The organism is Nostoc sp., assembly GCF_036916575.1.
Taxonomy (GTDB): Bacteria; Cyanobacteriota; Cyanobacteriia; order Cyanobacteriales; family Nostocaceae; genus Nostoc.
Window position 1 is genome coordinate 1 of the sequence record NZ_JBALGC010000148.1, and the last position, 57,671, is coordinate 57,671.

53 protein-coding genes, 1 tRNA gene and 2 pseudogenes (1 of these 56 running past the window's edge) are annotated in these 57,671 nt (G+C 42.5%); 31 read left to right on the forward strand and 25 right to left on the reverse strand.

Annotation, left to right across the window (positions count from 1 at the left end; translation table 11 throughout):
- The 3 genes from V7L29_RS33530 to V7L29_RS33540 form a co-directional block, all read left to right on the forward strand.
- The coding region (locus tag V7L29_RS33530; RefSeq protein WP_334738198.1) for an endonuclease domain-containing protein at positions 1-604 on the forward strand (604 nt) is incomplete at its 5' end.
- A gap of 87 nt (positions 605-691) precedes the next feature.
- On the forward strand, positions 692-3,055 hold the full coding sequence (locus tag V7L29_RS33535; RefSeq protein ID WP_334738199.1) for a Swt1 family HEPN domain-containing protein: 2,364 nt from the start codon (positions 692-694) through the stop codon (positions 3,053-3,055).
- Between the two features lie 252 nt (positions 3,056-3,307).
- A complete protein-coding gene (locus tag V7L29_RS33540; RefSeq protein ID WP_334738200.1) occupies positions 3,308-4,117 on the forward strand; it encodes a hypothetical protein in 810 nt (269 codons plus the stop codon).
- Positions 4,118-4,384: 267 nt separating this feature from the next.
- Here V7L29_RS33540 and V7L29_RS33545 read toward each other — a convergent pair whose 3' ends face one another.
- The 11 genes and pseudogenes from V7L29_RS33545 to uvrB all read right to left on the reverse strand — a co-directional run bounded on the left by V7L29_RS33545 (position 4,385) and on the right by uvrB (position 17,276).
- On the reverse strand, positions 4,385-4,642 hold the full coding sequence (locus tag V7L29_RS33545; RefSeq protein WP_273766102.1) for a hypothetical protein: 258 nt from the start codon (positions 4,640-4,642) through the stop codon (positions 4,385-4,387).
- A gap of 780 nt (positions 4,643-5,422) precedes the next feature.
- Positions 5,423-5,496: transfer RNA gene (locus V7L29_RS33550), tRNA-Met, on the reverse strand.
- 168 nt (positions 5,497-5,664) lie between these two features.
- Complete coding sequence (locus V7L29_RS33555) at positions 5,665-7,962, reverse strand: LysM peptidoglycan-binding domain-containing M23 family metallopeptidase (RefSeq protein ID WP_334738201.1); 2,298 nt, start codon at positions 7,960-7,962, stop codon at positions 5,665-5,667.
- A gap of 804 nt (positions 7,963-8,766) precedes the next feature.
- On the reverse strand, positions 8,767-9,228 hold the full coding sequence (locus tag V7L29_RS33560; protein ID WP_334688336.1) for a tRNA (cytidine(34)-2'-O)-methyltransferase: 462 nt from the start codon (positions 9,226-9,228) through the stop codon (positions 8,767-8,769).
- A 534-nt stretch (positions 9,229-9,762) separates the two neighbouring features.
- Positions 9,763-10,902, reverse strand: coding sequence for a glutamate--cysteine ligase (gshA, locus tag V7L29_RS33565; RefSeq protein ID WP_334738202.1), 1,140 nt, complete (start codon positions 10,900-10,902; stop codon positions 9,763-9,765).
- A gap of 717 nt (positions 10,903-11,619) precedes the next feature.
- A complete protein-coding gene (locus V7L29_RS33570; protein WP_334738203.1) occupies positions 11,620-13,449 on the reverse strand; it encodes a hypothetical protein in 1,830 nt (609 codons plus the stop codon).
- Positions 13,427-13,648 carry an AAA domain-containing protein gene (locus V7L29_RS33575; protein WP_442944312.1) on the reverse strand — a complete coding sequence of 74 codons (222 nt, stop codon included), beginning with the start codon at positions 13,646-13,648 and terminating at the stop codon, positions 13,427-13,429. Before V7L29_RS33575 ends, V7L29_RS33570 begins: the two co-directional genes overlap by 23 nt.
- A gap of 22 nt (positions 13,649-13,670) precedes the next feature.
- Positions 13,671-14,020, reverse strand: a pseudogene (locus tag V7L29_RS33580) (AAA domain-containing protein); the annotation flags it as partial.
- Between the two features lie 103 nt (positions 14,021-14,123).
- The gene (locus V7L29_RS33585) at positions 14,124-14,720 is read right to left on the reverse strand and encodes a Uma2 family endonuclease (RefSeq protein ID WP_334738204.1); all 597 of its coding nucleotides are present in this window, start codon (positions 14,718-14,720) and stop codon (positions 14,124-14,126) included.
- Positions 14,721-14,993: 273 nt separating this feature from the next.
- Positions 14,994-15,191 (reverse strand): annotated as a pseudogene (locus tag V7L29_RS33590) (hypothetical protein); the annotation flags it as partial.
- Positions 15,192-15,278: 87 nt separating this feature from the next.
- The gene (gene uvrB, locus V7L29_RS33595) at positions 15,279-17,276 is read right to left on the reverse strand and encodes an excinuclease ABC subunit UvrB (RefSeq protein WP_334738205.1); all 1,998 of its coding nucleotides are present in this window, start codon (positions 17,274-17,276) and stop codon (positions 15,279-15,281) included.
- A 258-nt stretch (positions 17,277-17,534) separates the two neighbouring features.
- On the opposite strand from uvrB, the gene V7L29_RS33600 reads away from it, so the two are divergent.
- From V7L29_RS33600 to V7L29_RS33615, 4 genes are all read left to right on the forward strand, one after another.
- On the forward strand, positions 17,535-18,002 hold the full coding sequence (locus V7L29_RS33600) for a hypothetical protein (RefSeq protein WP_334688329.1): 468 nt from the start codon (positions 17,535-17,537) through the stop codon (positions 18,000-18,002).
- A 328-nt stretch (positions 18,003-18,330) separates the two neighbouring features.
- A complete protein-coding gene (locus tag V7L29_RS33605; RefSeq protein WP_334688328.1) occupies positions 18,331-18,513 on the forward strand; it encodes a CsbD family protein in 183 nt (60 codons plus the stop codon).
- A 325-nt stretch (positions 18,514-18,838) separates the two neighbouring features.
- On the forward strand, positions 18,839-19,279 hold the full coding sequence (locus V7L29_RS33610; protein WP_334738206.1) for a hypothetical protein: 441 nt from the start codon (positions 18,839-18,841) through the stop codon (positions 19,277-19,279).
- A gap of 344 nt (positions 19,280-19,623) precedes the next feature.
- On the forward strand, positions 19,624-20,262 hold the full coding sequence (locus V7L29_RS33615; RefSeq protein ID WP_334738207.1) for a histidine phosphatase family protein: 639 nt from the start codon (positions 19,624-19,626) through the stop codon (positions 20,260-20,262).
- Positions 20,263-20,344: 82 nt separating this feature from the next.
- On the opposite strand, the gene V7L29_RS33620 is transcribed toward V7L29_RS33615, so the two are convergent.
- The 3 genes from V7L29_RS33620 to V7L29_RS33630 are packed head-to-tail and all read right to left on the reverse strand — an operon-like array spanning position 20,345 to position 20,971.
- Positions 20,345-20,515, reverse strand: a complete 171-nt coding sequence (locus V7L29_RS33620; RefSeq protein WP_334738229.1) for a hypothetical protein — start codon at positions 20,513-20,515, stop codon at positions 20,345-20,347.
- Entirely contained in the window at positions 20,493-20,702 is a 210-nt protein-coding gene (locus tag V7L29_RS33625) for a type II toxin-antitoxin system VapC family toxin (protein WP_334738208.1), read from the reverse strand. The genes V7L29_RS33620 and V7L29_RS33625 overlap by 23 nt, the downstream gene beginning before the upstream one ends.
- Positions 20,699-20,971: a hypothetical protein gene (locus V7L29_RS33630; RefSeq protein ID WP_334738209.1), complete on the reverse strand. Its 273-nt coding sequence runs from the start codon at positions 20,969-20,971 to the stop codon at positions 20,699-20,701. The genes V7L29_RS33625 and V7L29_RS33630 overlap by 4 nt, the downstream gene beginning before the upstream one ends.
- A 656-nt stretch (positions 20,972-21,627) precedes the next feature.
- Here V7L29_RS33630 and V7L29_RS33635 point away from each other — a divergent pair.
- The 3 genes from V7L29_RS33635 to V7L29_RS33645 all read left to right on the forward strand — a co-directional run bounded on the left by V7L29_RS33635 (position 21,628) and on the right by V7L29_RS33645 (position 26,059).
- Positions 21,628-21,870: a hypothetical protein gene (locus tag V7L29_RS33635; protein ID WP_334738210.1), complete on the forward strand. Its 243-nt coding sequence runs from the start codon at positions 21,628-21,630 to the stop codon at positions 21,868-21,870.
- Positions 21,871-22,418: 548 nt separating this feature from the next.
- The gene (locus V7L29_RS33640) at positions 22,419-24,149 is read left to right on the forward strand and encodes a hypothetical protein (RefSeq protein WP_334738211.1); all 1,731 of its coding nucleotides are present in this window, start codon (positions 22,419-22,421) and stop codon (positions 24,147-24,149) included.
- A 782-nt stretch (positions 24,150-24,931) separates the two neighbouring features.
- Positions 24,932-26,059: a succinylglutamate desuccinylase/aspartoacylase family protein gene (locus V7L29_RS33645; protein ID WP_334738212.1), complete on the forward strand. Its 1,128-nt coding sequence runs from the start codon at positions 24,932-24,934 to the stop codon at positions 26,057-26,059.
- 67 nt (positions 26,060-26,126) lie between these two features.
- On the opposite strand, the gene V7L29_RS33650 is transcribed toward V7L29_RS33645, so the two are convergent.
- Positions 26,127-27,209 carry an ATP-dependent 6-phosphofructokinase gene (locus V7L29_RS33650; protein ID WP_334688413.1) on the reverse strand — a complete coding sequence of 361 codons (1,083 nt, stop codon included), beginning with the start codon at positions 27,207-27,209 and terminating at the stop codon, positions 26,127-26,129.
- 282 nt (positions 27,210-27,491) lie between these two features.
- On the opposite strand from V7L29_RS33650, the gene era reads away from it, so the two are divergent.
- The 3 genes from era to V7L29_RS33665 all read left to right on the forward strand — a co-directional run bounded on the left by era (position 27,492) and on the right by V7L29_RS33665 (position 30,529).
- Positions 27,492-28,466, forward strand: coding sequence for a GTPase Era (era, locus tag V7L29_RS33655; RefSeq protein WP_334738213.1), 975 nt, complete (start codon positions 27,492-27,494; stop codon positions 28,464-28,466).
- A 231-nt stretch (positions 28,467-28,697) separates the two neighbouring features.
- On the forward strand, positions 28,698-29,375 hold the full coding sequence (locus V7L29_RS33660; RefSeq protein ID WP_334738214.1) for a response regulator transcription factor: 678 nt from the start codon (positions 28,698-28,700) through the stop codon (positions 29,373-29,375).
- Positions 29,376-30,088: 713 nt separating this feature from the next.
- Positions 30,089-30,529 (forward strand): hypothetical protein, encoded by a 441-nt coding sequence (locus tag V7L29_RS33665; protein ID WP_334692417.1) that lies wholly within the window; start codon positions 30,089-30,091, stop codon positions 30,527-30,529.
- Between the two features lie 593 nt (positions 30,530-31,122).
- Here the strand turns inward: V7L29_RS33665 and V7L29_RS33670 are convergent.
- The gene (locus tag V7L29_RS33670) at positions 31,123-31,692 is read right to left on the reverse strand and encodes a DUF3611 family protein (protein ID WP_334692416.1); all 570 of its coding nucleotides are present in this window, start codon (positions 31,690-31,692) and stop codon (positions 31,123-31,125) included.
- A 472-nt stretch (positions 31,693-32,164) separates the two neighbouring features.
- Here V7L29_RS33670 and V7L29_RS33675 point away from each other — a divergent pair, with 472 nt between their 5' ends.
- Positions 32,165-32,638, forward strand: coding sequence for a TspO/MBR family protein (locus V7L29_RS33675; protein ID WP_334692415.1), 474 nt, complete (start codon positions 32,165-32,167; stop codon positions 32,636-32,638).
- Between the two features lie 90 nt (positions 32,639-32,728).
- Positions 32,729-33,202: a TspO/MBR family protein gene (locus tag V7L29_RS33680; RefSeq protein WP_334738215.1), complete on the forward strand. Its 474-nt coding sequence runs from the start codon at positions 32,729-32,731 to the stop codon at positions 33,200-33,202.
- On the opposite strand, the gene V7L29_RS33685 is transcribed toward V7L29_RS33680, so the two are convergent.
- Positions 33,190-33,915, reverse strand: a complete 726-nt coding sequence (locus tag V7L29_RS33685) for a M15 family metallopeptidase (protein ID WP_334738216.1) — start codon at positions 33,913-33,915, stop codon at positions 33,190-33,192. The two genes, V7L29_RS33680 and V7L29_RS33685, sit on opposite strands and share 13 nt — an antisense overlap.
- A 752-nt stretch (positions 33,916-34,667) precedes the next feature.
- Here V7L29_RS33685 and V7L29_RS33690 point away from each other — a divergent pair.
- From V7L29_RS33690 to V7L29_RS33710, 5 genes are all read left to right on the forward strand, one after another.
- Entirely contained in the window at positions 34,668-36,140 is a 1,473-nt protein-coding gene (locus tag V7L29_RS33690) for an aminotransferase class I/II-fold pyridoxal phosphate-dependent enzyme (RefSeq protein WP_334738217.1), read from the forward strand.
- A 756-nt stretch (positions 36,141-36,896) separates the two neighbouring features.
- Complete coding sequence (locus V7L29_RS33695; protein ID WP_334738218.1) at positions 36,897-37,871, forward strand: choice-of-anchor A family protein; 975 nt, start codon at positions 36,897-36,899, stop codon at positions 37,869-37,871.
- Between the two features lie 140 nt (positions 37,872-38,011).
- A complete protein-coding gene (locus V7L29_RS33700; protein ID WP_334738219.1) occupies positions 38,012-39,031 on the forward strand; it encodes an ABC transporter ATP-binding protein in 1,020 nt (339 codons plus the stop codon).
- Positions 39,032-39,121: 90 nt separating this feature from the next.
- Entirely contained in the window at positions 39,122-40,009 is an 888-nt protein-coding gene (locus tag V7L29_RS33705) for an ABC transporter permease (RefSeq protein WP_334738220.1), read from the forward strand.
- Positions 40,010-40,041: 32 nt separating this feature from the next.
- Entirely contained in the window at positions 40,042-40,440 is a 399-nt protein-coding gene (locus V7L29_RS33710; RefSeq protein WP_334692409.1) for a hypothetical protein, read from the forward strand.
- Between the two features lie 77 nt (positions 40,441-40,517).
- Here V7L29_RS33710 and V7L29_RS33715 read toward each other — a convergent pair whose 3' ends face one another.
- Positions 40,518-40,955: a peroxiredoxin gene (locus V7L29_RS33715; RefSeq protein ID WP_334692408.1), complete on the reverse strand. Its 438-nt coding sequence runs from the start codon at positions 40,953-40,955 to the stop codon at positions 40,518-40,520.
- Positions 40,956-41,149: 194 nt separating this feature from the next.
- Between V7L29_RS33715 and V7L29_RS33720 the strand changes: the two genes are divergently transcribed.
- The 7 genes from V7L29_RS33720 to V7L29_RS33750 all read left to right on the forward strand — a co-directional run bounded on the left by V7L29_RS33720 (position 41,150) and on the right by V7L29_RS33750 (position 45,041).
- Positions 41,150-41,554 (forward strand): Npun_F0494 family protein, encoded by a 405-nt coding sequence (locus V7L29_RS33720; RefSeq protein ID WP_334738221.1) that lies wholly within the window; start codon positions 41,150-41,152, stop codon positions 41,552-41,554.
- Between the two features lie 70 nt (positions 41,555-41,624).
- Positions 41,625-41,825, forward strand: coding sequence for a hypothetical protein (locus V7L29_RS33725; RefSeq protein WP_334738222.1), 201 nt, complete (start codon positions 41,625-41,627; stop codon positions 41,823-41,825).
- Between the two features lie 257 nt (positions 41,826-42,082).
- Entirely contained in the window at positions 42,083-43,561 is a 1,479-nt protein-coding gene (cobQ, locus tag V7L29_RS33730) for a cobyric acid synthase CobQ (RefSeq protein ID WP_334692406.1), read from the forward strand.
- Positions 43,562-43,691: 130 nt separating this feature from the next.
- Positions 43,692-43,928, forward strand: coding sequence for a 2Fe-2S iron-sulfur cluster-binding protein (locus tag V7L29_RS33735; protein ID WP_334692405.1), 237 nt, complete (start codon positions 43,692-43,694; stop codon positions 43,926-43,928).
- A 148-nt stretch (positions 43,929-44,076) separates the two neighbouring features.
- A complete protein-coding gene (locus V7L29_RS33740) occupies positions 44,077-44,289 on the forward strand; it encodes a type II toxin-antitoxin system HicA family toxin (protein WP_334692404.1) in 213 nt (70 codons plus the stop codon).
- Positions 44,282-44,500, forward strand: a complete 219-nt coding sequence (locus V7L29_RS33745; protein WP_334692403.1) for a type II toxin-antitoxin system HicB family antitoxin — start codon at positions 44,282-44,284, stop codon at positions 44,498-44,500. Before V7L29_RS33740 ends, V7L29_RS33745 begins: the two co-directional genes overlap by 8 nt.
- Before the next feature lie 169 nt (positions 44,501-44,669).
- Complete coding sequence (locus tag V7L29_RS33750) at positions 44,670-45,041, forward strand: hypothetical protein (protein WP_334738223.1); 372 nt, start codon at positions 44,670-44,672, stop codon at positions 45,039-45,041.
- A 92-nt stretch (positions 45,042-45,133) separates the two neighbouring features.
- Here V7L29_RS33750 and V7L29_RS33755 read toward each other — a convergent pair whose 3' ends face one another.
- From V7L29_RS33755 to V7L29_RS33770, 4 genes are all read right to left on the reverse strand, one after another.
- Positions 45,134-45,577 (reverse strand): SRPBCC family protein, encoded by a 444-nt coding sequence (locus tag V7L29_RS33755; protein WP_334692401.1) that lies wholly within the window; start codon positions 45,575-45,577, stop codon positions 45,134-45,136.
- Between the two features lie 112 nt (positions 45,578-45,689).
- Positions 45,690-47,126, reverse strand: a complete 1,437-nt coding sequence (gene zds / locus V7L29_RS33760) for a 9,9'-di-cis-zeta-carotene desaturase (RefSeq protein WP_334692400.1) — start codon at positions 47,124-47,126, stop codon at positions 45,690-45,692.
- 274 nt (positions 47,127-47,400) lie between these two features.
- Positions 47,401-47,577, reverse strand: coding sequence for a CopG family transcriptional regulator (locus tag V7L29_RS33765; RefSeq protein ID WP_334692399.1), 177 nt, complete (start codon positions 47,575-47,577; stop codon positions 47,401-47,403).
- A 1,871-nt stretch (positions 47,578-49,448) separates the two neighbouring features.
- Entirely contained in the window at positions 49,449-51,092 is a 1,644-nt protein-coding gene (locus V7L29_RS33770; protein ID WP_334738224.1) for a DUF6930 domain-containing protein, read from the reverse strand.
- A 327-nt stretch (positions 51,093-51,419) separates the two neighbouring features.
- On the opposite strand from V7L29_RS33770, the gene V7L29_RS33775 reads away from it, so the two are divergent.
- The 3 genes from V7L29_RS33775 (at position 51,420) to V7L29_RS33785 (ending at position 52,740) form a co-directional block, all read left to right on the forward strand.
- Positions 51,420-51,776: an iron-sulfur cluster assembly accessory protein gene (locus V7L29_RS33775; protein WP_334692397.1), complete on the forward strand. Its 357-nt coding sequence runs from the start codon at positions 51,420-51,422 to the stop codon at positions 51,774-51,776.
- A gap of 222 nt (positions 51,777-51,998) precedes the next feature.
- Positions 51,999-52,421 (forward strand): tetratricopeptide repeat protein, encoded by a 423-nt coding sequence (locus tag V7L29_RS33780; RefSeq protein ID WP_334692396.1) that lies wholly within the window; start codon positions 51,999-52,001, stop codon positions 52,419-52,421.
- Positions 52,422-52,494: 73 nt separating this feature from the next.
- The gene (locus V7L29_RS33785; protein WP_334692420.1) at positions 52,495-52,740 is read left to right on the forward strand and encodes a hypothetical protein; all 246 of its coding nucleotides are present in this window, start codon (positions 52,495-52,497) and stop codon (positions 52,738-52,740) included.
- Positions 52,741-52,817: 77 nt separating this feature from the next.
- Here V7L29_RS33785 and thyD read toward each other — a convergent pair whose 3' ends face one another.
- Positions 52,818-53,738 (reverse strand): thylakoid membrane protein ThyD, encoded by a 921-nt coding sequence (gene thyD / locus V7L29_RS33790; RefSeq protein WP_334738225.1) that lies wholly within the window; start codon positions 53,736-53,738, stop codon positions 52,818-52,820.
- A gap of 598 nt (positions 53,739-54,336) precedes the next feature.
- On the opposite strand from thyD, the gene V7L29_RS33795 reads away from it, so the two are divergent.
- Entirely contained in the window at positions 54,337-54,684 is a 348-nt protein-coding gene (locus tag V7L29_RS33795; RefSeq protein ID WP_334692394.1) for a hypothetical protein, read from the forward strand.
- Between the two features lie 79 nt (positions 54,685-54,763).
- On the opposite strand, the gene V7L29_RS33800 is transcribed toward V7L29_RS33795, so the two are convergent.
- Both V7L29_RS33800 and V7L29_RS33805 read right to left on the reverse strand, forming a co-directional pair.
- Complete coding sequence (locus V7L29_RS33800; RefSeq protein WP_334692419.1) at positions 54,764-55,261, reverse strand: FHA domain-containing protein; 498 nt, start codon at positions 55,259-55,261, stop codon at positions 54,764-54,766.
- A 223-nt stretch (positions 55,262-55,484) separates the two neighbouring features.
- Positions 55,485-57,671 carry the 3' portion of a heavy metal translocating P-type ATPase gene (locus V7L29_RS33805; protein ID WP_334738226.1) on the reverse strand. It continues 312 nt past the right edge of the window, so 2,187 of the gene's 2,499 nt are visible here — the last part of the coding sequence; its start codon lies off the right edge, out of view; it ends in the stop codon at positions 55,485-55,487.

Here is a 57,671-nt window from a genome sequence, read left to right on the forward strand (position 1 = left end):
TTTGCCGCATTTCTCTTACATATTTTTGCGGTTTGACTTCAGTTCTGTATTTTACCGATTAAACTGCCCCTTTCTTAAATCCCTACCCTTGAAAGCACCCCCTAACCCCCTCTCCCAAATTGAAAGAGGGGGAACAAGACCACAAGAAACTAATCCTACTCCCCTCTCCCAGCATGGGAGAGGGGCTGGGGGTGAGGGCGCTTCTGATAAATGGCAAGTCCCCCCAGCCCTCCGCCAAAAAATGAAAGAGGTAGCCCGTCAGTTTCGCAAAGAACCTACACCCAGTGAAGCCATCCTTTGGCAAGCCTTGCGAAATAGAAAGTTAGAAGGTAGGAAATTTCGTCGTCAGCAACCAATTGGCTGTTTTATTGTTGATTTTTTTTGTGCAGCTGAACGTTTAATTGTTGAAGTAGACGGAACCATTCATGAATCTCAAAAGATTCTAGATCAACACCGTCAAGAATTACTTGAATCTTTGGGATTGCGGTTTGTACGTGTTAGTAGTGAGTTAGTGGAAACAAATTTATCTGCGGCTTTACAAATTATTAGTCACGCTTTTATCCAAAATAGCCCTCATCCCCCAGCCCCTTCTCCCAAAACGTGAGCAGGGGAGCAATTCTACCCCTCTCCCATTCTGGGAGAGGGGCAGGGGTGAGGGCAAATTTAACTATAAACACTAGTATAAAAATCTATGACCGTAAGTAACCGCGAACGAGTTGGCAGGGTGCTAGACCTTTTGAGAGATGGCTTATATCCTTTTGTCGAAAGGGAAATGCGTTCGGTTTATGGCGATAAGTGGGTAGTTGCCGCTACACCTTTTGTTCCAGAAGACCACAGCCTAAGACGTAATGTCCAGCAAATTCTCAAACAGGACGAATCAGCACTACTGAAACTCATGTCTAATCAGTGGCGTGAGGTGTTCAAAAAGACTCTGGGCAATGCTGAAAGAAGCTTGGTTGGGGAATTAATTGACACGCGCAACTCTTGGGCGCACAACAAGCCACTCTCTACAGATGATGCCTATCGCGCTCTTGATAGCGTATCGCGGTTACTTTCTGCTTTTTCCGCACCAGAAGCAGATGAAGTTGATAAACAAAAACAAGAACTTTTGCGGCTACGCTTTACAGAACAAGCCCGTCGTGAAACTCGTCGTGCTACTCTCCAACCTCTAGAAGGCAATCCTGTAGGCGGTTTAAAACCCTGGCGAGAAATTGTTACACCTCACCCAGATGTTGCCTCTGGTAGCTACCAACAAGCAGAATTTGCTGCCGACCTCTGGCAAGTTTATTTAGATGAAGGTTCCGACGAATACCGCATACCTACAGAGTTTTTTAGCCGCACTTTTCTCACCGAAGGGCTAAAGCAACTGCTCACAAATGCCTTGCTACGCCTTTCTAGCAATAAAGGCGACCCCGTTATCGAACTGCAAACCAACTTTGGTGGCGGCAAAACCCACGCGATGCTGGCACTATACCACCTGTTTATGGGAGTTCCAGCATCCAAGTTACCTGGATTGGAACCAGTGTTGGAAGCAGCAAATGTTTTACCTCCGCCAAAAGTAAACACAGCAGTGCTGGTAGGAAATAAAATTTCTCCGGGTCAGCCTCAACTTAAAAAAGATGGCACAGTTGTCCGAACACTCTGGGGCGAATTAGCTTGGCAACTAGGCGGTAGGGAAGCCTACGAAATGATTCGAGAAGCAGATGAAACTTCAACTAACCCTGGCGATACCCTCCGGCTGCTGTTTAACCGCTATGCACCCTGCCTGATTTTAATTGATGAATGGGTAGCTTATGCGCGACAGCTTCACGAAGTAAACGACCTTCCGGGGGGCAGTTTTGACACTCACTTTACCTTTGCCCAGACTTTGAGTGAGTCGGCAAAAAACGCTAACCAAACTCTTTTGGTCGTGAGTATTCCGGCATCCGATAATGAGATTGGAGGCGATCGCGGTAAAGCAGCCTTAAGTAGACTTAAAAATGCTATTGGCAGAGTTGAATCTCCTTGGCGACCAGCAACTGCCGATGAAAGCTTTGAAATTGTGCGGCGGCGGCTGTTTCAACCCATCACCGAAGAAAATGGCTTTATTGCCCGTGATGCCATCATCCGTGCCTTTGCAGAAATGTACCAAAACCAATCCCAGGAGTTTCCTAGTGAGTGCCGAGAAGCTAGTTATAAACGACGGCTAGAAAATGCTTATCCTATCCATCCAGAACTGTTTGACCGACTTTATAATGACTGGTCAACTCTCGACAAATTCCAACGCACGCGGGGTGTGCTGCGACTGATGGCAAAGGTGATTCATTCACTTTGGGAAGGACAGGACAAAAGTTTGTTAATCATGCCTGCTAGCGTGCCAATGGATGACGGACAGGTACAAACAGAATTGACTCGCTACCTGGAAGATAACTGGGTGCCAGTGATTGAAAAAGATGTAGATGGATATAATTCTCTACCATTGGCGTGCGATCGCCAAAACCCGAACTTAGGACGTTACTCTGCCTGTCGCCGCGTTGCTCGGACAATTTACCTTGGTTCTGCTCCTACTCTGAGAGCAGCTAATCGCGGCGTAGAAGATCATCGGATCAAGTTGGGGTGTGTTCAACCAGGGGAAAGTGCGGCAACTTTTGGCGATGCTTTGCGCCGACTTACCGACCAGTCTACACATCTTTATGTCGATAACACTCGTTACTGGTTCTCAACTCAGCCTAGTGTCACCAGACTTGCCCAAGACAGAGCTGAGCAAATCCAACAGGATCAGGATAAAGTTTGGGATGAAATTATTCTCCGATTAAAGGCTGACAAGCAGCGCGGCGAGTTTGCTGGAGTACATATTGCTCCCGGCTCCTCCGCAGATGTTCCTGATGAAATGGCCGTAAGGCTGGTTGTCATGGGGCCACAGCACCCCCATAAAAATAAGGAAAGCGAAACCCAAGCCCGCACCAGAGCCGAAGAAATACTGAACCAAAAAGGAGCCAGTCCTCGGTACTGCAAAAATATGTTGCTGTTCCTGGCACCAGATAAGGCAAAACTGGAGCTATTAGAACAATCTTAGGACTTACGCAAAAATTCTCTGAAACTCTTATTTCTCCGTGCCCACTGCGTACTCTGTGGTTCGATTTTCCGTTATCTGTGCGTAAGTCCTGAATCTGTTTGCCAGTACCTCGCCTGGAATTCGATTATTCGGGATAAAGAAGCCTTAAACTTAGATGTTTTTCAAAGCAATCAGGCGATAACTAAACAACAGCAAACCGACAAAGATGTAAAAAGTTTAATTCAAGAAGCTTACATCTGGCTTATCGTGCCGATGCAACCCGACCCCCAAGGAGAGATTGAATGGCAAGAAATCCGATTGCAAAAGCAAGACTCTCCTATTGTGCAAGCAAGTCGCAAAGCAGTTCATGAAGAACATTTGATTGCCAACTATGCTGCTAGTCGCCTGCGCCTGGAAGCTCTCGATCCATATCTCTGGCGCGATGTAAACCACCTCGACCTTAAAAAGTTGTGGGAGTACTTAGCGTACTACCTTTACCTGCCACGCATCAAAAATCAACAAGTGCTATTACAAGCGATCGCACAAGGAGTTGCAGCGTTACTGTGGAATGAAAACTTTGCTTATGCCACAGGCTGGGATGAATCCAAAGGACGTTATCTTGGTTTGAAAGTAGCTGAACACATTACCGTAACCCTTAGCAGTCAAAATCTGATAGTTAAGCCAGAAGTAGCACAACGCCAGTTTGAGGCAGATGCTGTTGTTAAACCTGTAACTCCACCAGTAGTTAAAGAAAAAACAGAAAGCTATAAGACTGAAAAAGAAAAAACTATTGACACTGTAATAACAGAAAATGGCTCCTCTGATAGCCAAGTAACTGTCATAGTTCCACCAAAACGTTTCTATGGTTCAGTCAAATTGGACGCATTGCGGCTACGACGTGACGTAGGACAGATAGCAGACGAGGTTATTCAACACCTCAGTAGTTTGGTAGATGCTGAAGTAGAAATTACCTTGGAACTTCAGGTCACTGTCCCTGAAGGAGTACCAGATAATGTAATTCGCACAGTCAGCGAGAATTGCCGGGTTCTCAAATTTAGTAATCAGGAATTTGAACAAGAATAAAGTTGAGGTACATAAACCTTGTTAGAAAGTAATAAGATAAAGCATTACGTCACTCTCAAGAGTACGTAGGCGTAGCCCGTCGTAGACATCGCCATTGTAGTTACAGTAAATACATTGCTATTACCTGTAGTAACTAAATTATTAACTATCACAGTCAATCGTTTTAATAAAGCTAAACCCGTCAGACATCTGACGGGCTTTTTGGCATCTTGGGAGCAGAACTAATAATTTCATCTATCCATCGCCTGAGAGAATCGTTCTCTTCTCTCAGGCTGCTAATTTTCCCAAGTATTCATTTTGGAGTACAGCAACCTGTTGTTTTAATGTCTCTAAGTCCACTTGCATTTTGGCTAAATCTGGAGTTCCTTGGGATTCTTCAGCCAGGTAAGAACGAATCCAACCCATGATTAATTCTGAGGCTGTCTTGCCCTCAGTTTTAGCTTTGTCCATAAAAGCTTCCTTAGTCTCATCGTCCATTCTGACAATGATTTGATTGCCCAATTTTGTTGTTTGCCGCTTTACCATATTCCTTTCTGCTAGAACTCTCAATCTGTAATAACTCTATTTACCTTAAATGACCCTTCCCATGTTGAGCGGGTTGAAAGGTAATCCTCTCTACACAGCTAGAATAGCTCTTTGGTTACAATGACCCTTCCCATGTTGAGCGGGTTGAAAGTAAAGTTTTCCCATCCAAGTGTTCAGCAGCAATTGTTACAATGACCCTTCCCATGTTGAGCGGGTTGAAAGATCCTCAGTTTCCCTATTTAGAAATTTTAGAGAATGGTTACAATGACCCTTCCCATGTTGAGCGGGTTGAAAGCATGAGTAGTCAGAATTTCAATTTCTGATCGAGCTGTTACAATGACCCTTCCTGGAAAAATGGATTGAAGATGTAATCCTAACGATGAGCAAGAAAGGACAAGTTATATAAATTCTTCCAGTGCAGAGCTGGTGAAAATATAAAAATTACGAGATATGGGTATGGGTTGAAAGGGTTCAACTCCGTCCTGCTTAACTATAAAGAACAAAAGTTCTCTGTTTAAGCAAGGTAGAGTAAAAGTTTTTAGAGCTTGAGTTAAACTTAAGCTTATAGTGTTTTATTTGGCAAATCTGATGTTGACCAGTCACCGTACACAGTCATAAGTCTCTAAATATTGCGACATTAGTTTGTGAACGGTTATCTGGAATAAGCTACGACACCAATTAGTGAAAGAGCGACATTAATTTGTGAAGGGCGACATCTAATTTGTGAATGTACAACTGATGACTAGGAGCTGAAACCCTTATATAGATTAACTTTTAAAGTGGCTCAGGTCGGAGTTGAACCAACGACCCCAGGCTTATGAGTCCCGTGCTCTAACCAACTGAGCTACTGAGCCATGATTTATTCAAATTATTAACTAATATAGCATACAAACTTGCTCAAGACTAGCCCATTTGGCAATTTTGTTAGAACTTCTATCCCTGTTGAGGTCATAGAAAGCAAAAGAGGGAGGTAAACTCCCTCAACTAACAAGGCAATGATTTAGTTACAGACTATTCAAGAATTAGAGGCGATTTGGTAGAAAGGCTATTGGGTTAACAGCACCTTTACCTGGTGGATGGATTTCAAAGTGGCTGTGTGGGCCAGTGCTATGACCAGTGCTACCCATTAAAGCAATTGTTTCTCCTTGATGCACCAGCTGACCAGGTTGCACCAGAATCTTGCTGTTATGACCATAGCGAGTCATGCTGCCATCAGGATGACGAATATCGACAAGGTTGCCATAACCACCATTATTCCAGCCAGCTTTTTCTATCGTACCGTCAGCTGAGGCGACAACTGGCGTGCCAGTGGAGTTAGCAACGTCAATCCCTTTGTGCAATCTACCCCAGCGCCAGCCAAAGCCAGAGGTGAGGGTGCCCTTTGCTGGCCATGTGTAAGCTATAGATGAGCTAGATGGAGGGGGTATAGTTTCGTCAATTGGTCTGGGCAGATATTGATCGACTGCTGCCAAAGGTGGTATCCGCATCTGTGGAGAAACTGTAGTTCCCCGCATCTTTCCTAAGGAGTCAGAGGCATTTACTCTTCCAGCAGGCGTTGCAACCTTTTTGCCAGATGGATTGCCAGAGGGAGTCCACTGACTAGGAGAGCCTAGATTGGGCAAGAAATCTGGATTTACTGGCTCGTTAGCTGGTATAATAGCACTAAATTGGGACTTAATTGGCTGAACGCTATAGCTAGCTCTAATAGGTGTAGGAACTGGAATTGGTATCGCTACACTGTTCGGTCGAGACGCGGGGTTGGGTACAGGGAAATTATTGGGGGTAGAAATAGGTGTGAGCATCGCAGCATTATTAGTTTCGCTTGCTGCTGGCACAACTAAGTTACCAGACTGTTGAGCGCGATATTTCTGCTGTAACCTCTGGATTTCCGCTTGTAAGCCCCGCAAACGGTCGTTATTATTATTGTTTACCCTTGCGATCCTATTTGTTGGTGTTTTAGGCTGTTGGATTTCGATAAAAGCTGTTGGCACTGGACTTTCACCACCGACGCCATAAGAACTAGCCGTGGGGGGGGCTATTTGTGAGTCGGTCGCACTATTTGCCTGAATCTGAACAGTTACCGGTGTAGGGACGGCAACGCTTCTGTTGTCGGCAATAGTTGGTGATTGTGAAGTAGGTAGATATGAGTTGGCACTACCAATGTTTACATGGGAGGTGGCAACATGAGGAGTTTTACTAGACTCTACAAAAATAGGCTTAGTCGCTACAGTTGCCTCAAGTTGAACAGCAGGAATAATCAGTTTTTGACTAATTTGCAGTTGATTTGGATTATTAAGGTTATTTGCCTTAACTAATTCTGATACTGAAGTATTGTATCTGCTGGCGATCGCTGCTAGTGTATCTCCAGGCTTAACTTCGTAGGCTGTATGAGTCGAGGAGGCAATAAGTGTTGGTGTCGCTGGTACTGGTACAGATGCACTCGTCCGTGTCTTCTGTTTTAACCTTGATATCAGGTTTGCTTTGCTTGCTTGGCCAGAAGTGTCCGATTGGGCTAATACAGTCTTCTCAACTACAGTCGTCGGCTGCGCCAACCCCATATCAGCTTGTGATAAATTTTTGGTCTCCCCAGACCGCAACTCCGCCAGACTTTTTCTTAAACGGTTCGATTTTTCTTGTAAGCGATTCAGTGCGAACTCTTGTTGCGCCTTAAGTTGTGCATTTATTTCACTGTTGGCTGCGCCAGATGTTGCCACTGTTTGTAGCTGGGCAGTTAGTGATGCATTTGTAATACCAATACCATCAGCACTAGAGTCAGACAGATTATTGACTGTTGGAAAACTAGTCTCAGCTAAGGTATGGTTCAATCCCTGTGCCACTTTGGCCTTCAGGTAGGTGGAATTTTTATAAATCGTTGTTGTTGTTTGGGAAAACGTTTCTGATGCAGGAACTTGCAAAGACATTCCACTTGCCGCAACTTGCCATTTAGCTTCAAGCCCAGGCACTTGTGAGACTGCCGTTGGTTCCACGATCACAGGATTTTCCGGCACGCTCGCTGATGAGACTGCTTGGGACTCCAGCTTTGTGGAGGCGAATTTCACCTCAGTGTCAGGAACAGCAGGAATTGTTGAGGTTGCCTTTTGGCTGCCTACAGGTACCGCTGCTTGGGCTTGATCGCTTTGTCGAGTCACCAAAAGGCTGGTTGCTCCCATAGAGATTGCCAAGCCAATCATGGCGGCTTTTGTCCGCACCCGGCGGTTAACTTTTGGATTGATCACATTTAGCAGTTCTACCGGGGCTTCATCGCTGCTGGGGTTATTGTTCAACACAGCTTTTACTCTCTTTTTCAATGCTCGTTTCAAAGACGACCTCCTATGATCACTAGCGCTTAACTGACCTCGATTTTTCAGTTGGATACTAGTCAATGATTTAGATCACAACGAACGATAGATCAAGATCACATTCACCAGAGATGCTTACGCAAGATTAACCTGCTTCTCTGATTTAGACAAGTTCACACGTGTGAGCAAAACTTAAAATTTGCTGTGTTTACTTGTCCGAACCACTCCTAACACCACTTAGGACGTTTTACTCTTTACCATTGTCCGCGCTTGTCTTGCGTCAATCGCGGGGATTGGACAAACTATTAGACTCGTCCATAGTCGCTGCTGAGAATTAAATTGCTGCGATTTCTGGAAAAGTGATGTCCCCTGCTGTAGATATCTTCAAGATATTTCTACCCAATCCGTCTTCTCAACACGAGACTTTACCGAGACTTTACGTTGATTATTCCCTAAAAAACAACCGTATGAACTATCGGCTACTTTTGGGCTGCTTTCTGGCGTTCATTGAGCTAAAATAGCTCAAATGTGAGACATGACTAGGTTTTAGCACTTTTGTTCCCTAATTTAGGATGTTTCAAATTCATCAAAATCTATCATTCAAATTTGGTAATATCCGAAGTTTTATATACAAATTTCTTATAATAACCTTCCCTTGTTTGTAAGTATCTTCCACTACAATTTATGGATAAATCCAATTTTAAGTATATTGTTTTACATATTATTGCGCTAACCAAGAAATTTTTTGCAGTTACAAATAACTCGTCTAATAGATTTCTGGACAGACCATTAAGTATATTTACTTATGATTGTGAAGGTAAACAACTATTGTAAATAGCCTAACTGACGACGGGTTTCAAATAAGCTAATTGCCACACTCACTGACAGATTCAAGCTGCGAACCCCCGGTTGGCTCATGGGAATATACAGGGTAGCATCGCAATCTGACAGAATTGCTGGTGGTAAGCCTGTGGTTTCACTACCAAACAGCAGCCAATCATCAGGTTGAAACTGAAAGCTTACATAATTACAATTTCCACCAACAGTAAAACCCAAGCATCTGCCTCCACGTTCCTGATGTAAGGTTTTAAAAGCTTCTAGTGATTCGTGATAGTGTAGCTTGACATAAGGCCAGTAATCTAAGCCAGCTCTTTTGAGGTAGCGATCGCTAATTTCAAACCCCAAAGGGCCTACCAAATGCAACTCCGTACCCGTAGCTGCACAAGTACGGGCAATATTACCTGTATTAGGAGGGATTTGCGGGTTAACTAAAACTACCTGAGGCATTGTCCGTATAATTTACGTATTGTATAAAACAATCTATTGTCAACGTTAAATCTACTAAAAGGTAGAGGCTATTCATAGGTTTTATTAATAATAATCAAGCATCCTCCATTGATTAGATTTTTAAAATAAAGCTCAAACCCTCCCAGAGCATTGTCTGAGAAGATGTTTGGTTAAAATTAGAGAATATTAAGTTTTATTTAGAAAAAGTTAGGTGCTTGTGTCTTTTAGGGTTAGTGGTGTCTCCAAAAAAAATCTACCATTTGTCTGAAGACATGATATGCAGGCAGAGATTATAGACCGGAGACTGGGGAGTAGGGATTAGGGGAGATGAGGGGACAAGGGGACAAGGGGACAAGGGAGAAATAAATAAATAATAAGAACCTATCCCACTATTCTAAAAATACCTACTTCTTTTCGTAAAATGTGTTTGAAAACCTTGATTTTTCGTTTTTAATTCTCAATCAGCTTAAGCTTTGGAGCACAAATCTTATTAGTGGGATAGGTTCAAATAAGCAATGCCCAATGCCTCTTCAGTTAAGCCAGTAGGGACGAGCACAATTTGTTTTCAAGTTCGATTTCGCGCTCTTGGGTGGCGACAATAGCCTGAGTGATGACGCGTTGGCTGTCAAAACCGACTGCGTGTAATTGCAACCACTGTTGAGCTTCATTGCCTTCGCGAAGGATTTTATGCAAAGGGGAAAGGAAACAGCTAAAGCCTCGTTGTTTGGCGATCGCCCAAACATCTTGGTACATTTGAGCAATCCAATCTCTGGCTAGGATGCTTCTGCCATCTTGCCAATGCCTCAGTTGAGCATCGAGACTACCAGCAGCAGCAGCAGCTTCGTTGTCAGCAGTCAGGGTGACGAGTTCTTCACCAGAGAAGGTGCTTTGGGTTAACGGATCGATGCTAGGATTTTCGATTATTTGCAACAAACGCGCTTCTAATAAGGCAGTAATGGCTAGCAAGGCAATGGGATCTGTGACTAAATCGCAAATTCGCAATTCTAGGCGATTCAAGTCATAGGGACGGCGATCACCATTTGGTCGCACTGATACCCATAAATGCCGCACGTTTTGCATAGTTCCTGTAACAAGTTGATTTTCCACCCACTGGATATGATCGGCGTGGCTGGCAAATAATGGCACATGGCTAGGCGTTTGCGGGAAGACGCCCCAACGGGTGGAGTGATAGCCAGTAGTTTTGCCATCCAGGAAGGGAGAAGAGGCACTGAGGGCGAGAAATAGAGGTGCTTCCATACGGATCACCCGACATGCCCGCATTAATACTTCTGGGTCGCTGATGCCGACATTGATATGTACGCTGGCGGTGACTACTTTAGTCCCGTAGGTGTTCTCAATGTAGTCATGATAGGGGTTTGCTGGATCAGAACGCACAAAGCGATCGCTCCCACCCAAAGATAAAGTACTCCCCGGTATCAAGGTGTAATCGCCCAAGCGATTGAGGTAGTTTCGCAACTCCCGCCGGGGACGCAGCAAGGCACACAATAAATTCTCGTAATTATCGCATGGTTCGGTTATGTATTCGACGTTGCGGCTATCTGGCTCCCGCATAAATCCACCCAAAGCTGCAACAATTTTATCGGAGAGACCGACGATTTCACCTTGAGGCGTGCCAGTATACATCTCAATCTCAAAGCCCTTTAATAAGACCACGTTGTTCTCCTCGGCTCTCTCTGCCTATAAATTGTATCGAATTAGACGAATCTCTGGATCTATCTTTAAGTTAATCAAAGCTTAAGAATCATTTAATTGCCAACTCGCGCAAAATCAGAACGACGGATTTCTTGGTTGTCCTTCAGAAAATTATTATTACTTAAGTATGAAAAATATCCTAATTATGATTTACGCACTGTACAAATAGACATTATGTATGTTATTCAAATTCGGTCGTTTTAGACAGTTAGCGTAGACTAAAAACACTCCGTTTTATGGGTTTTTTATTTGGCATTGCGTGCTAATTAAAAATAAAAAATATATAACTTTAGATAGATATTTGGTTTGCCTGCATACCACTATAGGAATCCTACTTGAATCTTGCTCTGTATACTGACAAGGAAAGCTTTGTATGTCATTTCCAATTCGCAATTGACAATTCGCAATGGGCTTCTCTGCGAGACGCTAAAAGCGAACGCCCCGCTACGAAGGAGCAATTATTACCCCATAACTAAAGTTAGGGGCTTGGATATTGAGCCTACGTGTTTTAATTTTTACATAATTAAAATTAGGGGCTTTGACACCAAGGATGGATCAATTTTTCAATTATGTCCTTAAAAAGCGAATTGCTCTCTTCGTAGCGTTAGCGACTGTGCGTAGCGTCACTGCGAATTGCGAATTGTTCGGTCAAGTTTCTAGGCAAATTATGCAAGAGGTCTACTGTTGCAATATAAAATCATTAGGTGAATCACTCTCTTGAACAATATTGAGACGTAGAAACTGTGCCCATACTTCATCACTAAGTAAGTTTAAAGCAGTTTTAGGATTGTTAGTAGCGAGCGCGCCGATAACTTTACACCATCCCTGTTGCAATAACTCAATAAAAGTCTGTTCAAGAGAAACCTGATTCAGCAACGAAAGTGCCGTTTTAAAACTTGCTGAATCAGCTTGTATATTCTTCGACCTTAACCCTTGAAGTGCTACATTCAACCACACAGGCAGAAGTTCTAGCCAATTGTTTTGCTGTATCTGTTTGAGTGCAATATCTTCCATACCTAGCGCACCCCAAATGCACAAAGGCTCTATAGCAAGTTGAAAATTACGGTTTTTTAGAGCATTTTCCCATAATTTTTGAGCGTGATTTTGGAAGCGATTGGCGATAAATTCATAGGCTTCCTTTACTTGATGGGGAATTGTAACTTTATAAACTGACTCACCGCGTGGTAGGTAGTCACCGCGATAAGATAGCCAGTTATGAGACCCACAAAGATGAATTTTCTGATCAACTATTACTTCTTTAACATGGGAATCTCCTAACCAAAAAACCTGTACAGATGGTAAACCATCAGGTGTTTTTACCGCTCGAAGTTTTTTCTCTACTTCTGGTGAAATTGGTTTATCTTCATCTTCTTGTCGCCGCGAAATTCCATATCCAATTAAAATCCAAACTCCACCATTAGCTAATTTCTGTAACAGAGTTAGAAATTTTTCATTTACAACTGTCTGATTCACCCAAGGAGAATATATTACAACCTGACCTTTTGCCGAATTTAAAACTTCTGAAAAAGTTTGAGTAATTTGTCCATCGCGTAACTGTACAGCTTCACCTAACACTGTAGAACTATCTACTTTATTACCAGCTTTTGTAGCAGCTTCTAGCGCCTTTTGGCGAATATTTTCGAGTCGAGCTTCTATTTCAGTGTTTTTTTGCTTAAGAATGGCCTCACGTTCAAAATTGATGGTTTCAGTTGACAATTTACATAATGTTTGCAAAGATATTTTTCCTTCAGCGTGTAGTACTTCTAACCAATTTGATGCTGACTCTAATATTTGCTTTCCATTTCTTATTTGGATACTCAACTTATCTTCAAGGGCATCGAAGATAACGAAAAGCGATATCTTCCTCCAAATTTTTTGAGTCGAAGCTAGCACCCTACAGGAAGTTACGATTTTTCCCTCTTCTGGTACATGAAGTGCTAGACCTGAAACTTGAATACTTTTTTGGATTTCCTCAAGGGGTAAGGAAGCAATATCAGCAATTGTATGATCGATAGTGATAAAGTCTGCCAAGTCAGGTAAAGTCATCGTTGTCTCATTTAAGGATTCTGATTGAAAGGTTATCTTGTCGCTTAAAGGGTCTGTAATAGCATAAATTTGTATAGGATATGGCGGCTGTGGTACAGATCCTTTTTCAAAAAATAAGCGACCTTCAGGAGTAACTGTTAGTGGCGATGTTGGTGATAGAGTTTGTAAGGAACGAAGAGTTGCAGTAGTAGTTTTAATAAATACAGAATCAAGCCCAAGTACAGATGCTAATTCATCCTCTGTTGGCGGAGGTTTAAATTCAATAGCGGCGCGGATAATAAATTCTTCAAGTACGTTAAACTGGCGAGGTTTCTTAATGTTTACTTCTACCTGAGTTTGCCCCAAACTATAACGTAATTCACGCGCTGCTAAAACTGATAAACTAGGACTTTGCGTTTCTATTTCGTCTACCAGTTTTTTGAGATTGTCATCAATCGGTTTAGCAGAAGAGGCGAGAAACATCAACGAAACCTCCATGTAGACGCACAATATTTGAAACTTCGGAGTACATACTCCCGACTTGTCCACGTTGCTGAGTAAATAGCGAATGACAACCCACAATTACTAGTAGTTCTTGAGCACGGGAAAATGCAACGTTAACTCGTTCTGATTTTTTGGCAAATCCCACATCTCTTTTACTATTATTGCGAACCATACTCACAATTACAACAGGTCGTTACATACCTTCCTTGTACCCCAACTCTTCCGGCGTTTCCCTTTCGTACAGCCCGGATTACAGGGTTATGAACTAATCGACTCAGGACATTATCTACTGCTAAATTGGCTTGAGAAGTTATTATAGTACGTCCACCCGTAGAGCAACTTGATAGCAAATTTCGGCAATTACGGTAGTTTTACTAGTGCCTGGTGGCCCTTGAATTAGAACTAAATCTTCAGCCGCAAGTACCTTTTCTACTGCTGCTTTCTGGCTTGGATTAGCAGAGGATAATAACAAATCTTCTGATCGCAATTCGACGGTTTTTTGTATAGGTCTTGCTTGGGAAGCGTCGAATAAAAACTTTCCCAAATAGGGATAATGTCAACTTTAGTGATGACTGATTTTTCTAGTATGTTGTCTCAATTTTATATACCAAATTATTGAGATTATTATTAATAGGTTTAGCAGAAATCGTCGGCTATTTCTGAAGTGCCTGCTGAAAAGTTTTGATGGCATCAACATGATTTATCATATTAATGCAGTGTAACAACAAATCTAGATCGATTCCTTTGACCTCCTCACTACTGGAAACCCTTTCATAATGAAGCGCGTTGCCTTGTTTTTGCAGGTGATAAACTTCTAATACTCCATCTTCCCAGAACCACACTTCTGGAATTAAGAGCCGCTTGTATGCCTCCAGTTTATTGATACCGCCACTAGTAAAAACCACCTCGATAGCCAAATCGGGACGCACTTGACCAGGGGCAAGTTTATAAGATTCATCCGCCTCTCGCTTGACAGCACCTGATTCACTTTCTAAAGTCATTGAGCCAGTTGGAGTAAAGTCAAACCCTGCCATGAGCAGGTAAAGTTCTAATAATGCGGCAATTCTCTTCTTAACAGTTTCGTGGGGTTCTCCAGGCATTCTTCGGATCTCCAAAACACCATCTAGGAAAGACAGCCGATATCCTGGACGGTCTAATAACTGCTCAACTGCTTTGAATTCTCTCCAAGTCAGTCCCTCAAACAAAAGGGGTGATTCCTTGGTGGGTGTAGCGATCGCTGCTGGGGTCATAAAAAGAAGTCTCCAGTCTGTTTCTAAATGAGAAATAATCAGCTTTGGAGGTCAGTTTGTTAATTCTAACTTCTTTCTATAGTAATCCGTTTTAATTTTTGAACTTATTTGCGTAGGCAGGGAGTAAGGAATAGGGAATCAGCTTTTTCGAGTTGTACTGAGTTTATTCAGAAATAAAATAGGAGTTTGATAGGAGCTTAACAATTACTTTTTCTTAACCTTTTATATTTGCTATTTCTCATCTAAGCCTTTAATTCACAACAAAAGCCCTTTTTAGACCCAGATGAGTCGAGAAACATCAACAAATCCTCCATGAAGACTGACAATATTTGAAACTTCGGAATACATCCTTCCGACTTTACCTGATTGATGGGTAAATAAATTATGACAACCCACAATTATTAGGAGTTCTTGAGCGCGAAAAAATGCAACATTTACCCGTTCTGGTTTCTTCGCAAATCCCACATCTCCTTACAAGTTGAGCGCTTTCTCACCCAAACGTTGACATAATAACCTTTCTGTGGGGGTAATTACTGATTCGTGAGCATAAAATTGATGTTAACGTCCCAGCATTTTATCCCGCAGATGCTTAATGCGATCGCGCAATTTTGCTGCCTCTTCAAATTCCAGTTTCTTCGCAGCTTCTTTCATCTGCGTTTCTAATAGAGTAATCAATTGGGGAATCTGTTCTAATGGCAGTTCATCTAGATGTTCATCTACAACTTTCAAGTCAGTTGCATTCAATCGTCGAGATACATCTAAAAATGACAAAATCGCATTACTCGATTTTTTCACAATCGGTTGTGGTGTAATTCCATGTAGTCGATTATATGCTGTTTGAATCCCACGCCGCCTGTCTGTCTCATCAATGGCTTTAATCATGCTGTCTGTTAAATTATCAGCATACATAATCGCTTGTCCCTGGATGTGACGTGCGGCTCTACCAATAGTTTGAATTAAGGAACGTTCGGCTCGCAAGAAACCTTCTTTATCTGCATCCATAATTGCTACTAAGGAAACTTCGGGTAAATCTAAACCTTCCCGCAGCAAGTTCACTCCAACCAATACATCAAATGTACCTTCGCGCAAGTTCTGCAAAATCTCAATTCGCTCAATTGAATTAATCTCCGAATGTAAATACCGCACTCGAATACTGTGGTCTTGCAAATACTCTGTTAAATCTTCCGCCATGCGCTTAGTTAATGTGGTAATTAAAACTCGCTCATGGAGGTCAACTCTATCTTTAATTTCTCCTAACAAATCATCAATTTGTCCTTCTGTGGGACGTACAGAAATTTCTGGATCAATTACCCCAGTTGGTCGAATCACTTGTTCAACTACATGGTCTTCAGAAACTTCTAATTCCCAATTTCCTGGGGTTGCTGAAACAAAAATACACTGATTCACCTTTTGCCAGAATTCTTCTGCTTTTAAAGGACGGTTATCAGCAGCACTAGGAAGCCGAAATCCATGTTCAATTAAAACTTTTTTTCTAGCTTGGTCGCCGTTATACATGCCGCGAATTTGGGGTACGGTAACGTGAGATTCATCTATAACTAGTAACCAATCTTTGGGAAAATAATCGATTAAACACTCTGGTGGTTCTCCAGCTTGTCTTCCTGCTAAGTGACGGGAATAATTCTCGACACCGTTGCAATAACCTACTTCGCGCAGCATTTCTAGGTCATAACGTGTACGTTGATCTATGCGTTGCGCTTCCAATAATTTGCCAGCTTGTTCTAAGTCTGCTTTTTGCTGTCTTAACTCGGCTGCAATATCATCACAAGCTACTTCTAACCGTTCTTCTGGGGTGACAAAGTGACGTGCAGGGTAAACATTCACCGCTTCTAAACTTTTGAGAATTTCCCCTGTTACCGGATCGATGTAGCGAATCGCGTCAATTTCATCACCAAAAAATTCGACACGAATAATTCGGTCTTCATAAGCTGGGCCAATTTCTAAAACATCACCCCGGACGCGAAATTTTCCCCGACCCATTTCTATGTCATTACGGCTATATTGAACATTTGCCAAATCGCGTAAAATTTGGCGTTGATTTACTTCCATACCTATCTGAAGGGGGATGGCAGCTTTCAGATATTCTGCTGGCATTCCCAAACCGTAAATGCAACTGATGGAAGCAACGACAATGACATCACGGCGTTCAAAAAGCGATCGCGTCGCTGAATGCCGCAACATATCAATTTCATCATTAATCGCCGCCGTTTTTTCAATATAAGTATCGGTAACAGGAATATACGCTTCTGGCTGATAGTAATCGTAATAACTAACGAAATACTCAACTGCATTGTTGGGGAAGAAATCTCGCAACTCGTTACAAAGCTGTGCAGCAAGGGTTTTGTTATGCGCCAGAACTAAAGTAGGCTTGCCAATTTTCTCAATAACTGCCGCTACCGAAAATGTCTTGCCAGTTCCAGTGGCTCCTAGTAAAGTTTGGTAACGATTACCAGATTGGATACTAGCGGTCAGTTGGGCGATCGCTTGTGGTTGATCGCCTGTGGGACTAAAGGGAGCTTGAAGACAAAATTCTGTCATACAGTTTTGTTGAAAATACCCTATCTCACTCATGGTGACGATTTCACCCTGTATCCATTGTAGCGGGGTTCTCAGACTAAAATAAATAGTATTATTTTTTTACAAAAATTAATACTTTCAGTTTACTTATGTATCAGGTTGAAAAATATTTATATCTATATGAGGTTTTTTAAGGTTAAACTCTAAGATATATGGGAAAAAATTTCATCTTTCCTTAATTATTGTAAAATTCAATTAACAAACTAGAGGTGTTCGTTTATGACTATTAGCAACACTGGCAAAGCAATCAGTTCTCGGCAAAAATATGCCAAATCTCCAGGGGAAACTACAGAAGAAGTTAAAAATCAACAAGACCAGAGCTTGAATGGAGATAAACTCGAGCAAGTTATTGAACAGCCAGTGTCGGACGCTTCTGGGACACTCGCCATTTCTGGAGTTCGTCCCATAGGCCCTAGTGACTTAGAAGTTGCTGAAAATCTCTCAATTGCTGGGGTGCGTCCCGTTAGCACCAGTCACTTAGAAGTAGTTGAAACCTATAATGAAATGGGTATTCGTCCAATTGGTGCTAATACATTCCAAGTTGTTGAAAATATTAATCTTTCTGGAATTCGTCCAGTTGGCTCAAGTTCATTGGTAATTGCTGAAAGCTATTCCACATTCGGTAACCGTCCGATAGCATCAAATGAGATTGACAATTCTGAAAACCTGATGGGTTTTCTAGATTAGACAAAAAATATCCCCATAACTTTATAACCCAGTTCTATACAAAAACTGGGTTTTTTTAGTTAAAGAGTTAAAAGTAGATATTACCATATTTGCACTTGTTCTATGTCTTTTAGCATAGGTAATTCAACCGTTTTTGCTTTAATTGACATTCAAACAATAGCCAGGATGCTTACACTAATTACTTTTATCGATTTTTAATTTTTTAATATGCCTTGTGGTGGAAGACTTGAGCAAAAACTTTAAGCTAGTATATAAAGGTAATAACAAAGGATTTCAAAGTTAGTTTACAGCTTTGAAATAAACTTATCATAAAATAAGGAGTACCAAAATGAGCATAGAAGATCGCGCAAAAGCCACTGCTAAGAATGTTGAAGGGAAAGCCCAAGAAGCATTAGGAAATATTACTGGAGATCCAGAAGATCAAGCTGAAGGTAAAGCAAAGCAAGCTGAAAGCGAAGTACGTCACGGGATTGAAGACGTAAAAGATAATGTGAAGAAAAAGGTGGACTAATAACTCATACTTATTTTGCAGGAAATCTAGGGATCTAAGTGAGTAGATTCTATTTTTGCAAAAAAGCATGAAGTGTTCAATATTCAATGCTATACACCTTTATTCTACTATTAGCAAGCTGTGGAAATATAAAGGGATAGTTTAATTAGCACAACTATTGTAGAGACGTAAGAAATTGCGTCTCTACATTAAATTAGATAATAGTTTTATTAATTTAGAAGAATAACTTTTAGAAACTCCAACTTTATAAGTACAAACAATTAAATTAGTTTAAACATACAACTTTTTATATATGTTGTTAAAACTGTTTTTTAAAAGTTAAAAAATGATTATTGTTCAACAAAGTCGCAAAATATTGGCGACTTTTGTTTTAATCGTAGTGTTGATGATAACTACCGCCTGTAGTGGTAGTACTGTGTCACAAGTTGACCGTACAACTACCTCGCCAGCAATTGGCCAAGATGTAACTTATGCAGAGTTAGAGCGAGGCAATAGCCCAGGAGGACAAACCTTTGGTAACTGGGTTGTGCAAACATCTAAAGGATTAGTTCAGGACGCTTACGTCCGTGATAACAACAAATTAGGTGTTGTCATTTCCCCTAAAGTTCGTCCTAACGAAGTACGACCATTAGCAAAATCCCTAGTTCAAGGTTTTCATAAAAACTTCCCTAATCAAGACTTAAAAGTTTTGATTTATGCGTTTGATAAAAAATTGATTTTGACTACTGAATATGACACTCAGACTAATCAAGTTAAGTATACCTAATTGCGTAATTTGCAATAAAAGCTTGAAAATAGTCTGATGAATTGGCATTTAAAATTATGGTTTTAAGATGCTAGACATTAAAAAAATTTGACGTAAAAAAGTAATGCGTGCCCCTACCGCGTGGTCTATTTAACTGAAAATTGCTGTAAATGACCCAAATAAGCGATCGCTCCACCAATGTCTACTCTTTGAATGTCTACCAAGGGCGTAGCTGCGGCAACTTTGCTCAATCTGAAGATTATTTAAAATATCATGAAATTGTAGTATTATAGCACGGGCATTAACTATCTTCAGCTACATCTGATTGTTAGCGCTCTTAAATTCACAATCCATGAGAATATACCGTGAGCCTAACTATTTATTTCTTCCGTCACGGACAGACAAAATGCAGTCGCAATAATTCCTTTTGTGGTTCCATAGACTCAGAACTTACCCCAGAAGGCTTGGAGATGGCAAAGGCTTTTGCAGACGCATATAGTTTTATGGATTGGACAGCAATATTTTCTAGTCCAATGCGGCGAACTGTATTGACAGCAAAACCCTTATGTGAAGCAATAAGGATGGAACCACAACTTAGGGATGGTTTGAAGGAAATTAACTATGGCTTGTGGGAAGGAAAAACGCCAGAAGTAATTAGCCGTGAATATCACGATGATTATATTCGTTGGTCAGCCGATCCAGCTTGGTATGCGCCAAATGGTGGAGAAATGGCAGTTACAATTGCTTCTCGCGCCATACAGGTAATTGAAGAAATCAAGCAAAATTATACTAGTGGCAATGTTTTAGTTGTTTCACACAAGGCAACCATCAGAATTATTCTGTGTAGTTTACTGGGGATTGATGTGGGACGCTTCCGTTTTCGTTTGGGATGCCCTGTTGCTTCGGTTAGTATTGTAGAATTTACTTCGCATGGGCCGCTGTTAAAAGCTTTGGCAGACCGTACTCATTTGAATGAGCGGTTGCGAAATTTACCAGGAACGTGAGGGAGTTAGGAGAGACGCTACTCGTCGCGTCTGTACAGGAGTTAGGAGTTATTATTTTTCCCTTGCTCTCCCTGATTATTATTTATTGAGTATTTGTTAGTTCCTGAATCAAATGTTCAGGCGTCATAATTATAGGAGTAGCAACTAGAAAATCTCCAGGGTTGCGAGTAATAATAGCATCTAAGTGATTGAATACCGCAGTGCTGTATTGAATAGCGTCTTCAAAATCTCTAAAGTTGAGGTTTAGTGCCATGTTGATTGTGGTACTGTCTACAGTAGCGACACGGCAGAAGTTGACCAACTGCAAAAGTTGAGGCGGAAATATAACCTTCTACCTGTCCTTGCTCAACTAGCACCAACACTTGTTCGCTTGCCTCTAGGAAAGGTTCACGTTCAAAGGCATCATCTACAATGATGTTGGTGTCTAACAAGATTTTCAAAGATTATGTTTCTCCTTTAAAGCTTCCCATCGGGCTTGGTCTGGGTCAAAGTCTGGTGGTGTGGGTGGGGCATTTTCAAATAAACCTTCAAATGCTTTAACTTTAGACTTTCTCTTCGGCTTTTCTGGCTGTGACTCAGTAGAAGTTTTTAAGGATGGAACTGGCTGCAAAATAATGACTTCCACTTTACCAGGAGCAACATTTAGAGGTTCGTCAATAATTAAATGACCTGATTCATCAATTGTGGCGTTTAGCTTATAGGCTTGCATACTTCTGCTCCTTTTTGTTTCTAGGATAGAATACTGCTGCTGTAAAAGGCGCGTAGGTGTAGCTCGCACTTCGGCGTTGCAGTTCGACTGCGCTCACCGTAAACTCAGTGACCATCGTAGACATCGCAGTTATAAGTGAATATCTTGTCGTCACCAACATTACAAGATTAAGCCTTAAGGTTACGACATTAAGGCTTAAGGTTACGAGATTAAGCCTTAACGTTACAACATTAATCACCAGCATTACAAGATTAAGGCTTAAGGTTACGACATTAAGCCTTAATATTACAACTTTTTGACAAAAGCTTATGCGATCGCTCTTTAGGGTAGTGCGCTGCGTGCGATCGCTAGCAATGCTTAAATAAAACTTATGAATGATTCGATGTTGGCAAAAAATCTTGCACCTAGCGACCTGGAAATTGTATCTTCGCAAAACAGGCCAACAGAAAGAAAATCCTTTCTCCCAATTACAAATTACGAATTATTCTTTCGTGCTGTCCAAATTGCCTCCCCCACCTCTCCAGCGCACTCCTCACACTTTCAGACAAAACCCAATTCAATGTTCTGGTAGCTAAAGTTACTCAGACTTTTGCTGCATCTGCTTGCTTATGTTGTTAAACAGCTTGACAACTACACCCAGCAGGGCGCAGATAGTAGTGAGCGTACAATTACCCCAAAACAATTCTCTTTCGCTTCTGCAACTCCCGCTGCAAGATGTCCAACCATCTTCACCCAAAATGCCACTAACATCTTCTTCACCACCGCAATTTCCGCCTGCATTCAAACTACTCCAACCCGATCAACCACTACCTACACCAGATGAACTACTCGCCGAGAGATCACAAATCTTTACTGTTAAACAGTTTGAAGTCATTGGTAGTACAGTATTCAGCCGATAAAAGTTGACTGAGGTAGTAATCAACAGCCACTCTAGAGCGATAATTTACTCAAATTATCACCAAGTTATTTCATGCTGCCAGTTATTGAAAGCATTGTATTACGTCAAATGGCTTCGGGCGATCGCGTGGAAACATTGTCTGTATTTGCGGATCAATTGTACTGCTGCGGCAAAATGCTTGATATCTACAATCCACGTTCATCTTCCGCAGTGTGCATAAATTGATTTCACTTACCCCTAAATAAGAAGTAAAAGCAAGGCTTATATCCTCGCTAGTTCAAAACCCCGACTTTATTGAGGTGATTTATGCCTATTATGGTGATGACCACACAATCAAAATTTTGTAAAGTCTGCCGGGGGAAGCTTCCTGCGGCAAGCTTTACGTCAATGCGTAAGTTCTAAGAACGACATTAGTTTAACTAACTTCTCCAAGAGCCATTCAATGATTGAATAGTTCTTGGAGAAAGGATTGCGGGAAATTTGCTTGAGAAACTGGTCATTTGAATCAGCTTTTGCGATCGTACTAACTTAATTGAGAGGATTTTGCTCATGCCTAGACTAAGCGTTCCACCTAATTTCATCGGCACTGGGGGTGCGGATACTTTAATCGGAGAACAGTTAAATGCATCACCCGCAATTGGTATTGATATTTTAACTGGAGGTTACATTCGTACACTTTCAGGAATAGACACGATCACTGGCATCGCTACTGGCAATAACGGCCCTGAACAGAGCAGCGACGGTGCTTCTGGGACAGGCATCGCTAACAGTGGCGCTATTGATGCAGGTTTGGGAAACGACGCGATCGCTGGCACAGGCAACGGCGGCAGTGGCAGTGGCGGCCTCAACGACAGCGGCAATGGTGGTACTGGGACTGGCATCGCTAACAGTGGCGGTATTAATGCAGGTTCGGGAAACGACACGATCACCGGCACCGCTACTGGCGGCGGCGGTGGTGGGGGTTCCCAGGGCGGCGATGGTGGTACTGGAATCGGCATCGCTAACAGTGGCACTATTAATGCAGGAGATGGAAACGATGCGATCGCCGGCACCGCTACTGGCGGCACAGGTGGTGGGGGTTACGTGGGCGGCAATGGTGGTACTGGGACAGGCATCACCAATAATGGCAGTATTAATACAGGCTCAGGAAAAGACACGATCACTGGTACAGGGAAGGGCGGCGACGGCGGCAGAGACGGCGGCGGTAGCGGTACTGGAACTGGTATCACTAACAGTAAGCAACTAGATACCGGAGACGGAGAAGACACGATCACTGGCACAGGTACTGGCGGTAGCGGCGCCGCCGGCAACGGCGGCAGAAATGGCGCTACTGGAATTGGTATCGCTAACAGTGGCAGTATTAATACAGGCTCAGGAAAAGACACGATCACTGGCACAGGTACTGGCGGCAACGGCGGCGAGGGGTTTTTCAAAGGCGGTGATGGCGGTACTGGAACTGGTATTACTAACAGTAAGAAACTGGATACCGGAGACGGAGAAGACACGATCACTGGCACAGGTACTGGCGGCAACGGTGGCAAAAAGGACAACATAGACCAAGACGGCAATGGTGCCAACGGTGGTACTGGGACAGGCATCACCAATAGTGGCAGTTTGAATACAGGGGACGCAAACGACACGATCACCGGCACAGGGAACGGCGGCAACAGTGGCACCAGTACTGGCGGCATCGGCAATGGCGGTAATGGAATCGGCATCCAAAACACTAAAGACGCCACCATTACTACAGGGTATGGCAACGACACGATTATCGGTTATGGGAACAGTTCAGGAAAAAATGCCACCAGCTATGGCATTTTCAACGATGGAGTCATTGATACGGGCAATGGTTCTGACAAACTTACCGGACAGGCTACAGCAGCAATTGGTGGTACTGCCTATGGCATTTATGGACAAGGAATCATCAAGACTGGCGATGGGAATGACTCTGTTATCGCCACCAGTATCCTAGATGGAGTTCAACAAAAAGTCTCTATCGGTGGCGGGATCAAGATTGATCTGGGCACTGGGAATGACTACTTCAAAGGATTTGGGGCAGCGAGTGTTGATGGTGGTAAAGGTTTTGACACCCTGGATTTGGGCGCTTTCAATCGCTCCCAAGTGATTGTATCTGGTGTTATTTCTGGCAATACCCTTGAAAGTGCCAATATCAGTTTCAACAACAATGGAAATACCATTAGTTTCTCTACGACTGGCTTTGAGAAATTTATCTTTGCAGATAGCTCTTTCTACTACAGCACTTTGGCAAATGGGGCGTGAGTTTGTTAATGGGACTTAGACAAAAAATACCCAAAAAATCGCCTCAAATTTATATACAGAAAGACTTTGACATCGTTAGGCTTAGTTGATTGATATATCTGGGTTTGGGCTATTTTTGAGCATTTGGTGTATTTCCCTTACCCTGCAAGGGTTTGAGGCTTGTTTCTCTCGAAAAAATGTTTAAGTCCCGTTAATTCCTTTATAGCGGTTCTCGTTTGTATGCAATACACTTAGACCTCTCTCCTAAAAGGAGAGAGGCTTTGAGTCTTACCCCCCTTCTCTTGTAGGGAAGGGGCTGGGGGTTAGGTCTGTATTGGACTCAACCCAGAAGCGCTATATCTCGTGTTTTAACCCATGAGTGTTTAATTGAGTTTACGTTTCCCTCCAGTTAAGTTGATCCGAACTTTCTGACTTTTTGCTTCGCTTGTCGCTCTTTATGTCTCAATTTCTCTTGTTTGACTAACAAAAGAAATTGAGCATAGCTAATTCCCAATATTTGTTTAGTACGGTGGGGATATTTGTAAATATAGGGTGGGTTACACCTTCGTCGTAACCCACCATTGCTATCAAACACTGTCAGCATAGATAATTTGGTGCGTTAGCCTACCCTTCTCCTGACGAAAATGCTATGCGTAGCTTGCTTAAGAGCAGGGGTGCGGGAACGCTAAAAGCGAACGGCATAACACACCGTACAAAGATACTTGGTATGATTTGGGTTTACGTGGCTTTTAATTCGGTACAGATACAGCCATAATTTACTCAAATTACCACTGAATTCTCTTATGCTGCCAGTTATTGAAAGTATTGTATTACGTCAAATGGCTTCGGGCGATCGCCTCTACTTACAACTATACAAATTCATCGGCGCACAGCCTGGTAAAAAGGTTTACATTCAATCTAATCTGCACGGTGCAGAAATTGCTGGTAATGCCGTTATTCACCAGCTAATTGAGTTTTTATTAACAATAAATGACACAGATTTAACTGGAGAAATTTGGCTAGTTCCCGTTTGTAATCCAATGGGGACAAATGAACGCGCTCATCATTTTTCCCCTGGACGATATTGCGTTTACGAAGCCAAAGATTGGAATCGGATATTTTGGGATTACGAGAAAGAAGCTGATAATTTAGTAGCTTTTACGAAATCTCAAATTCATATTAATGTAGAGGTTGTTCGACAAAATTATCTAACTATAATTAAGCAACAATTCCTGAAAATTTTAGAGAAAATTAATTCTCCTAGTGCTGTGCCCTACACTGAGCTTTTTGCCTACAAACTACAAAATCTCAGTTTAGATGCAGACTACTTAATTGATTTACATAGTTCTAGCAATCAAGCATTAGACTATATTTATTACTTCCGAAATAGAGAAGACAGTGCAAAATACTTCGGGTTTGATTTTGGAATCTTACTTGATAAATACGATGGTGATGCTTTTGATGAAGCTTTTATCAAACCTTGGTTAGCATTGGAAGCTTGTTTTAAAGAGTTGGGTAGAGAAATCAAGTTTGATGTGGAAGCTTGGACACTGGAATTAGGAACAGGAATGCAAATGAACCCTGATTCAGTTGCTAAAGGTGTACGAGGTGTGAAAAACTATTTAGTGCAAAAAGGTGTACTGCAAATTCCTGATTTATCAGATGGCAAAAAAACCCATGAAATGAGTTTTGCATCCAATAGCAACAGGAAAAAATATTATGCGCTCGCAGGTGGCATGATTCAATCCAGAATAAAATTAGGTAGTTCAGTAAAAGTTGGAGAAAAACTGTATCAAATTCTCAGTTTTAATAAAGAAGGTAAGTTACCCAGTGTAATTGATGTCTGCGCTCAACAAGATGGATTAGTTTATGATGTTGCAACTAATCAGGCTGTGAATGAAGGGGAATTTGTATTGGGAGTTATTAGTTAAAAGAGACGCGATTAATCGCGTCTGTACAGGAGTTCTGAGTTTTTTAACTCCTTACTCTTAACTAAATTTAGTCTCCCAAATAAATACCCATACCACGGGCGGTTTTAACTAAAGTACCATTGGGATCGACAGCGCTATATTGAGCGATCGCTTCTGTAATTGGTACACTTAATACTTGGCGATTTTGCCAAGTCACCATGCGATCGTATTTACCCTCGGCAATTAGATTAACCGCCGCAACGCCAAAAACAGTTGCAACTAATCTATCTAATGGTGAAGCAGTTCCACCCCGTTGAATGTGGCCTAAAACTGTGACTCGCGTTTCTACACCAATGCACTGGATAATTTTATCTGCTAAATATTCACCAATTCCACCGTATCGAGATTGACCTAAGCGATTTGTAATCGTCACATTTTCCCCATCTTGGGTACGAACCGCTTCCGAAACAATAATCAAACAATAGTTTTTGCCTTTATCTTGGCGTTCTTTGATTTTGTGGCAAATGTGGTCAACTGTGTAAGGGATTTCGGGAATTAAAATTACATTTGCTCCCCCCGCAATTCCCGCAGCTATTGCTATGTGTCCGGCATCACGCCCCATTACTTCCAAAATCATGACTCGACTATGACTTGCAGCAGTAAAATGTAACCGATCTAGTGCTTCTGTGGCAATATTGACTGCTGTATCAAAACCAATGGCATGTTCAGTAACGCCAATATCGTTATCAATTGTTTTAGGAATACCAACTAAATTAATCCCGCCTTGTTGGGCGAGGCGACGCAGAATTGCCAAGCTACCATCGCCACCAATCCCAATCAAAGCGTCTAAACCTAGTTGATGATAACCTGCAATAATTTCTTCGGAGCGATCGCATAAACTTCCATCCGCCATTGGAAAAGCAAAAGGGTCGCCTTTATTGGTTGTGCCCAACATTGTGCCACCCGCAGTTAACAGCGAGTCAACTTGATCAATTTCCAGCTTTGTGAATTGTGGCGGACGCGCCATTAATCCTAGAGTCGCTTGACGAATTCCCAAAACCTCCCAGCTGTAGGTATTCACAGCACAATTTACTACAGCCCTAATTACAGCATTTAAGCCAGAACAATCACCTCCACTGGTAAGAATTCCTATGCGTTTGCGTTCTCCCATATCTTTTATTGACATTTTGATCCAAATATATTGAGTAGTCGATGAAACTTAAACCAAAGTTAGCAGCAGATTAAACCTAAGCAAAAGTCCTCCCTGTAAATGCCAGAGTAATTTTATGTTTGTTTTGTGTCTAAAAACAAAACAAAGTTATCTTAGCTGTAAAATATAAGTGTAGAGCCAGTAGTAGATTAAACCTCGGCAAAAACAATCCCTAAAAATGCCAGGGTGATTTTATGTTTGTTTTGTGTCTCAGAAAAAATCAAGTTATCCCAGCTGTAAAATATGAGGGTGGAGCTAAAGGTGCCTAGTATTGATAATTACAACTTCTCCTTTTCAGGAGAAGTAACAATCCCCCAGGCTCCTCCTGAATTCAAATCTGGTTTTATCGGTATTATTGGTCGTCCAAATGTCGGTAAATCTACTTTAATGAATCAATTGGTAGGACAAAAAATAGCCATTACATCACCAGTAGCGCAAACAACACGTAACCGTTTGCGCGGTATATTAACTACACCAGAGGCGCAGTTAATATTTGTAGATACGCCAGGAATTCACAAGCCCCATCATCAATTGGGCGAAGTCTTGGTGCAAAATGCTAAAATTGCGATTGAATCGGTAGATGTAGTGCTGTTTGTGGTAGATGGAGCGGTGGCATGTGGTGCAGGCGATCACTATATTGCCGATTTGCTCAGTCGCAGCAAAACACCGGTGATTATTGGTGCGAACAAAATCGACCAACAATCGGTCGATTCTCAGTTTATAGATGATAGTTACGCCCAGATAGGCAAGTCCCATGAATGGGAAATCGTGAAATTTTCTGCCAAGACTAGTGCAGGATTACCGCAACTTCAACAATTATTAATTGAACATTTAGAAATTGGGCCATTATATTATCCCCCAGACTTGGTAACTGACCAGCCAGAGCGCTTTATTATGAGTGAATTAATCCGAGAACAAATTTTATTATTGACTCGTGAAGAAGTACCCCATTCAGTAGCGATCGCCATTGACCTAGTAGAAGAAACTCCCAGTATTACTCGTGTACTTGCTACCATCAACGTCGAGCGCGATTCCCAAAAAGGCATACTCATAGGCAAAGGCGGAGCAATGCTCAAAGCAATTGGTAGTGAAGCTCGCGAACAAATCCAAAAGTTAATCGCTGGTAAAGTTTACCTAGAATTGTTTGTGAAAGTCCAGCCAAAATGGCGACAGTCGCGGGTGAGTTTAGCAGAGTTAGGCTATCGCGTGGAAGAATAATAATTGGTCATTTGTCATTGGTCATTAGTCATTGGCAACCAAAAAACAAAGAACAAAGCGCAAAGTCTGAGCGGAGGTTTCCTCCGATCAGAACTTTGTAAGAGAGGACAAAGCGCAAAGTCGAGCCAGTCCGTTGGTGGGGTTCCCCCACTTAAAGGAACTGGTGTTGAGCGGAGGTTTCCTCCGATCATAACTTTGTAAGAGAGGACAAATGACTCTTAATTAAGAAAAATGTCTTTAGATACTCGCTATCCCTTAAATTTACCAGTCAATGCTCCGCCGTTGCGCGTGTTAATTGTCGAAGATGATCCGATGATGCAATTGGGATTAGAGCAATCGTTAATGGCTCATCCTCAGTTGGAAATAGTTGGACAAGCAGAAGATGGTTATTTGGGAGTCCAAGCCGCACTGCAACTGAAACCTGATTTGGTGGTTATGGATATTGGATTGCCGCGATTGGATGGCATTGCAGCGACACAGCAAATTAAGGCGGCATTGCCAGCAATTCATGTGGTGATGCTGACATCTCATCAAACGGAGACAGAAATTATTGCTGCATTGTCTAGCGGTGCAGATGCATATTGCATCAAAGGTGCAAGTGTGGAACGATTGTTAAGTGCGATCGCAGCCGCAGTTGATGGTGCAGCTTATCTCGATCCCCAAATTGCGCGGCGAGTAATTGATAATCTCAAACCGCCCTCACCTACCAGCAATAACGCCAACTTATCTGGGCGCGAGTTAGAAGTGTTGAAACTTATGGTAGACGGGTTGAGTAACCCAGAGATTGCTGAAAAACTCTATCTCAGTCCCAACACTATTAAAACTCACGTCCGAGGGATAATGAATAAATTAGCAGTGGACGATCGCGTGCAAGCAGCAGTTGTAGCACTGCGTTCTGGGTTGGTTTAAGCCGCGATTTAGGTAATCTAGGAATCATCCCATTTACAAGTAGAGGCGTACATATATATGCACGCCTCTCTAGCCGATTCATTTGTTGCCAAGATTTTTGAAAAATAGTCTACCTCAATGCATTTTAGTTAAAAGAGTTTGAGAACTCATTAGGGTCTAGATTAGCAGGAAATAAAAAAATTTCCTTGCCTTCTAGCTTTGCCTTCTGGTGAAGCAAAATTGCCTTTTCCAAATAACAATATTTAATTGGAACCCACTCATCGCTATAAAAGTAGACAGTCACTCGGCTCATTGCATACTCTTTTAACCGCACTGGAACGTACCAGGACGAGTTCACAATTTGAACCTTACCTGTTGAGTCCATGCTTTGAACCTCAATTACTAAGTATATTTACTCTTATTGATCACTGTCACTACTTTCACTCATCCAGGTGACTTTTAGTAACTATCATAAGTAATAAGCCAATGAGCCTTTAAGTTAGATATTTAGGTAGAAGTTCAGGAGTCAACGAGTTTTTAGTTGGGATTAAGCCTTAGTAGTTGGTAAAGAATTTTTGGGCAAAGTTTGACAGGTTGTCTTTTGACACAACTATTCTTTTAAAATTATCGTTCCTAAATACTGGTGGAAAAATAGCATCAAAAATCTTGGAATTTTCCTTTAATTGCCTTTCCCCAGTCAACCTGGTCTACTTCGCTTACTCTTTAGAAACTCTATGTTCCACTTTACCTTAGAGAAGAATTTGGGATGGCTATTACTAATTTCGGTTCTGATTGCTACACCAGTTAATGCCCACACCGAAAAGGTGTCAAAAGACGTAGGCGGGATGCTGCATATTGAACCCAATGACAATCCTCAAGCTGGCAAAACCGCTCATGCTTGGATTGTCCTCACCCGTAAAGGCGGGCGACTAATCCCCCTGACACAATGTAACTGTCAGTTGGCTGTCTACCCTCAACCTCACAGCGAAACTGATACCCCATTACTGAAGCCCAGTTTACATAGTGTATCAACCAAGCAATATAGAAGTATTCCCGGAGCCGACATTGTATTTCCCAAAGTAGGAGCTTATGAATTGGAGTTAAGCGGTACTCCAAAATCTGGAGCTAGTTTCAAGCCCTTTGTGTTGTCTTACACCGTCACTGTCGGCTCATAAAAGCTGAATTGTGCAAAATGTCATGCTGTAGCAAGATCCCGTAGGGTTCAGAAATCGCACTGCGATCGCGTCCATTGCGATAGCGATCGTATAACCTCGTTTTATTAAGAAATCTCTTCTGTCCTTGGAAACCGCCTGTAAAAGTTTGAATGCTGTCGTCTGGCCTGTCTTCTTGAGATTTTAATCATTGTTCACGAGTATCAAAGACTCATTAATGGAGTTCAAAGACTCATTCACGAGTATCAAAGACTCATTAATGGAGTTCAAAGACTCATTCACGAGTATCAAAGACTCATTAATGGAGTTCAAAGACTCATTTACGAGTATCAAAGACTCATTAATGGAGTTCAAAGACTCATTCACGAGTATCAAAGACTCGTTAATGGAGTTCAAAGACTCATTCACGAGTATTAAAGACTCGTTAATGGAGTTCAAAGACTCATTCACGAGTATCTAAGACTCGTTAACGGAGTTCAAAGACTCATTCACGAGTATCAAAGACTCATTAGAATTTACTCAGGACTCAAAACTTACTACTCAGTATAAGCTTTCTTCCCTTCTGGCTTTTGGCTTCTGCCTCCTACCTTCTTGCACTAGTGTTGATGCACTCGTTCCAACAACCATAATGAAGCGACAGTACCCACAAAGTGAGTAGCAATCCCAGTGAAGTTTGCCACAGCCAGAAAAACATCCATTGCTCGAATAAGGTTATAGGGGTTGGTGATTGCCACTCCTGGAGGTTGGGATATAGATTTTGCCACTAACACTAACACGGTTGATCCAGCACCTAAGAGAGTTAATAATATTCCCACTAAACCCGCAATTATCCCCAGTCGGAGCATTTTAGTTGTATCTGCCTTACTAGGATGCAAAGCTGGATTGAGATTTTCTAGAGCTTTGCCTATGCGAGTGTAACGAAAATCCCAATAGAGACTGAATAACAACACTATAATTCCGCATACAGCCCAAAACATGCCAATCCCAAGACCAGTATTCTGTTGCTGAACAAAGCCACGACCAGTCAAGGCAAACAACAAGGCTAAGACACAAACCACTCCAATTGCCAATTGTATCCAGAAAGCAATCCAGCCTGTAAGGCGAATAGTATTACCAATTCCTCGTGTTTCTGGTGCTAGCGAACGCGCTTCTGATTCAGTTTGCATATAAACTCCCCTTGAACCTAATTGCCTTATCCCTCTTATGCCAAGAATATTTCTACGGTTCGCCCTATACGCCCACCCCTAGACATAATCATCTCAACATCATGGGGAATAAATGGGGAGTGGGGAGACAAGGGAACAAGGGGACAAGGGAGAAATAAATAATAAAAACCTATCCCACTATTCTAAAAATCTCTACTTCTTTTCGTAAAATGTGCTTGAAAACCTTGATTTTTCGTTTTTAGTTCTCAATCAGCTTAAGCTTTGTAGCACAAATCTTATTAGTGGGATAGGTTCAAATAAGCAATGCCCAATGCCCCATGCCCAATTCCCAATACCCAAAATTTAAAATCCTGCCAAACGATGTAAAGGTTTCAAACTGAGGGATGATGAGTAATTAGCAATTAAATTGACAAAATCACACTATAAAGAGTGATATTAAGCGATAGATAGCGCTTGTAAAGGACTAACGGTCATGATTAAATCTTGGATGGTGATTGGGGGTGTGGCTTTCTTGGTTGCCTTAGCAGCTAACTTGATTACACCAAGCGATCGCCAATGGTTCAAGCGCTTACAACGACCGAGATGGCTAACTTTTGAGGGTGCGATTCCAATTATCTGGACTGTAATCTTTATTTGCGGTGCTTGGTCAGCTTATATTATTTGGGAAAAAGACCCAGGAAGCACCTCAACCCGGTTAATCATGGGTTTATACTTGCTTTTAGAAATTGTGACCATTGCCTATACGCCTGTAATGTTTAGGCTTCGCAGTCTGAAAGTGGGTACAATTCTTGGCGGCACAGGTTTTCTCATTTGTGTTTTGTTGATACTTGCAGTCTTAGGTTTTTCTGGTTGGGCAGCATTGCTACTAGTTCCTTATTTACTCTGGAGTCCCATTGGGACTTATACCACTTGGCAGATGGCTAGTCTCAATCCTCAAGATGTTTAAGATTCGCACCAGCGAATGATTCAAACTACGCCCTAAATTGTCAAACTTGCAGTGTATGACTTGACAAAATACACAAAACTTGAGTGCATTATGATTCCATCTTGGATAATAATCGGGGCTGTAACTTTGTTCATCGCCCTTGGTAGTTTCTTGATCACGCCGCGCGATGTTAAATGGTTTGCACGGTTAAGTCGTCCTCGCTGGCTAGTTTTTGAGCCGCTGATTCCGCTCATCTGGACTGTGATTTTTATCAGTGGTGTAGCTTCAGCTACTATTGTCTGGGAAAAAAATCCCGGAAGCCTAATTACTTGGCTACTAATGGCTTTGTACCTCTTGGTGGAAATTATCACCGTCGCCTACATACCTATTATGCTGAGGTTTCGCAGTCTCAAAGTTGGGGAAATTCTTGGGCTAATCGGTTTGATTTCAGGCGTTGTCCTGGCAATCTGCGTTTTGCCAATTTCTGGACTAGCGACGCTGTTACTCCTTCCCTATCTAGTTTGGACTCCTATTGGTACTTACACCACCGACGAGTTAAGGGAACTGAATCCTCAAGATGCATAACGCATCTGTGCTAGACGCCCATAACGTGCGGTGACAGGATTGGCTGGATTGGATTGATTATTTAGCCAAGCCCACATTTGATCGCCAATAGAAAAATGCCACCACTCTCTGGGATTGCGTAGAAAGCCGGCTTTTAACATTACATCTCGCAATAGCTGACGGTGAGCATGATACTTTTGCGCTTGTGGGTGGTCACTATTGGCATAATAATCGGGATGCGATCGCTCTGACATTTCATCAATTGGCGAACCCATATTCACTATTTGCCCTGCATCATCTACCAGCGTCACATCTACCGCTGCACCTGTACTGTGAGGAGGGGGAGTTTTTTCATCCAAGCTTGGTACAGCCCAAATTTCATAAACTGCTTCCCAAATCTCTTGGCGCTGGTTTGGTGATAACTCCACCTCAGTCAGTCCCTTGTCCTGTAATGCTTGGACGAAGCTGTAATCTACCATAAACTGCTGGACTGCGATCGGGCGATAGGCATCAAAGATTTGGATACGCCAGTTAGGATGCAAAACATCAAGGTAATTTTGCGCTTGGAGCAAATTTTCAATAACGCTTTGACGGAGATAATAGGGGGAGTGTTTGCCATAGGGCGCACCTAACTTTTCATAAGGATGGGGAGATTCCACGGCAAACAATTCTAAAGGAATCTCCACTAGCGGTTCACCACATTCAAAGATCGGGATTTGACGATAAGGCCTCATCTAGTTAGCCACGCAGGACTTACGAATTTTAACGCAAGCATAGCATTCTTAAGATTAACGTAGAAGAGATCCCCCCAACCCCCTTAAAAAGCAATACGCTTGGGTTAAGAATTTCTTCCTTCTCTTTGCGTCCTTTGCGTCCTTTGCGTCCTTCTCTGCGAGACGCTGCGCGATGGCGGTTCGTTAAAAAAATTGACTTGAAGAAAGAGTTTTAGCCTTAACCCAAGCGTATTGCCTTAAAAAGGGGCTTTCAAGTTCCCCAATTTTTTAAGGCAGGTTAGGAGAGATAGAGGTTTCAAGCTTTGATTGCCCAAGTACAGTTTTGCGTAAAAGCGTAGCGTTTTTAATACAGAGGAACGCATTAATATTGCAGCCGACGCATTGGCATTGCAGAGGAACGCATTGGCATTGTAAGGGGACGCATTAACATTGCAGCCAACGCATTGGCATTGTAAGGGGACGCATTAACATTGCAGCCGACGCATTGGCATTGCAAGCTATTGCCTTTCTTTAATTCGCTACGAATATAATAGACCTCTTGCAAAAATCCCTACCACCCCACCCCCAACCCTTAAGAGCAAGCTCTTAGAGGAGCGTTTGCGTCAGCAAATGCGGGGTAGAATTCTTAATTTTTGATTTATGCAAAAGGTTTAATGAAATGCTCTACTAAGTCTTGATTTTGTTTATAAGATTAGACTCTACCTTAATATTGTGCTGTTTTCTTTGCGTCCTTGCGCTTTGTTTCTTCAAAAATGCTCAATCAAAACCAAACACCCTTATTAGATGCCTTAAAAGCCAATGCAGCAAGACCCCATGCCCCTTTTTATACTCCCGGACATAAACAAGGTGAGGGAATTTCTCAATCCTTGGCTGATTTATTTGGTAAAGCCGTCTTTCGGGCTGATTTAACCGAATTAGCAGATTTAGATAATCTCTTTGCACCCCAAGGCGTTATTCAAGAAGCACAACAACTGGCGGCTGAGGCATTTGGCGCTTTGCAAACATGGTTCCTTGTCAATGGTTCTACCTGTGGTATTGAAGCGGCAATTCTCGCTACCTGTGGCACGGGTGATAAAATCATTCTGCCTCGGAATGTACATTCTTCTGCGATCGCTGGTTTAATTCTCTCTGGTGCAATACCCATTTTTCTCAATCCTGAATACGACCCAGGTTTAGATATTGCTCACAGCATCACGCCCAATGCTGTACAATCTGCACTCCAACAACATCCAGACGCCAAAGCAGTGTTGACAGTTTACCCAACATATTACGGCGTTTGTGGAGATTTGAGTGCGATCGCCAATATTACACATCAATATAATATTCCTCTACTTGTAGATGAAGCACATGGGGCACACTTTGCTTTTCATCCAAAATTACCCACTCCAGCTTTAGCCGCAGGTGCAGATTTAACTGTACAATCCATCCACAAAGTACTCGGTGCAATGACACAAGCATCGATGCTGCACATCCAAGGGAATAGGATAGATGGCGATCGCATCAGTAAAGCTTTGCAACTTGTACAGTCTACCAGTCCTAGTTATTTACTTTTAGCTTCTTTAGATGCAGCCCGTCAGCAAATGGCACTCTACGGAAAAATGTTAATGTCTCGCACTTTGCAACTTGCTGATGAAGCCAGAACAAAAATCAGTCAAATTCCTGGATTATCAGTTTTAGAAATGCCTCAGTTGGGGGGATCTCCTGGCTTTATGGCTTTAGACGAAACGCGACTAACTGTCACTGTTTCTGGTTTAGGTTTAACCGGATTTGAGGTAGATGAAATTCTCGATGAAAAATTTGCTGTTACTGCTGAATTCGCCTCACTGCAACATCTCACCTTTATCATTAGTTTGGGCAACACCTCAGCCGATATTGAGCAATTAGTGCAAGGTTTCACCACTCTTGCCAAAGAATATCACCGAACAAACTTAACTGTTAAAAGCCATCTTTGGCAGCAGCTTTTCACTACACAGTGTCATGCTTTATGTTGTTCTCCCCGTGAAGCCTTTTTTGCTATTAGTGAAATACTACCTTTGACAAAGACCAATAAACGCATCTGTGCCGAAATCGTCTGTCCCTATCCCCCAGGAATTCCTGTGTTAATGCCGGGAGAAGTCATCACCAAACCCGTCCTTGACTATCTGCAACAAATCCAGGCAATGGGAGGATTGATCAGTGGTTGTGCTGATAGTAGTTTACGCACCCTAAAGGTAGTAAAAGAATGACTTATATGGTAAATTTAAGGATAATAATTTGAAACTATTACTCACAATGGTTCCTCGTTTGTCAAACTTACCTAAATAATCCTATCTTAAAAATAAATTTAAATCAATGAAGATAAATTTTTTGTTCGTAGCAGCAGTTGTTCTTTCCTTAGTAAGGTTCTGCTCAATTACCAATTTTGTCAATAAGAAGCAAAGGGGCAAAGGAGAAAAATTCTTTTTGCTCCTCTGCTCTAGCTGTACCTATTGTTGAATTGCTTGATAAAGCAACTTTACAGCAGTTTTCATATATTTGAACCACATCTGTCGTAGGGGCACAGCAATGCTGTGCCCGTAGAGCGTGGTCTATTTACCTGAAAATAGCTGTAAATCCAGATCAACTTTGCTCTCCACCTTCTACAAGAAAGGTCCCTATCCTCCAGGAATTTCCTTGTTAATGCCGGGATAAGTCATTACGAAATCCATTTTTGATTATCTACAACAAATCCAAGCGATGAGGGGATTTATCAGTGGTTGCAATGACACTAGCCTGAAAATTTTGAAAATTTTGAAATAACGTCCTAACTCCTAACTCCTAAATTATTGTTGATAAAAAGTTAATTCATGCAGTCAACAGTAAATATGCGGTTGAGCAGATAATTTAGAGAAAAATATATAGTAGTTATGCCAGGTATGAAAATTCAATGAAAATGTCCCGCAGACTAATGTCATCTTTTCTTTATATCTATAGGATAATGTTGATGATTCCTAAAATAAAAAATGAAATCAAAAACCTATTATTTTTGGGGAGTAGCAGCTCCAATTGTAGTCACTCTAGCACTGGGTTTCTCAGCAAGAGCAAATGCAGTTGAGTTAGGCGCAGCCTCTGATTACAATGTATTTGTTTTGGGAGATATCTCTCAAAAATATACAGATATTGAAGGAAAACTTGCTGCTGGCGGGAACGTGAATTTCGTCGGCGGACTCGGAAGCAAACTTTCTGGCAATAGCGGCAACGTAGTAGTAGCTGGAAAAAACTTAACTCTGAGCAACGGTCAAGTCTACCACGGTAATGCAGTCTACGGAGGCAGCGCCAATGTGTCCAAGAATGAGGGATTTCCACAGGGAACTTTCACCAAGGGCAATCCCATCGACTTCAATGAAGCAGGGAAACAATTGCGAGGGCTATCTCAATATTTGGCAACCTTAACTCCTACTGGTAAAACAACAGTTCAATCTTGGGGTGCTATTAACCTTAGTGGCAGTGGTACTGCCTTGAATGTTTTTAATGTTGCCGGATCATCTGTCTCCAAGACAAACTCTTTTGGAATCAGTGGGGATGCAAATTCGACTGTTGTAGTCAATATCAGTGGTAAGGATGTGTCGCTGCAAAACTTTGGGTTCAATATCACTGGCACAGATAAACAAAAGGTGATCTACAACTTCTATGAAGCGACAAACATAACTGCCAGTGGGATTAGCATATTAGGTAGTATTCTTGCTCCTTTGGCTAATTTCAATTTCAGTAATGGTCAAGCTAACGGCAACGTGGTGGTAGCTTCTTTGACAGGAAATGGCGAGTCTCACAACTATCTGTTTAATGGTGATCTGCCGGATGTCCCAACTAAGTACTACACTCCGCCTAAGCCTGTCACCCATACTCAGGTTCCAGAGCCTGCAAATCTTCCAGGTTTAGGATTAATTGCTGTAGTATTTGGTTTATTTCGCCACAAACGCAATCAAGGACTTGTTTAAAATAATCATAAATTTTTGGCAGCATAGCGCATGAGGCGAACTTGTTTACATATTTTCGCTCATGCGCTATTTACTTGCTCCCTACCTTCTACAATAAAGATAGACTTTATTGAGATTTGTATAGTTGGGGATAAGCTGTCATGGCTGCCGCCGTTTTAATTCAAAATCTGCAAAAACGCTACGGTACAGTGGTCGCCGTCCAAGATGTTTCCTTTCAGGTAGAATCAGGAGAAATCTTTGGTTTACTTGGCCCCAACGGTGCTGGAAAAACTACTACCTTGCGTGCCTTGTGTACACTTAGCACACCGGATGCTGGCAAAATCGAAGTATCTGGCATCTCTGTGTTAGATAATCCGAAAGTGGCAAGACAACGACTAGGCTATGTAGCTCAGGAAGTCGCTATAGATAAGGTGCTGACTGGAAAAGAACTGCTGCAATTGCAAGCAGCACTTTATCACCTCCCAGGCGCATTAGCCAAACAGCGTATTGAAACGGTATTAGATTTACTCAGTTTGCAAGAATACGCCAATAAAAAAACAGGAACCTACTCTGGCGGTTTACGCAAGCGCCTAGACTTGGCTGCTGGGTTGCTCCATGCACCAGATGTTCTGGTATTAGATGAGCCAACTGTGGGGCTTGACATAGAAACCCGTTTTGTGGTATGGGATTTCCTGCGTAAATTACGCGCCTCTGGGACGACGGTAGTAATTACCAGCCATTACCTAGAAGAGATTGACGCCCTAGCCGATCGCGTGGCAATTATAGATCGGGGCGTTGTGATTGCCAGTGGCACACCTTCACAATTAAAAGATCAAGTCGGGGGCGATCGCATCACTTTACGAATCCGCGAGTTTTCCCCTATTCAGGAAGCAGAAATTGCCAAAAACCTTCTGCAACCTTTGCCGTTTGTCCAAGAAGTGATCATCAATAGCGCTCAAGGTAATTCCCTCAACTTGGTAGTGACACCTCAAAATGATGTTCTGATTAACATACAGCAAGCGCTGAATGCTGCTAGCTTACCAATATTTGGCATCGCCCAATCTCGCCCTAGTCTTGATGACGTTTATCTCGCCGCTACAGGCCGCACCTTGTTGGATGCAGAACTCGCAGCCTTTGCCACTCGCGATCCCAAGGCTGAGAAAAAGCAGAATATGAGATAAGGGAAATGGGGCATGGGGCATAGGGCATGGAGATACTTACCAATCCCCAATCCTCAATCTAAAATTCAAAATCCAAAATCCAAAATTGCTATGAGCGTTACTCCTAAATCTGATATCAATTGGCAGCCGCTAGCATTGCCACAAGCAGACGCTAATCCTGCACCTAACTTTTTCGGTGAATTGGTACAAGAGACGTTAGCTTTAACTCGTCGCTTGTTTATTCAGTTGCAACGCCGTCCCTCCACATTGGTTGCCGGAATTATTCAGCCAGTAATGTGGTTATTACTATTTGGTGCTTTGTTCCAAAATGCTCCCAAAGGTATATTTGGCAATACAACAAATTACGGACAATTTTTGGCTGCCGGCATAATTGTGTTTACAGCCTTTGCCGGGGCGCTGAATGCTGGTTTGCCCGTAATGTTTGACCGCGAGTTCGGCTTTTTGAATCGTTTGCTGGTGGCACCCTTAGCATCACGGTTTTCGATTGTCTTTGCTTCAGCAATCTTCATCATCAGCCAAAGTTTGCTGCAAGCAGCGGTGATTGTAGCGGCGGCGGCATTCTTGGGGGCTGGACTACCAGATGTAGCAGGTTTAAGTGCGATCGCTCTAATTGTCTTTCTCTTAGCTTTGGGTGTGACAGCTATCTCCCTAGGTTTAGCTTTTGCTCTACCCGGTCACATTGAATTGATTGCAGTGATTTTCGTCACTAATCTGCCATTATTATTTGCTAGTACTGCTTTGGCTCCTCTATCCTTCATGCCTCAGTGGTTGCAGGTTGTGGCTACTCTGAATCCTCTCAGCTATGCGATCGAACCAATTCGCTATCTGTATCTCCACAGTAATTGGGGACTAGGTAGTGTAGTGATGCAAGCCCCTTGGGGTAATGTTACCTTTGGGGGAGCGTTGCTGGTGCTATTTGGCTTTGCCCTAGTCGCCTTAGTGAGTATTCAACCCCAACTGCGTCGGACTCTTGCTTAAGATAAAATAGAGAAATTTTAGGGTTAAAACCCATGAAAAAACCATTTTTACAAATTCCTAGACTCTTTGTGGCTACGGTGGCAGGAATTAGCTTTGCTTCCTTGCTGATGGCTCAACCAAGTTCGGCTCAAATCAGTAGCCCAACGGATGCTTTTCCCAGTACTACTACAACAGACCAAAATACCGATCCTTTCTCTCGTTCAAACTCAGACAATTTCAACATGTTTGACCTAATTCATCGGGCAAATTTCGGGACTCTCAACTGGAATTCTGACCAACAGAACGAACAACTAAACTCAGCAGCAGCAGCCTTTAAAGCAAGGCAACAAAAATTAATTCAAGGTCAACAACAGCAAGCAATTCCCAGTTTGCCATCGGTTACACAACCAGTGATTACACCACGATCAGTTACACCAGCATCAGGTAACTGAATTCAAACAAAGAACCCCAAGCCCTAAAGGCTTGGGGCTGAGATTATTTAAAAAATCCTTAGTTATCAAGTAAAAAACTACAGCCCAAGTGCAGCTAAAATATCGCTAGCATGGTTGGTGGTATTTACATTAGCGTCAACATGGGTAATTTTGCCGCTGGGGTCAATTACGTAGGTGACACGCTTGGCATAACCGCCGCCATCTACATCAAAAGCTTTGATGAGGGATTTGTCGGTGTCAGCCAGTAGGGGAAAATTCAAATTATATTTTTCGGTGAATGCCTGATGGGAGACTTGATCATCTGCACTGACTCCTAAGATTACAATATCTTTACCTTGATATTGAGACTGGGCATCCCGAAAACTACAGGCTTGTTTGGTACAGCCTGGCGTGTCATCTTTGGGGTAAAAATACAAAACAACTGTCTTCCCGGCAAAATCAGATGACGAGACTGTGTTGCCGTTTGTATCTTTGGCGGTAAATGCAGGTGCATCCGTACCAACTGCTAGAGGCATAATTAACCTTTCCTGTTTCAGATTGTTGATGCACTTGAAATTTTACATTAATTTATAATGATTAAATATAATTACTAAAAAATAGCATAACTATATTTTAAATAGCTAATTTTGGTTAAATCAGGTAGCTGGTACAAGAAAAAATATATTCTGAAATTAATATTTCTTAGGAGAAAAATTTCTCCCCATACACAATGCCTGCTGTTGATTCCCAAAACCCAAATATTTTTGTCTATCCTCGGAGCACAGTAGAGAGAGCCGAGCGATCGCTAGTGTGTTCACCCTTTAATCTATCTTTATTTGAAGTGATGAGACACCAGAGTGTGTCATTAACTGCGATCGCCCTGGAAAATGGACTCAAGCAGGGCTATACTAAACGCCCTTTATCAGAATTAGCCTGTGATAACGCCTTAGGCTGGCTGATCCAAGTAGGTGTATTGCGGCGAGAAGTCGATGGTCAGGGAATTACAGATAGTTTTCGCCTTACTCCTTTGGGACGCCAGTTGGTGGAACAATATCAGGGAAAGAATTGGCGGACACCTTCATGGCGCGATCGTTTATCCGATGCTGTGATTCATTGGTTACGGATACCTTTTTAGAATAAAAAACTAAAAAGTTAGGATTAGGCAATCAAAGGGAACAATATATACGGAAACATCACATCTATTCATGAAGTCTTTACAATGTGATGGGGTATTGGGCATTGGGCATGGGGGAGCCACTGCGTTGGTATTAGCGCAGCGTAAAGCCTACGGCATAGCTTCTCTTCTCTACCTTGGGCTGCGCCAACGAGACGCTACGCGTAGCTTGCTTCCCCGCAGGGGTACGCTTAGAGCCACGTACGAGCGTCGGCAGTCCGGTCTTCTTTAAAGGGAGACGCCCGCCGTAGGATGCCTGTCGTAGGGCTGTAGAGCGATAGCGCAGCCTCTTGGAGTCATCGAGCGTCTGGGGGTTTCCCCCATGAGGAACTGCCTTCATGGTTTCCCGGCTTGTTCGCTCTTAGCGTTCCCGCTCTTTAGCAAGTGGCGTCATCGGGCATTGGATAGGGTTATTCTCCTGTGTGAAAGCCTGCCCTATGCCCAATAGCCTAAAACTTCACCCTGTATATTAAAAAACTGATAGTAACTATGAAATCAATTATGGTAGTGGGGACAACATCTCATGCAGGGAAATCACTTTTAACTACAGCTATTTGTCGCATTCTGTCGCGGCGTGGCTGGCGAGTGGCTCCCTTTAAAGGTCAAAATATGGCTTTAAATGCTTATGTCACTGCCAGTGGTGGAGAAATTGGCTATGCCCAAGCAGTACAAGCTTGGGCAGCGGGAGTCGTGCCTTGGGTAGAAATGAACCCAATTTTACTTAAACCCCAAGGGGATATGACTTCCCAAGTAATTATCAAAGGCCGGTCTGTTGGAAAAGTGAGTGCCTCAGATTACTACGAGCAATATTTTGAACTGGGGTGGCGGACAATTGAAGAATCACTACAGCATTTAGGAACAGAATTTGACTTGGTGATTTGTGAAGGTGCCGGTAGTCCAGCGGAGATTAACCTCAAACACCGCGACTTAACTAATATGCGGGTGGCAAAATATTTGAATGCACCAACCATGTTAGTGGTTGATATTGACCGGGGTGGTGCTTTTGCCCATGTCGTTGGAACCTTAGAGTTATTGGAACCAGATGAACGCGCCTTAATTAAGGGTGTAGTAATTAATAAGTTCCGAGGACAGCGAGCGCTCTTAGAACCGGGAATAAAATGGTTAGAAGAACGCACGGGTATCCCCGTTGTCGGTGTTATACCCTACTTACAAGAAGTATTTCCGGCAGAAGACTCCCTTGATTTGCTGGAACGGGAATCGCATAAAGCCCAAGCTGACCTCAACATTGCCGTCATCCGCTTACCCAGAATTGCCAATTTCACCGACTTTGACCCACTGGAATCAGAAAGCACAGTTTCAGTAAAATACCTCAGTCCTAAGCAAGATTTAGGACATCCTGATGCCGTGATTATCCCAGGTACAAAGACTACAATTGCTGATTTGCTACTGCTGCAAAAAAGCGGCATGGCAGAAGCTATCCAACACTATGCTGCTTCTGGAGGTACAGTTTTAGGTATCTGCGGCGGCTATCAAATGCTCGGTCAAATTATTGCTGATCCAGAAGGGATAGAAGGACAAGCAGGCAGATTTCAAGCGTTAAATCTTTTACCAATCAGAACTGTAATTACAGGACAAAAAATCGCCCGCCAGCGCCAAGTTAGCTCAAATTATCCGCAACAGGGCTTGCCAGTCACTGGCTTTGAAATCCACCAAGGGCGATCGCGCATTGAACAGCAAGGGATAGATCCTCAATCCTACCACGCCCTATTTGATGATATTAATTTAGGGTTAGTGGATAGTTGTCAATCCGTGTGGGGAAGTTACCTCCACGGGCTTTTTGACAATGGCCCTTGGCGACGGGCTTGGTTAAATCGCCTTCGTCAACAGCGCGGTTTAAAATCTTTACCTACCGGTGTTGCTAACTACCGGGAACAGAGAGAGCAGATTTTGGATTCCTTAGCCATTGAAGTTGAAAGCCATTTAGACTTAACTCCATTTTTGTCTTAAGCTAAAGTGCATAAAAATTGCACATTTTTTCGTTAAGCTCGTTATTTGTCATTTGTCTTTACAAAAAACTAATGACCAATGACAAAGAACAACCCTTATGAGTCAATACTAAATAAAATACGTAACATTGATGATTGTTCCTGTCCGCTTTTTACCAGATGATGTCACAGTAGATGCCGAAGTGGGAGAAGCCCTGTTGGATGTAGCAGACCGGGCTGGGGTATTTATTCCCACCGGTTGTCTGATGGGGTCTTGTCACGCTTGCACCGTCGAATTAGAGGATGGAGAGATCATCCGCGCTTGTATTACCGCAGTACCGCCACGCGAGGAATTGACGATTAATTTGTTTAGCGACCCAACTTGGTAATGTTGGCCCTGTTATTGACAAGGAATAGTATAGTAAAACAAGTTAATGCATAAAAAAATCTAATAAATGATTAGATTTTTTGGATAGACAGCAAGAAACTTTAACCTATTGTTTCTTACTGTAGCGATCGCATTTTTTAATAAAATTAATGCCAAAGAAAATCCGGGAACTGAAGCAAATGCTTTCCCAAGTAGGTTTTACAGAAGTCCCAGGAAAAGGAAGTCATACTAACTGGATGCATCCTCTCTATAGTGGAAAAATTACGATTTCAGGCAAAGACGGAGCAGATGCTAAACGCTACCAAGAGAAAGAAGTGAAACAGGCAATTGAGGAAGTAGAAAGGAAAGAAAAAGATGAGTAAGCTTAAGTACCAAATGATTATTCAGTGGTCTGAAGAAGATGATTGCTTTTTGGTAGGATTCCCTGATTTTCCAGGACAACGCTGGCGGACTCATGGGGATACTTACGAGTTAGCGGTGGCAAATGGAATTGAAGCTTTAGAGTCTCTAATTATTGCTTACGAAGCTGTAGGTGATTCACTTCCAGAACCAACAGTAAGTAGGGTACGTTAACGCAACTTACTAGGTGGTAACTAATGCTGCACAATTTGTGCGATCACAGCTTACTTTGGTTAAAATATTATTTTTGTGTATTATTAGGGTTATTTTGTATTTAAAAAATTTGTATAGTTGAGTGAATAATTAGCTTGCTGTAAATACATATTTAAATGAGGTAATAAAAGTGCCATTAAGATTTTTTGAAGAAGGTTTTTGCTTAAGTCAAAAAGGAATAGATTGGTTGGAAGAATGGAATACTGAGGCAGAAATAGCTACCAATATTTCTCAAGTTGCTCAAAAAGTTGTTAAAATATTAGTCAATGTCCCAGGTATGACTCAAGCTCACAGCAGAGATTTCAGAAGAGCAACACCTATTTTTACTCTTAAAGATGGTACTGTAATTAAAATTTTTATTAATCCAGCTAACGTCAAGCATATTTTTTTAGCTGATAGCAATAAGAAAATGCTTTTTGGTGGTTATGTAGGTTGGATTCATACAAAAGGATTGAATCAAGTTATAGAAAAGATAAAGCACTCTCTAACTTCTACTTTGTAATAAAGACACGCGATTAGAAAATCCCTATTTTTCCATTAAGCAGTAAAAAACTTTTATACCTTGTTTCCTACTGCCTGTTTTTGCTATCTATATCAATTAGCTTTAACATTCAACGCGTATTCTTTAAACCTTTCCAAATCAGCTTGAATCGTCGATTCAACTATCCGCCCCAAAAACAAGTCATCCATAATTTTGCCAAGAATACCGGGGATGGCGTAGGAAATGGTCATTTTGACAATGCTACTATTCTGGCGATCATAAAAGCGAATCGCTCCCTGATTCGGCAAACCATCAATCGATTCCCATTGGATAATTTGGTTGGGAATAACTTTGAGAATTCGGGATTTCCAAGTAAATTCTAAACTGCCCGTCTTTAATTTCCAAAGAGATATGTCTGGATTATCTGGCGGAATTTTCACCGAATCAATCCACTTCATCCACCGGGGCATTTGCTCCAAATCAGACCAAAGGCTCCAGACTAAATCTATGGGAACTTCTACTTCTACCTGCACAGTATGCTCTAACCAATCTGACATTCTCTTTTCTTCCTTTGCGTCCTTTGCGACGGCAGTCCCTCATGGAGGAGACCCCCAAGACCGCGCTGCCTCCCCTTTGCGGTAGCCTGCGGCAAGCCACTGCGTGTCTACGTTATCTCTTCAAAGTCTCCAAAATCACTTTTGCCGCCCGCCGTCCAGAAATAGTTGCTCCTTCCATGCTGTCGATGTAGTCTTGCTGAGTATAACTCCCTGCAAGGAAGAAATTATCTACTGGTGTCTTTTGGTTGGGACGGTAGGCGTCCATCCCTGGCGCTTCTCGGTAGAGAGACTGAGCAAGTTTTACCACACTGTACCAAGTCATATTTAGCTCCCGCGACGAGGGAAACAGTTCATGGACTTGCTTGAGGACATGCTGCGCGATCGCTTCATTACTTTGGGCAATAAACGGATCTCCCGGTGTCAGCACTAGCTGCAACAATGACCCTTGTCCTGGGCGATAATAATCAGCAGGGCTAGTCAACGCCAAATCGGCAAAACAAGAAAAGTCAGCATCGGCTGTGTAAAGTAAATTATCTATTCCGGCCGCATGATTTAGCTGTTTACGTTGCTCTCCATCGTTCAGTTCCGTTACCCAACCATCGAAGCGTAACTGCACTGTAGCTACTGGCACTGCATCCAGTTTGTAAATATTGTCAAATTCTGACCACTTACGCCACTCGTGGGGTAGGATGCGTTGAATTCCTGGAACATCACAGGCAAAAACGTAAGCATCAGCAGTGATAGTTTCTACTGTATCACCTTGGGCAACTACTATCCCAGTGACACGGGTTTGTTCGTCTGATCTAAACTGAATTTCCCGCACTTGCCGACGCATGTAAACTTTGGTGCCTCTAACTTCCAGATATTCCAGAATGGGCTTGTGTAAATACTCATGGGGAGAACCCTCCAGCATTCGCAGAACTGAAGCTTCAGTTCTGGCAGCAAATAGCTGGAATATCGTTAACATACAACGGGCAGACATATTTTCGCAATCAATAAATCCTAGAGCGTAGGCGATGGGGTTCCACATCCGCTTGATGCTGCCATTGCTCCCACCATGATTGCGGAACCAATCGGCAAAGCTAATTTTATCTAATTTGCGGATGGTTTTCATCGCCCCGTTAAAGTCTACCAATCCGTGAACTATGGGACTAGTACCCAAAGCGATCGCATTTTGCAGTTTATCCTGCAACGAGAGTTGGGAAGTAGTGAAAAATGCCTTTAAGCCATTGAAAGGCGCACCTGTAAGGAAGCGAAAATCTAAAGCACCAGTGCGGCCCCCTTTATTTATGAAAGTGTGGGTATGTTCCTTGAGGCGTAAGTTTTCTAACACCCCCACTTTCTTCATCAAGTCAAATAGTTGGTAGTAACAGCCGAAAAATACATGCAACCCCATTTCTAGATGGTTGCCATCTCCATCAACCCAACTGCCAACTTTACCACCCACAAACGGACGAGACTCAAAAATCTCTACTTCACAACCAGCATCAGCTAGATCTACTGCGGTTGCTAGCCCAGCCAGTCCCGCACCTACGATTGCAACACGCATTCCGTCGTTCCTTTTCAGTTTCTTTACAGATTGTAACTGGGTTGGTGTCGGAATTTGCTACTTAATATCAACTCCACGACCATATCAAGGCATAGCAATGTCGATACTAAAACCTCTTTGATCACTCTTTTTAGTCCCGCCAATTGACCAGACGCGAGAAAAACGCGTCTGTATCAGCTAGACAAACTCTTGTCCATTGCAGCGGACTCAAAAAACTATCATATCTTTTTTTTGGTAGCAAAGCAGTTATCTGGTAAGTTGTAAAAGCATGTTCTTACCTATTTACATCATTGCTGCCGTCGGAGACGGGTAAACTTCTAATCAGTTCACGAATCACATCGGTTGCGGGTCTACCTGTTTGTTCGCAATATTTTTCTAGTTTTTCCGCTTCCTGTATTGCGAGATTGACTGTTATACGTTTCACGGCCCATTTTTTATTTGTCATTATCATGCTATTTGCTGTATATTTCGATCATCGAAAAGGTCTAAGTAAAGAGGAAAACGATCAGATTATCAGAGTTTGTCTCAGGAAACAAGTAATACCATTAATATTAAAAATGTTCCTTTTGTCAAAGGATTGATCATTTTCTAAAAAAATTAGAAAACTACACTTTATTTGTTACTATTTTGACAGTATAAACAGCAGATAGCTGGTTTGGAAGATAATAACCCCATTAACAGCATGAGTAAAGCCTGAGAATGAGATTTTATAAATGAATTTGAGACATCTACTGTTGACTCAATGAAGATTTATAAAGTTATTCTCCCTCAAAAGCATTTGACCTTCTCTCTTAACCAAGTTCGCCAAACCTGCTTGGAGAGAACATCTGGTATAACACCAGAAAATAAAGCTTTAGAATCATTATCTTGCTGAAATGCTGATTTACAGGCGGGTTCTAATGGTCTATAGTAGGTCGTGAATAATCACTTAAAAGTAGGCAAATAAGCGATCATTCTAGAACAAATGCCCATTTGCACCCATTACTGGAACCAAGAAGTTAATAACTACTTGAACGGTTATGAATTTTGCCTTCCCTCGATCAAGCTAATTGCTTTTCCGTGCCAATATAGTAGCCATATACTAGCCACAAAAAAGGGAACAAAACTCAGTTTGCTGGGTGTAAATAGCCAATTATGGTGGTAAATTTTAACAGCATTGTCTGTAATTTCACACAGATGAATGCTTCGAGAATAAATATGATGTTAGTTGACTGTTGCTGATAACAGTATTTTAGTTTTGTTTTATACTTTTACACTAACTCTCCGTAAAGACACGATGAAATTTTAGATGTGTTCTTTCCTCCTCTAGCGATATAGTTTGTCTTAAACTCAGCGATTTTTTTTCGATTCATAGTATTCATCTATCGAGAGGTTATACAAATCATTTTTCGCCAATTACTGTACTAAAAATCCGACAGCAAATCTTTTTTTATATCTAAAGTCAGATATAAATTACTGCCAATAAAGTTTATAGTTGTAAATATTTATTATTTCCTAAGTATTTCCATAAAAATAATTGTAGATTTCAATCTTTTTCGGTTATGTGTTCATTATAGCGATTATTTATGCACTTTAAATAATCTTCATTTAAGGACTAAATAAGCTCATTTCCATCCTTTATAAAAAAATTACAAAGAAAAAGATATTACCTAAGTTTTTGCTTAATGATATTGATATATAACAAGATGCTAAACTCAAAAAATTGTTAAAAAAACATTTTGATATCTAAGTATGTCAGCTAGGTTTGATTAAACCAAACTTTACAGAGAAATTTTTCGCAATTTATACGGATTTATACTGAGAAATATCCAAATGAAATGACGGGAAAAATATGAAAATACAAAGACTTCATGAAATTGAGGTAAAGTTAACTTCTAATCATTGGTTGCCTCTTGGTGTTAACATATACATACAGTAGAATTCAGACAGAGCTCTAAGCTAAATGAAAAACTGGAGCGGAGGTTTCCGACGCTCGTTGTGCTAAAGCGTCTCCCCAACTCTTGGAGACGCAGCGCGAAGGGGGAAGACTCGCTAACGCTGCATTAGCAAGCTTCTTGTGAGCGTCACCCGATAGTCCAGCGGTAGGGAATCAAACGCTCCTACGTGGCTAACGCTTCTTTACCAGACGCCTAAGGGACGCTATCGAGTGTCAGGGCTTACCGCAGGCATCTAGATTTTTTAATCTTTGGCTTCCTTAGATCAGAAGTTCAAAGAGTCAAAAGTCAAAGTGCTACGCCCTGAGAGGTACGCGGATGAACAAGGATGAAGAGTGCTGAGCAAACCCGAAGACGCTCCGCCTCCAGTTAGCGGGAATTCGTGCAACTATTCAAATTTAAGTTGGCGCATCAGTTGGAGAGTACCAATACCTAAATCTTTAGGTGAAAGTGATCGCGCTTCAAACAAAGCCATCATATCTCGTAATTGAGGATTGCCACGGGAAGCTCCCGTTAGTCCTTTGGCAATGATTAAGCCACAGTAGCCCTTAGTATTTTTACACCGCTGGTTCCATTTTTTGCGGGCTTCTACATGAATAGGATCTTCATCTAAAAATTCACCAAATAGGAACAATTCGCCATTTTGAGTTTGTAATAAACCTAAATCGTAGCGATCGCCATCGAAGGGGTCGGCACCTGGATTAAAGCAAATTGCTCTCAGTCCGCCTGCGGCTTCAATTCTTTCAATAACAGTCTTAGCCTTGGGCCGGGAAGTTTGAATTAAAATCACCGGCAAACCGTCACCCACTTGTTTGATTTCACCAGCCTGATGGTAGCTGACCCCCTTCCGTAGGTACTCCAACATTTCCCAAGACACCACACCTAAGCTGAGGAAGGAATCTTCTGGGATCAAGTCATCTTGCAATGATTGGAAAGTCGGTGATTCAAGGTTCCCAATCTCCTGATCATCGACATCAAAGCCTGCCATTTCCTCTAATTCTGCTGCTAACTGCGGCATGGTAGAGACTGTCACAGCCACAGATTTAGTTGATTCTTCCGACTGCGGCAGAGAAATGCGATAGCGACGGCTGAGGGTAGGGAAGATGTCCTCATGAAGCTGGCGACGGTGATCGCGAATAAATCGGCTCAAGCTTTCTATAGCAACAAAGATTACCAGTGCTTCCTCATCATACAAAACAGACCGCAGTCCTTCTAAAGGGTGGATATTACCGAAAGTAGGGTCAATTTCTGATAATGGCAGATCCGCCAAATCACTTTCTTCATCCTCATCTTCATCGGTTTCATCAGCACTTTCAAAAGTGAGAAACAGGCAATCTTGCTTGAGGAATGCTTCTTCTAGATGCTCCGTTGATTCTTCATCTCTTAAAACTGCGGCGCGAAACTGTTTTAAAGACTCTTCAGAGCGATAAAACAAAATTCCATACTCCATTCCCAGCATTCCCATGACTGAGGCGTAGAGTGTACCAACATCCCACTTATTAATCTCGATTGACAAAATTTGTTGTTCTTCCAAAAATTCCCAAGGTGCTGCTTGCCAAATAGCAAATGCTTTTTCTCGCAAGATTTGTGCATACTGTGGGGGTAAGTCGGGGGTTTGACTATCGAGGATATCCGCAAATCCGCGAAATAGTTCGTCAATTAAAGGCAGTTCTGGTGCGTAGTCGATGGCGATATCCAAATCTTGCAGCACGCCCCGCAGGTAAAATTGAATTTCGCGGTCTTTGACTACAATTCTTTGGGGTCTGGCAGGTTTTGCCGGACTGTGGGGATGCTCCATTGCTCGCATTAAAGTGCGAACTATTGCTTCTGGGCCGATATCTGAAGCTACCACGTCCATTCCTCTAACAACACCTTGGGAGTAATCTACCCAAAGAATGCATTCTCCGTTTGCCTCTGAGTCTGAGTGCTGGTTTGGTGATGATGACAACGGACGACGATCGCCCTCCCATACAGAAGGAATTTGAGTTAATTTCTTCAACCGACGACTGGTAGAGCGATTAAAACTTGTCATAGAGTAAGTTAATCAAAAGAAGCAATTTGGAAGTAAACTTTGGAGGATAGCTAGCCTCCGATTAAATTTTTATGGCTGCACCTGAAGGGTGGTTGCTTCTCAGGCTGCCGCAAGGCTTGAACTTCAAAAATACCGAATCTATAAACACACTGAGTCTCTCAATTCTAGAATAAAAATTTTTGGCTGCTTTTGACGGAGTGTTTACAATTTGGCATCTAGCGACATCTAAGCCGCTAGAATGAATACAAAAACACCAAGGGCAACCCAGAGGCATTAACAAGCTGATACAGGGTAACGCTGAGATTAATTAAGGAGTTGAAAAAGCAGATGACACAAGCAATTCAGGCTCAACAACGCGGAATTATGTTGAGCGAAGCCGCATTGCACCAGGTAAAATCCCTCCGAGACAGACAAGGCACAGACTTCTGCTTACGGGTAGGAGTACGTCAGGGTGGCTGTTCTGGGATGTCTTACATGATGGACTTTGAAGACACCAGCAAGATCACCCCTCAGGATGAAGTTTTTGATTATGATGGCTTCAAAATTGTCAGCGATCGCAAAAGTCTGTTATATCTCTACGGCTTAATGCTCGATTATAGCGATGCCATGATTGGCGGTGGCTTCCAATTTACTAACCCCAATGCCAACCAAACTTGCGGTTGCGGCAAGTCATTTGGGGTGTAATATTGTCAGTTGTCATTTGTCCCTTGTCTTTTCTTACAAAGTTCTGTTCGCCTTCGGCGGGCTACGCTTTCCGGTGGAAACCTCCGCTCAACACCAGTTCCTTTAAGTGGGGGAACCCCACCAACGGACTGGCTCGACTTTGCGCTTTGTCGTTTATCATTTGCAGTTGCCTAATGACCAATGACCAATGACCAATGATCAATGACTAATGACCAATGACCAATGACTAATACAGTTGAATCCCTGTTTGATACAGGTTTAGAACGTTATAAAGCAGGAGAAGCAGTAGATTCTTTAATCCCTGTGTTTAAAGAAGTGTGCGATCGCGCTCCTAAAACTAGTGCTGCTTGGATTTGTTTGGCATGGTTATATCTACTCGATAACAAACCCAATTTGGCTTACAAAGCTGCACAGAAGGCAGTTAAGTTAAACCCACAAGATCCACAGGCCAGAGTAAATCTCGCCTTAGCAATGCTGGAAACAGGTCAAAAAGGTTTGCGAGAACACATTGACACAGCACAGCAGTTAATTTTTGTCAACGAAGAATGGAGTGATGAAATAAAAAATAGTATTGAAGACGGTTTAAGTAGAAAACCAGATTGGCAGAGTTTGATAAAAGTCAAAAATTGGCTATTTGAAAAGTGAGGATGGGGAGTGGGGAGTGAGGACTGAATTCTTCCCAATACCCAATACCCAGTACCCGATACCCAGTCCGATCATGAAAGATAAATTGTTAAATTGGCTAAACATGATTTTAGTCGCAGATGTTTTTTTGGTTTTGTTTGGCTTTGGCTGGTTAGCGATCGCAGTGATCGGTAATGCGGCGGGAGTAAACCTGGGTTTGGATTTGTGGCATCAACTGTGGCAACCCTTGTTTAACCCAGCAATTGGCATCCTCATGGGCGGTGCCATTCTCAGCGGTATTATCAGTTGGGTTTCCAAAAAATTTCTCTCTAGTCAATAGTCAAGTGACTGGGAACTGGGGACTGAATTCTTCCCAATACCCAATCCCTAGTCCCTTTGAACTGTTGACTTTTGACTCTATGTAAGAATTTGTGTTAATGCTGATTGTAAATTAGGATATTTGTACTCAAAGCCTGTTTCTACGGTGCGTTTTGGGATGACTTGCTGACCTTCTAAAACTACTATAGCTCCGTCTCCTAAAAGGGCTTCGATCGCAAAAGCAGGAACAGGCAACCAAGAAGGACGATTCATCACTCGTCCCAAAGTTTGGCTTAAATCTGCCATCCGGACTGGGTTAGGGGCAGTGGCATTATATACGCCTTCTATTTCCAGTTTAGTTAAAGCTTGCAGAATCAGGTTAACTAAATCGTCTACATGAATCCATGAGAACCACTGCCGACCACTGCCAATAGGGCCACCAGCAAAGAGTTTGAAAGGTGGAATCATTTTAGCTAAAGCACCACCATTGCCCAGAACAATCCCAAAACGCAGAATTACCAATCGTACACCAGCATCTTTTGCCTTTCTCGCCTCTGCTTCCCAGGCTTGGCAGACTTGGGCGAGAAAATCGTTACCAGATAGACTTGTTTCATCAAAGGTTGCCGTTTCACTGGTGCCGTAGTAGCCAATAGCCGAAGCGTTAATTAACACAGTTGGTTTGGGGTTAGCGTTGACTATTGCTTCAACTATTTTTTGTGTACCTAGCTTTCGGCTATTGAGGATTTCTTGTTTGCGTTCTGGTGTCCAGCGTCCTTCACCAATAGGTTCTCCTGCCAAATTAACTACGCTATCGCAACTAGCGATCACACTTTGCCAAGAAGCAGAAGCATTTGGTGTATAGGCAACAATTTCTAGATTGGCGTAAGCCTCAGATGGAAAAACCTTTTGAGCAAAGGCGGTGTTCCGAGTTAATACTACTATTTGATCACCTTTTCCGTGGAGTCGTTGTATCAAACGACTACCCACAAATCCTGTTGCTCCAGTAATTGCGACTTTCATTTTCTACCTCAGCCAAACCTTTATTGTAAAGTTTTTGCTCAAAGTTTCAGCTTACCAAAGACAGAAGAGAGCAGGAGGAAGAAAATATATTTCACCCTCTGTTGAAAAGTGACGCTCGGTCGGACGCTCAATTACTCGCTAACGCTTCTCTACGAGATGCTCCGCATAGCTTGCTTCCCCGTAGGGGTACGCTAACGTTGTGCTAACAAATCACCAAAAACCGACGTTCTGACTTTTCGCTCTGTCAGAGGGTTTAAACACCCTAAATTTATTGAATTGGGTAAAACGATTTTGTTCAAGACGCAAAGCACCAGACAAAAGTGTCCTTGTTAAAAAAATACGAATTTATTTATGGGGTTTCCCTCATGTCTCCTGCGTCCTGCCTCATCGCACTCTTAAGTTTATCCAATATCTCATCAGGGTTTTCCTTCTGCCTCCTGCTTGCTGATGACACTTTCTTTGTGGATAGAACAGATGTGACTATATATCTTAGTAATGCCTGATCTCAAAATTCAAAAACTTTGCTTTTTTAATGACTTTCCGTTTAGATACTTCGGTATTATAGGATGGACGGAGTGTTGCAAGGCGTGGGGCTATTATGGCTCGCTATACCTGTTCATTTATTGTTTCTGTTCCTAGTGACCATCTCCAAGCGTTACTTGTGGAACTTCTACAGGACTGTCAGTTGGATATTCAATACCACACGGCCGAGTACATTATCGCTCGTGAGGTTCCCGGCAATGTTCCTTTTCCTAAATTGGTTACCGTAGAAGTACTGATTGATAAATCAAAATCTACTGAAACAGAAACCCGGATGAGTATTGTGATTAAAAATGAAGAACTACCACTCCAACTAGATAATTACTGCCGACAAATGTTTGAATTCATCAAGCAGGCTATTGAAAGTAGCCGCCATTGGCATTTGATTGAAAGTCTTGCAGGATAAGAGCTTTAGTGAGTAATTTAATTGACACTGCCACGATTTGAAGTCGTGGGATTCTCAGACTGTTATTGGTAGTTATAATTTACTCTCCCACATCCTCTAAATCCTCGGCCATACCTGGGTTTATTAGTGTAATGTCGTACTCACTTGAATCCGTTTGTCCCAAACGCTGAGTATTTCTTAAAAGGTAATAAATGGCACGTACTTGAGGGCCAAAAACGATCTCGTCTTCATTTTTTAGATCATGAGCTGGTATCTTACGTCCATTAATCATCAAACCGTTGGAACTAGGCTTCCCTTTGGCATCGCCATCTACAATCCGGTAATAGTAGCTATGACTATTATGCTCTCGTGGCAATCTCACTAATGTGGCATGGCGACGGGAGACAAACTGCGACATCAAACGGATATTACACTCACGGTCTCTACCAATAGAGTAGACGGGGTGCTCTAGAGAAAATTCTTTGCGACCTTGATCGTCTTCAATAATCAGTAGATGGTTTTCATTGGTTTCTGCTGCCATTGACAAATAGGTGGAACTGTGATTAATCAAGATTTGTTTAGTATCGTATCCTGCCATTCTCATGCACCATAAGTCTGTGGTGCTGATCTAAATAAGCTTTAAAATTGCATAATACCTTGAAAGAGTAGAACATGGTCGTTCTACTCCAGTAGCTATGATAGCTTTGGTAAGTGTCTCAAGAGGCTTTATGAACTAGTAAAACCTTAAGACCGATTCAGTTTAACTTGAGATGGAAACAACCAAGATTTGTGCTTGGAAATTTTACGTGCAAAAGAGTATTCTACGAGTGATGAGCTAATCGCCGTAATAATATTGAGTTTGTGACGACGCTAACAGAGCTAAAAGCCATTAATGCAGCAGCACCAGATGGGTTAAGGACAAAACCCAGACTAGGGAACAAAACACCAGCTGCTAAAGGAATGCCAACTGTATTATATGCAAAAGCCCAGAATAAATTTTGGCGGATTTTGTTGAAAGTGGCGCGACTAAGTTGAATAGATTCGACGACATCGTTTAAGCGATCGCGCATTAGGACAATTTCAGCAGTTTCCATTGCCACATCTGTCCCAGAGTGTAAAGCAATTCCTACATCTGCTTGGGATAAAGCTGGAGCATCGTTGATTCCATCTCCCACCATTGCGACTACGGAGTGGGGAGTGGGGAACTCGGGGCCCCTGGAGGGGATAAGGGGCAATGGGGAGTGAGGAGTTAGGAGTGAGGAGTGGGGAGTTACTTTTGTTCCTGCTTGTTGGAGAGACTGTATTGCAGCGGCTTTTTTGGCTGGGGGGACACCTGCTATTACATCAGCGCTGTTTAATCCTAGTTGTTTGGCTATGGCGCTTGCTGCTTCTGGGCGATCGCCACTGAGCAACATTACCCGTAAACCCATCTGACGCAACTTGTCTACGGTGGATTGGGCATCTGGTCTCAAAGTATCACAAACAGCAATTAGTCCGGCTAAAGTTCCCCCAACTGCTACGCAAACAACTGTTTTACCATCTGTTGCCAAATCTTGTGCGACCTGTTGTGCAGTTTCGCTAATCGCAATGCCGTGCCAACTCAACCAATCCCAGTTACCTAACAGTACAACTGTGCCCTCTACCACAGCAGACACCCCTAGTCCTGGTTCCGTGTGAAAGTCCACAGCCTCTGGAATAAATAACTGTTGCCGCTGTGCTTCTTGCTGAATCGCTTTTGCTAGGGGGTGGTGAGTACCGCTTTCTACGGCTGCTGCTAGTTGTATTAGGGAGTAGGGAACCCCACTGCCCACTCCCGACTCCCGACTCCGCATTTCTGAAATTAACAGGCAATCTGTAATGATCGGATTACCCGTGGTCAGAGTGCCAGTTTTGTCAAAAACTACGGTGTCTAGCTGGTGTACTCTTTCCAAAACGTCACCGCCTTTGATTAACAGACCCCGTTCTGCGCCCATAGCAGTCCCGACAAGAATGGCTGTTGGTGTGGCAAGTCCTAAAGCACAAGGACAGGCGACTACCATAACTGCGATCGCTAGTTTTAAGCTGATTAATAGGGGGGAGTGATGGGCTTCATGTGTAGCGTGGCTGATCATTTCCATGCCACCAGACATGCTGACATCAGTCCAGATGTGAGTGCCGAAAAAGTACCAAAAGACAAATGTCAATACAGATGCTGTCAGCACCCCGTATGTAAAGTAACCAGCTACTGTATCTGCTAATTTCTGTACCGGGGCTTTCCGAGTTTGGGCGGCTTCTACTAAAGCGACAATTTGAGCTAGAGTTGTATCACTTCCAGTCCGGGTTGCCTGAATAGCGATCGCTCCTGACTGGTTTAGTGTCCCTCCGGTCACAGTATCTCCCGGTTCCTTGATCACTGGCACGGCTTCCCCAGTCAGCATTGACTCATCGACCGTTGTTTGACCAACCACCACTTCACCATCAACAGGGATTTTATCACCTGGCAGCACTTGTAACCATTCACCAACACGCACCTGTTCAGCAGGAATCTCTACACTAGAAGACCCCACTCCGACTTTCTCTGGGTTGGCAATCAATCGCGCTAAGAGTGGCTGGAGTGCTAGCAATTTCCTAAATGCGGCAGCAGCGCGTCCTCTAGCTTGTTGCTCTAATGTCCTTCCCAAAAGAATAAAGCCCAGCATCATTACTGGTTCGTCAAAGAAGCACTCCCAACCCATTTGGGGAAAAAGCAGCGCTACTAAACTAGCAATGTAGGCTGTCAGCGTTCCCAATCCCACCAAGGTATTCATGTTAGGCGCATTTCGCCGCCAACCCAGCCAGCCATCTACCAAAATCGGGCGACCGGGAATTAATAGCGCCACTGTCGCCAGTCCACAGTGGAACCAGATGTTATTCAGCACTGGCAGCACTGAGCTACCAAGATTACCAAAATGTCCACTTCCCGACAACACCAGCAACACCGCAGCAATCACCAACTGCCTAACAGAAGAGCGCATTTCTTTTCGTTGTCG

Bases quoted from the DNA above. Each gene is read 5' to 3' on its own strand.
- V7L29_RS33535 (WP_334738199.1), top strand. From the start codon at position 692: ATGACCGTAAGTAACCGCGAACGAGTTGGCAGGGTGCTAGACCTTTTG.
- V7L29_RS33540 (WP_334738200.1), top strand. From the start codon at position 3,308: ATGCAACCCGACCCCCAAGGAGAGATTGAATGGCAAGAAATCCGATTG.
- V7L29_RS33545 (WP_273766102.1), bottom strand. From the start codon at position 4,642: ATGGTAAAGCGGCAAACAACAAAATTGGGCAATCAAATCATTGTCAGA.
- V7L29_RS33560 (WP_334688336.1), bottom strand. From the start codon at position 9,228: ATGCCTCAGGTAGTTTTAGTTAACCCGCAAATCCCTCCTAATACAGGT.
- V7L29_RS33570 (WP_334738203.1), bottom strand. From the start codon at position 13,449: ATGTTTCTCGCCTCTTCTGCTAAACCGATTGATGACAATCTCAAAAAA.
- V7L29_RS33585 (WP_334738204.1), bottom strand. From the start codon at position 14,720: ATGACCCCAGCAGCGATCGCTACACCCACCAAGGAATCACCCCTTTTG.
- uvrB (WP_334738205.1), bottom strand. From the start codon at position 17,276: ATGACAGAATTTTGTCTTCAAGCTCCCTTTAGTCCCACAGGCGATCAA.
- V7L29_RS33600 (WP_334688329.1), top strand. From the start codon at position 17,535: ATGACTATTAGCAACACTGGCAAAGCAATCAGTTCTCGGCAAAAATAT.
- V7L29_RS33605 (WP_334688328.1), top strand. From the start codon at position 18,331: ATGAGCATAGAAGATCGCGCAAAAGCCACTGCTAAGAATGTTGAAGGG.
- V7L29_RS33610 (WP_334738206.1), top strand. From the start codon at position 18,839: ATGATTATTGTTCAACAAAGTCGCAAAATATTGGCGACTTTTGTTTTA.
- V7L29_RS33620 (WP_334738229.1), bottom strand. From the start codon at position 20,515: ATGGCACTAAACCTCAACTTTAGAGATTTTGAAGACGCTATTCAATAC.
- V7L29_RS33630 (WP_334738209.1), bottom strand. From the start codon at position 20,971: ATGCAAGCCTATAAGCTAAACGCCACAATTGATGAATCAGGTCATTTA.
- V7L29_RS33640 (WP_334738211.1), top strand. From the start codon at position 22,419: ATGCCTAGACTAAGCGTTCCACCTAATTTCATCGGCACTGGGGGTGCG.
- V7L29_RS33645 (WP_334738212.1), top strand. From the start codon at position 24,932: ATGCTGCCAGTTATTGAAAGTATTGTATTACGTCAAATGGCTTCGGGC.
- V7L29_RS33650 (WP_334688413.1), bottom strand. From the start codon at position 27,209: ATGGGAGAACGCAAACGCATAGGAATTCTTACCAGTGGAGGTGATTGT.
- era (WP_334738213.1), top strand. From the start codon at position 27,492: ATGAGGGTGGAGCTAAAGGTGCCTAGTATTGATAATTACAACTTCTCC.
- V7L29_RS33660 (WP_334738214.1), top strand. From the start codon at position 28,698: ATGTCTTTAGATACTCGCTATCCCTTAAATTTACCAGTCAATGCTCCG.
- V7L29_RS33665 (WP_334692417.1), top strand. From the start codon at position 30,089: ATGTTCCACTTTACCTTAGAGAAGAATTTGGGATGGCTATTACTAATT.
- V7L29_RS33670 (WP_334692416.1), bottom strand. From the start codon at position 31,692: ATGCAAACTGAATCAGAAGCGCGTTCGCTAGCACCAGAAACACGAGGA.
- V7L29_RS33675 (WP_334692415.1), top strand. From the start codon at position 32,165: ATGATTAAATCTTGGATGGTGATTGGGGGTGTGGCTTTCTTGGTTGCC.
- V7L29_RS33680 (WP_334738215.1), top strand. From the start codon at position 32,729: ATGATTCCATCTTGGATAATAATCGGGGCTGTAACTTTGTTCATCGCC.
- V7L29_RS33685 (WP_334738216.1), bottom strand. From the start codon at position 33,915: ATGAGGCCTTATCGTCAAATCCCGATCTTTGAATGTGGTGAACCGCTA.
- V7L29_RS33690 (WP_334738217.1), top strand. From the start codon at position 34,668: ATGCTCAATCAAAACCAAACACCCTTATTAGATGCCTTAAAAGCCAAT.
- V7L29_RS33695 (WP_334738218.1), top strand. From the start codon at position 36,897: ATGAAATCAAAAACCTATTATTTTTGGGGAGTAGCAGCTCCAATTGTA.
- V7L29_RS33700 (WP_334738219.1), top strand. From the start codon at position 38,012: ATGGCTGCCGCCGTTTTAATTCAAAATCTGCAAAAACGCTACGGTACA.
- V7L29_RS33705 (WP_334738220.1), top strand. From the start codon at position 39,122: ATGAGCGTTACTCCTAAATCTGATATCAATTGGCAGCCGCTAGCATTG.
- V7L29_RS33710 (WP_334692409.1), top strand. From the start codon at position 40,042: ATGAAAAAACCATTTTTACAAATTCCTAGACTCTTTGTGGCTACGGTG.
- V7L29_RS33715 (WP_334692408.1), bottom strand. From the start codon at position 40,955: ATGCCTCTAGCAGTTGGTACGGATGCACCTGCATTTACCGCCAAAGAT.
- V7L29_RS33720 (WP_334738221.1), top strand. From the start codon at position 41,150: ATGCCTGCTGTTGATTCCCAAAACCCAAATATTTTTGTCTATCCTCGG.
- V7L29_RS33725 (WP_334738222.1), top strand. From the start codon at position 41,625: ATGAAGTCTTTACAATGTGATGGGGTATTGGGCATTGGGCATGGGGGA.
- cobQ (WP_334692406.1), top strand. From the start codon at position 42,083: ATGAAATCAATTATGGTAGTGGGGACAACATCTCATGCAGGGAAATCA.
- V7L29_RS33735 (WP_334692405.1), top strand. From the start codon at position 43,692: ATGATTGTTCCTGTCCGCTTTTTACCAGATGATGTCACAGTAGATGCC.
- V7L29_RS33740 (WP_334692404.1), top strand. From the start codon at position 44,077: ATGCCAAAGAAAATCCGGGAACTGAAGCAAATGCTTTCCCAAGTAGGT.
- V7L29_RS33745 (WP_334692403.1), top strand. From the start codon at position 44,282: ATGAGTAAGCTTAAGTACCAAATGATTATTCAGTGGTCTGAAGAAGAT.
- V7L29_RS33755 (WP_334692401.1), bottom strand. From the start codon at position 45,577: ATGTCAGATTGGTTAGAGCATACTGTGCAGGTAGAAGTAGAAGTTCCC.
- zds (WP_334692400.1), bottom strand. From the start codon at position 47,126: ATGCGTGTTGCAATCGTAGGTGCGGGACTGGCTGGGCTAGCAACCGCA.
- V7L29_RS33765 (WP_334692399.1), bottom strand. From the start codon at position 47,577: ATGATAATGACAAATAAAAAATGGGCCGTGAAACGTATAACAGTCAAT.
- V7L29_RS33770 (WP_334738224.1), bottom strand. From the start codon at position 51,092: ATGACAAGTTTTAATCGCTCTACCAGTCGTCGGTTGAAGAAATTAACT.
- V7L29_RS33775 (WP_334692397.1), top strand. From the start codon at position 51,420: ATGACACAAGCAATTCAGGCTCAACAACGCGGAATTATGTTGAGCGAA.
- V7L29_RS33780 (WP_334692396.1), top strand. From the start codon at position 51,999: ATGACTAATACAGTTGAATCCCTGTTTGATACAGGTTTAGAACGTTAT.
- V7L29_RS33785 (WP_334692420.1), top strand. From the start codon at position 52,495: ATGAAAGATAAATTGTTAAATTGGCTAAACATGATTTTAGTCGCAGAT.
- thyD (WP_334738225.1), bottom strand. From the start codon at position 53,738: ATGAAAGTCGCAATTACTGGAGCAACAGGATTTGTGGGTAGTCGTTTG.
- V7L29_RS33795 (WP_334692394.1), top strand. From the start codon at position 54,337: ATGGCTCGCTATACCTGTTCATTTATTGTTTCTGTTCCTAGTGACCAT.
- V7L29_RS33800 (WP_334692419.1), bottom strand. From the start codon at position 55,261: ATGGCAGGATACGATACTAAACAAATCTTGATTAATCACAGTTCCACC.